Origin of the sequence: Nocardiopsis quinghaiensis (assembly GCF_008638365.1) — a bacterium.
Classification (GTDB): Bacteria; Actinomycetota; Actinomycetes; order Streptosporangiales; family Streptosporangiaceae; genus Nocardiopsis; species Nocardiopsis quinghaiensis.
The window spans coordinates 1-57,671 of sequence record NZ_VWVU01000024.1 but is presented as its reverse complement, the minus strand read 5'-3'; the positions used below and the strand labels follow the sequence as shown (position 1 = coordinate 57,671).

Annotated in this window: 48 protein-coding genes, 1 pseudogene and 3 CRISPR repeat arrays (1 of these 52 running past the window's edge); of the genes and pseudogenes, 31 read left to right on the top strand and 18 right to left on the bottom strand. The window is 71.1% G+C overall.

Annotated elements, in window-relative coordinates; translation table 11 throughout:
- On the bottom strand, positions 1-600 hold the 5' portion of the coding sequence (locus FYX01_RS21620) for an NAD(P)-dependent alcohol dehydrogenase (RefSeq protein WP_150244255.1). It extends 450 nt beyond the left edge of the window; the window shows 600 of its 1,050 coding nt (coding positions 1-600); it begins with the start codon at positions 598-600; its stop codon lies off the left edge, out of view.
- Between the two features lie 229 nt (positions 601-829).
- Between FYX01_RS21620 and FYX01_RS21615 the strand changes: the two genes are divergently transcribed.
- Genes FYX01_RS21615 through FYX01_RS21600 form a run of 4 tightly spaced genes read left to right on the top strand, consistent with a single transcriptional unit; the run spans position 830 to position 4,316 of the window.
- A complete protein-coding gene (locus tag FYX01_RS21615) occupies positions 830-2,485 on the top strand; it encodes an MFS transporter (protein ID WP_150244253.1) in 1,656 nt (551 codons plus the stop codon).
- 46 nt (positions 2,486-2,531) lie between these two features.
- A complete protein-coding gene (locus FYX01_RS21610) occupies positions 2,532-2,921 on the top strand; it encodes a VOC family protein (protein ID WP_150244251.1) in 390 nt (129 codons plus the stop codon).
- Between the two features lie 11 nt (positions 2,922-2,932).
- Positions 2,933-3,316: a VOC family protein gene (locus FYX01_RS21605; RefSeq protein ID WP_150244249.1), complete on the top strand. Its 384-nt coding sequence runs from the start codon at positions 2,933-2,935 to the stop codon at positions 3,314-3,316.
- Between the two features lies 1 nt (position 3,317).
- Positions 3,318-4,316 (top strand): sigma-70 family RNA polymerase sigma factor, encoded by a 999-nt coding sequence (locus FYX01_RS21600; protein WP_150244247.1) that lies wholly within the window; start codon positions 3,318-3,320, stop codon positions 4,314-4,316.
- Positions 4,317-4,358: 42 nt separating this feature from the next.
- Here the strand turns inward: FYX01_RS21600 and FYX01_RS21595 are convergent, their stop codons facing one another.
- Together FYX01_RS21595 and FYX01_RS21590 are read right to left on the bottom strand one after the other, a co-directional pair.
- Positions 4,359-4,865, bottom strand: coding sequence for an ATP-binding protein (locus FYX01_RS21595; RefSeq protein WP_150244245.1), 507 nt, complete (start codon positions 4,863-4,865; stop codon positions 4,359-4,361).
- A gap of 89 nt (positions 4,866-4,954) precedes the next feature.
- Complete coding sequence (locus FYX01_RS21590) at positions 4,955-6,097, bottom strand: methyltransferase domain-containing protein (RefSeq protein WP_150244243.1); 1,143 nt, start codon at positions 6,095-6,097, stop codon at positions 4,955-4,957.
- Between the two features lie 273 nt (positions 6,098-6,370).
- Between FYX01_RS21590 and FYX01_RS21585 the strand changes: the two genes are divergently transcribed.
- Together FYX01_RS21585 and FYX01_RS21580 are read left to right on the top strand one after the other, a co-directional pair.
- Positions 6,371-7,879, top strand: a complete 1,509-nt coding sequence (locus FYX01_RS21585; protein ID WP_150244234.1) for an NsdA family TPR-like regulatory protein — start codon at positions 6,371-6,373, stop codon at positions 7,877-7,879.
- Positions 7,876-8,358, top strand: coding sequence for a hypothetical protein (locus tag FYX01_RS21580; protein WP_150244232.1), 483 nt, complete (start codon positions 7,876-7,878; stop codon positions 8,356-8,358). Before FYX01_RS21585 ends, FYX01_RS21580 begins: the two co-directional genes overlap by 4 nt.
- A gap of 48 nt (positions 8,359-8,406) precedes the next feature.
- Here FYX01_RS21580 and FYX01_RS21575 read toward each other — a convergent pair whose 3' ends face one another.
- The gene (locus tag FYX01_RS21575; protein ID WP_150244230.1) at positions 8,407-9,255 is read right to left on the bottom strand and encodes an alpha/beta fold hydrolase; all 849 of its coding nucleotides are present in this window, start codon (positions 9,253-9,255) and stop codon (positions 8,407-8,409) included.
- Between the two features lie 579 nt (positions 9,256-9,834).
- A CRISPR array of direct repeats spans positions 9,835-10,839; the repeat unit is 29 nt; unit sequence GTGCTCCCCGCGCACGCGGGGATGGTCCC.
- 474 nt (positions 10,840-11,313) lie between these two features.
- Here FYX01_RS21575 and guaD point away from each other — a divergent pair.
- Complete coding sequence (gene guaD, locus FYX01_RS21570) at positions 11,314-13,644, top strand: guanine deaminase (RefSeq protein WP_150244228.1); 2,331 nt, start codon at positions 11,314-11,316, stop codon at positions 13,642-13,644.
- 261 nt (positions 13,645-13,905) lie between these two features.
- Positions 13,906-18,414 (top strand): molybdopterin cofactor-binding domain-containing protein, encoded by a 4,509-nt coding sequence (locus FYX01_RS21565; protein WP_150244226.1) that lies wholly within the window; start codon positions 13,906-13,908, stop codon positions 18,412-18,414.
- A 158-nt stretch (positions 18,415-18,572) separates the two neighbouring features.
- Here the strand turns inward: FYX01_RS21565 and FYX01_RS21560 are convergent, their stop codons facing one another.
- The gene (locus FYX01_RS21560) at positions 18,573-19,193 is read right to left on the bottom strand and encodes a TetR/AcrR family transcriptional regulator (protein ID WP_223830589.1); all 621 of its coding nucleotides are present in this window, start codon (positions 19,191-19,193) and stop codon (positions 18,573-18,575) included.
- Positions 19,194-19,316: 123 nt separating this feature from the next.
- Between FYX01_RS21560 and FYX01_RS21555 the strand changes: the two genes are divergently transcribed.
- Positions 19,317-20,153, top strand: coding sequence for an alpha/beta fold hydrolase (locus FYX01_RS21555; RefSeq protein WP_150244352.1), 837 nt, complete (start codon positions 19,317-19,319; stop codon positions 20,151-20,153).
- On the opposite strand, the gene FYX01_RS21550 is transcribed toward FYX01_RS21555, so the two are convergent.
- Together FYX01_RS21550 and FYX01_RS26305 are read right to left on the bottom strand one after the other, a co-directional pair.
- The gene (locus FYX01_RS21550) at positions 20,119-20,649 is read right to left on the bottom strand and encodes an ATP-binding protein (protein WP_150244224.1); all 531 of its coding nucleotides are present in this window, start codon (positions 20,647-20,649) and stop codon (positions 20,119-20,121) included. The two genes, FYX01_RS21555 and FYX01_RS21550, sit on opposite strands and share 35 nt — an antisense overlap.
- 116 nt (positions 20,650-20,765) lie before the next feature.
- The gene (locus tag FYX01_RS26305; protein ID WP_190394433.1) at positions 20,766-21,143 is read right to left on the bottom strand and encodes a Scr1 family TA system antitoxin-like transcriptional regulator; all 378 of its coding nucleotides are present in this window, start codon (positions 21,141-21,143) and stop codon (positions 20,766-20,768) included.
- Between the two features lie 60 nt (positions 21,144-21,203).
- On the opposite strand from FYX01_RS26305, the gene FYX01_RS21540 reads away from it, so the two are divergent.
- The 10 genes and pseudogenes from FYX01_RS21540 (at position 21,204) to cas2e (ending at position 32,479) form a co-directional block, all read left to right on the top strand.
- Entirely contained in the window at positions 21,204-21,503 is a 300-nt protein-coding gene (locus tag FYX01_RS21540; RefSeq protein ID WP_150244222.1) for a Scr1 family TA system antitoxin-like transcriptional regulator, read from the top strand.
- 2 nt (positions 21,504-21,505) lie between these two features.
- A pseudogene (locus tag FYX01_RS27305) lies at positions 21,506-21,583 on the top strand (DUF397 domain-containing protein); the annotation flags it as partial.
- Positions 21,584-21,804: 221 nt separating this feature from the next.
- Positions 21,805-23,114: direct repeats of the CRISPR family, unit length 29 nt; unit sequence GTGCTCCCCGCGCACGCGGGGATGGTCCC.
- Between the two features lie 116 nt (positions 23,115-23,230).
- Positions 23,231-26,146: a CRISPR-associated helicase Cas3' gene (cas3, locus tag FYX01_RS21530; RefSeq protein ID WP_394350495.1), complete on the top strand. Its 2,916-nt coding sequence runs from the start codon at positions 23,231-23,233 to the stop codon at positions 26,144-26,146.
- A complete protein-coding gene (gene casA, locus FYX01_RS21525; RefSeq protein WP_150244218.1) occupies positions 26,136-27,812 on the top strand; it encodes a type I-E CRISPR-associated protein Cse1/CasA in 1,677 nt (558 codons plus the stop codon). The genes cas3 and casA overlap by 11 nt, the downstream gene beginning before the upstream one ends.
- Positions 27,809-28,468, top strand: a complete 660-nt coding sequence (casB, locus tag FYX01_RS21520) for a type I-E CRISPR-associated protein Cse2/CasB (RefSeq protein ID WP_150244216.1) — start codon at positions 27,809-27,811, stop codon at positions 28,466-28,468. Before casA ends, casB begins: the two co-directional genes overlap by 4 nt.
- Before the next feature lie 84 nt (positions 28,469-28,552).
- Positions 28,553-29,746 carry a type I-E CRISPR-associated protein Cas7/Cse4/CasC gene (gene cas7e / locus FYX01_RS21515; protein ID WP_150244213.1) on the top strand — a complete coding sequence of 398 codons (1,194 nt, stop codon included), beginning with the start codon at positions 28,553-28,555 and terminating at the stop codon, positions 29,744-29,746.
- Positions 29,743-30,462 (top strand): type I-E CRISPR-associated protein Cas5/CasD, encoded by a 720-nt coding sequence (cas5e, locus tag FYX01_RS21510; RefSeq protein ID WP_150244211.1) that lies wholly within the window; start codon positions 29,743-29,745, stop codon positions 30,460-30,462. Before cas7e ends, cas5e begins: the two co-directional genes overlap by 4 nt.
- A complete protein-coding gene (cas6e, locus tag FYX01_RS21505; RefSeq protein ID WP_150244209.1) occupies positions 30,462-31,181 on the top strand; it encodes a type I-E CRISPR-associated protein Cas6/Cse3/CasE in 720 nt (239 codons plus the stop codon). Before cas5e ends, cas6e begins: the two co-directional genes overlap by 1 nt.
- A 3-nt stretch (positions 31,182-31,184) precedes the next feature.
- Positions 31,185-32,132, top strand: a complete 948-nt coding sequence (gene cas1e / locus FYX01_RS21500; RefSeq protein WP_150244207.1) for a type I-E CRISPR-associated endonuclease Cas1e — start codon at positions 31,185-31,187, stop codon at positions 32,130-32,132.
- Positions 32,129-32,479, top strand: coding sequence for a type I-E CRISPR-associated endoribonuclease Cas2e (cas2e, locus tag FYX01_RS21495; protein WP_150244204.1), 351 nt, complete (start codon positions 32,129-32,131; stop codon positions 32,477-32,479). The genes cas1e and cas2e overlap by 4 nt, the downstream gene beginning before the upstream one ends.
- 98 nt (positions 32,480-32,577) lie before the next feature.
- Positions 32,578-34,192: a CRISPR direct-repeat array (repeat unit 29 nt; unit sequence GTGCTCCCCGCGCACGCGGGGATGGTCCC).
- 58 nt (positions 34,193-34,250) lie between these two features.
- Here the strand turns inward: cas2e and FYX01_RS21490 are convergent.
- Positions 34,251-34,439 carry a DUF397 domain-containing protein gene (locus FYX01_RS21490; RefSeq protein ID WP_150244202.1) on the bottom strand — a complete coding sequence of 63 codons (189 nt, stop codon included), beginning with the start codon at positions 34,437-34,439 and terminating at the stop codon, positions 34,251-34,253.
- Between the two features lie 28 nt (positions 34,440-34,467).
- Entirely contained in the window at positions 34,468-35,286 is an 819-nt protein-coding gene (locus tag FYX01_RS21485) for a helix-turn-helix domain-containing protein (protein WP_150244200.1), read from the bottom strand.
- A 368-nt stretch (positions 35,287-35,654) separates the two neighbouring features.
- Between FYX01_RS21485 and FYX01_RS21480 the strand changes: the two genes are divergently transcribed.
- From FYX01_RS21480 to FYX01_RS21460, 5 genes are all read left to right on the top strand, one after another.
- Positions 35,655-36,083 (top strand): ATP-binding protein, encoded by a 429-nt coding sequence (locus FYX01_RS21480; protein ID WP_150244350.1) that lies wholly within the window; start codon positions 35,655-35,657, stop codon positions 36,081-36,083.
- 10 nt (positions 36,084-36,093) lie between these two features.
- Positions 36,094-36,318 (top strand): hypothetical protein, encoded by a 225-nt coding sequence (locus FYX01_RS21475; protein ID WP_150244198.1) that lies wholly within the window; start codon positions 36,094-36,096, stop codon positions 36,316-36,318.
- Between the two features lie 105 nt (positions 36,319-36,423).
- Positions 36,424-36,843, top strand: coding sequence for a hypothetical protein (locus FYX01_RS21470; RefSeq protein ID WP_150244196.1), 420 nt, complete (start codon positions 36,424-36,426; stop codon positions 36,841-36,843).
- A gap of 131 nt (positions 36,844-36,974) precedes the next feature.
- Complete coding sequence (locus FYX01_RS21465) at positions 36,975-37,157, top strand: hypothetical protein (protein WP_150244194.1); 183 nt, start codon at positions 36,975-36,977, stop codon at positions 37,155-37,157.
- A 112-nt stretch (positions 37,158-37,269) separates the two neighbouring features.
- Positions 37,270-37,731 (top strand): PPOX class F420-dependent oxidoreductase, encoded by a 462-nt coding sequence (locus tag FYX01_RS21460; RefSeq protein ID WP_150244192.1) that lies wholly within the window; start codon positions 37,270-37,272, stop codon positions 37,729-37,731.
- A gap of 111 nt (positions 37,732-37,842) precedes the next feature.
- Here FYX01_RS21460 and FYX01_RS21455 read toward each other — a convergent pair whose 3' ends face one another.
- The 8 genes from FYX01_RS21455 to FYX01_RS21420 form a co-directional block, all read right to left on the bottom strand.
- Positions 37,843-38,193, bottom strand: coding sequence for a hypothetical protein (locus FYX01_RS21455; protein WP_150244190.1), 351 nt, complete (start codon positions 38,191-38,193; stop codon positions 37,843-37,845).
- A gap of 35 nt (positions 38,194-38,228) precedes the next feature.
- Positions 38,229-38,633, bottom strand: a complete 405-nt coding sequence (locus FYX01_RS21450; RefSeq protein ID WP_150244188.1) for a four-helix bundle copper-binding protein — start codon at positions 38,631-38,633, stop codon at positions 38,229-38,231.
- A 52-nt stretch (positions 38,634-38,685) separates the two neighbouring features.
- On the bottom strand, positions 38,686-40,083 hold the full coding sequence (locus tag FYX01_RS21445) for a cytochrome P450 (RefSeq protein ID WP_150244186.1): 1,398 nt from the start codon (positions 40,081-40,083) through the stop codon (positions 38,686-38,688).
- A gap of 111 nt (positions 40,084-40,194) precedes the next feature.
- The gene (locus FYX01_RS21440) at positions 40,195-42,219 is read right to left on the bottom strand and encodes a CocE/NonD family hydrolase (RefSeq protein WP_150244184.1); all 2,025 of its coding nucleotides are present in this window, start codon (positions 42,217-42,219) and stop codon (positions 40,195-40,197) included.
- 16 nt (positions 42,220-42,235) lie between these two features.
- Entirely contained in the window at positions 42,236-43,555 is a 1,320-nt protein-coding gene (locus FYX01_RS21435) for an ATP-binding protein (protein WP_223830588.1), read from the bottom strand.
- 297 nt (positions 43,556-43,852) lie between these two features.
- Positions 43,853-44,848, bottom strand: coding sequence for an L-glyceraldehyde 3-phosphate reductase (gene mgrA / locus FYX01_RS21430; protein WP_150244182.1), 996 nt, complete (start codon positions 44,846-44,848; stop codon positions 43,853-43,855).
- A gap of 174 nt (positions 44,849-45,022) precedes the next feature.
- A complete protein-coding gene (locus FYX01_RS21425; RefSeq protein WP_150244180.1) occupies positions 45,023-46,450 on the bottom strand; it encodes a pyridoxal phosphate-dependent decarboxylase family protein in 1,428 nt (475 codons plus the stop codon).
- On the bottom strand, positions 46,440-47,813 hold the full coding sequence (locus FYX01_RS21420) for an MFS transporter (RefSeq protein WP_223830587.1): 1,374 nt from the start codon (positions 47,811-47,813) through the stop codon (positions 46,440-46,442). The genes FYX01_RS21425 and FYX01_RS21420 overlap by 11 nt, the downstream gene beginning before the upstream one ends.
- Positions 47,814-48,103: 290 nt before the next feature.
- Here FYX01_RS21420 and FYX01_RS21415 point away from each other — a divergent pair, with 290 nt between their 5' ends.
- The 6 genes from FYX01_RS21415 (at position 48,104) to FYX01_RS21395 (ending at position 53,261) form a co-directional block, all read left to right on the top strand.
- Positions 48,104-48,445 (top strand): DUF8129 domain-containing protein, encoded by a 342-nt coding sequence (locus FYX01_RS21415; RefSeq protein WP_150244176.1) that lies wholly within the window; start codon positions 48,104-48,106, stop codon positions 48,443-48,445.
- A 140-nt stretch (positions 48,446-48,585) separates the two neighbouring features.
- Positions 48,586-48,981, top strand: a complete 396-nt coding sequence (locus FYX01_RS21410; protein ID WP_150244174.1) for a DUF2267 domain-containing protein — start codon at positions 48,586-48,588, stop codon at positions 48,979-48,981.
- Between the two features lie 266 nt (positions 48,982-49,247).
- Entirely contained in the window at positions 49,248-50,417 is a 1,170-nt protein-coding gene (locus FYX01_RS21405) for an SDR family NAD(P)-dependent oxidoreductase (RefSeq protein ID WP_190394432.1), read from the top strand.
- Positions 50,418-50,471: 54 nt separating this feature from the next.
- On the top strand, positions 50,472-51,437 hold the full coding sequence (locus FYX01_RS21400; protein ID WP_150244170.1) for a TIGR03557 family F420-dependent LLM class oxidoreductase: 966 nt from the start codon (positions 50,472-50,474) through the stop codon (positions 51,435-51,437).
- Positions 51,438-51,487: 50 nt separating this feature from the next.
- Positions 51,488-51,649, top strand: coding sequence for a hypothetical protein (locus FYX01_RS26300; protein WP_190394431.1), 162 nt, complete (start codon positions 51,488-51,490; stop codon positions 51,647-51,649).
- A gap of 313 nt (positions 51,650-51,962) precedes the next feature.
- Positions 51,963-53,261 carry a cellulase family glycosylhydrolase gene (locus tag FYX01_RS21395; protein WP_190394430.1) on the top strand — a complete coding sequence of 433 codons (1,299 nt, stop codon included), beginning with the start codon at positions 51,963-51,965 and terminating at the stop codon, positions 53,259-53,261.
- Positions 53,262-53,325: 64 nt separating this feature from the next.
- Here FYX01_RS21395 and FYX01_RS21390 read toward each other — a convergent pair whose 3' ends face one another.
- On the bottom strand, positions 53,326-55,818 hold the full coding sequence (locus FYX01_RS21390; protein WP_150244168.1) for an ATP-dependent Clp protease ATP-binding subunit: 2,493 nt from the start codon (positions 55,816-55,818) through the stop codon (positions 53,326-53,328).
- A gap of 496 nt (positions 55,819-56,314) precedes the next feature.
- Here FYX01_RS21390 and FYX01_RS21385 point away from each other — a divergent pair, with 496 nt between their 5' ends.
- Entirely contained in the window at positions 56,315-57,631 is a 1,317-nt protein-coding gene (locus FYX01_RS21385) for a bifunctional o-acetylhomoserine/o-acetylserine sulfhydrylase (RefSeq protein ID WP_150244166.1), read from the top strand.
- The last annotated feature ends 40 nt before the right edge of the window (positions 57,632-57,671 follow it).

Here is a 57,671-nt window from a genome sequence, read left to right as displayed (position 1 = left end):
CGCACCGGTCAGCGCCCGCAGGATCTGCACGCCGATCTGCCCCAGGCCGCCCAGACCGATCACCAGGGCGTGGCGGCCGCCGCCCTCCAGGTGCGGCAGCGCCTCCTTGACCGCGTGGTACGGGGTCAGGCCCGCGTCCGACAGCGGAGCGGCGTCCACCGGGTCGGCGTCGCCCAGGGGGACCAGGTGGTGGGCGGGCGCGGTCATGTACTCGGCCATGCCGCCGTCGCGCCCCAGGCCGACCGCCATGTGGGGCACCGTGGCGGCGTTCTCGCAGTAGGTGTCCTGTCCCCGCGCGCACCTGCGGCAGTGGCCGCAGCCGGTCGGCCCGTACACCAGGTAGGCGCCGCCGACCTCGACACGCCCGCTCACACCCTCACCGAGCGCCTCCACCCATCCGGAGTTCTCGTGCCCCAGCACGAACGGGGGCTTCTGCGCCCCGGGCTGGCCCTCCCTGAAATGGCGGTAGACGCTGATGTCGGAGTGGCACGCACCGGAGCCCGCCACCCGCAGCAGTACCTCGCCGGGGCCGGGCTCGGGCTTGGGAACGTCCTTCAGGGACGGGAACTGCTCGTAGTCCTCGAAGACCACGGCTCGCATGGGTGCCTCCCCTACTCTTCCGCGGGCCGGGCGGCGCGGCGCGCCACTGGCACTCTCGGTACACGCATGGCCGCTCGACGCTATCAAGCCAGGTCAGTGCTGTCTGCCAACGCGGGTTCCGAAAACCGTCCGGTCTTTTTTGCCCGACCCGATGAATCCCCGCGGCCGATCCTGTCCGTACGTGTGAACGAACCGCCCCGGGCGGAACCGACGGACGAGGAAGGCCGCGATGAACGGCGAGAAACCGACCCCCGCACGTGCGGGAAGGCGCGAGTGGCTCGGGCTGGGAGTACTGGCACTGCCCACCCTGCTGCTGTCCCTGGACATGAGCGTGCTCTACCTGGCGCTGCCCCACCTGGCCGCCGACCTGCGGCCCTCCGGCAGCCAGCTGCTCTGGATCATGGACGTGTACGGCTTCATGGTCGCCGGATTCCTCATCACCATGGGCTCCCTGGGCGACCGCGTCGGACGCAGACGTCTGCTGATGGTCGGCGCCGCCGTCTTCGGCCTGGCCTCCGTGGCCGCGGCGTTCGCGCCCAGCGCCGGGGCGCTCATCCTCACACGCGTCCTCATGGGCGTGGCCGGAGCCACCCTCATGCCCTCCACCCTGGCCCTGATCAGCAACATGTTCGCCGACCCACGCCAACGCGCCGTGGCCATCTCCGTGTGGATGAGCTGCTTCATGGGGGGTACCGCCGTCGGCCCGGTCGTGGGCGGGCTGCTCCTGCAGTGGTTCTGGTGGGGGTCGGTGTTCCTGCTCGGCGTCCCCGTCATGGTGCTGCTGCTGGTGTGCGCGCCCCTGCTCCTGCCCGAGTACCGCTCTCCCGGGGCCGGGCGCCTGGACCTGGCCAGCGTCGCCCTGTCCCTGGCCGCCATCCTGCCGGTCGTCTACGGGTTCAAGTCCTTCGCCGAGGACGGACCCGGCCCCGCCCCGCTCGTGGCGGTGGCCCTCGGACTGGCCATGGGGACGGTATTCGTACGCCGACAGCTGCGCCTGCCCGACCCGCTGCTGGACCTCGGACTGTTCCGCGAGCGCTCGTTCGGGGCCGCCCTGACCGCGATGGCGGTGGGAGCGGTCGCGATGGGCGGCACGTTCCTGCTGCTCAGCCAGTACCTGCAGATGGTCGCCGGACACTCCCCGCTGGCCGCGGGGATGTGGCAGGTGCCCGGGGCCCTGGCGATGATCGCCGCCACCATGGCCGCGGCGCCGCTGGCCGCGCGGATCGGACGGGCCAACGTCATCGGCGGCGGCATGTTCGTGACCGCCGCCGGGTTCGTCCTGCTGTTCCTGGCCCCCGTCGAGAACGGCACCCTCATCGTCGTCGCCGGACTGGTGCTGGCCTCCGCCGGCCTGGGCCCCGGGGGCGCGCTGGGCACCGACATCGTCGTGGGGTCGGCGCCCAAGGAGAGGGCCGGGGCCGCGGCGTCGATGTCCGAGACCGGCGGGGAGTTCGGCGTCGCCATGGGTGTGGCCGTCCTGGGCAGCCTGGCCTCCGCCGTCTACCGCGCCAACGTGGTCCTTCCCGAGGGCGTGCCCGAGGAGGCGGGGCAGACCCTGCCCGCGGCCGTCTCCGTCGCCGGGGAACTGCCCGCCGACCTGGCCGGGAGACTGCTCGGACCGGCGCGTGAGGCCTTCACCGACGGCCTCAACCTGGCCGGGGCGATCGGTTTCGCGGCCATGGTCGTGTTCGGGGCGCTCGCCCTCGTCCTGCTGCGCTCGGCGCCGGCGCCGGGGGGACCGACGGGGGAGCCGGTGGACGCACCGGCGGGGAATCCGGTGGAGGAAGAGGCGGAGGAGAAGGCGGAGGGAAAACGCCCGGAGGCCGATGAGTCCGCGGCCGGCGGGAGGTCGGTACGGGTGAGCGGCACCGATGGCCGGACCTGAACCGGATCCGGACCGCACGATCAGCACACCGCCGACGGAGGACACCATGGACCGTCCCAGCCTCGACAGCATCCTGCTCGCCACCACCGACCCCGACCGCCTGCACGACTGGTACGCCGCCGTCCTGGCGCCCCAGGGCGACAACGACGTGGACCGCTACCGCGTTCTGCGCTTCGGCGCCCTCCACATGCTCATCGACCGCCGCGACGACGTCGGAACCAAGGCGGGCGAGCCCGTCCGCATGATCCTCAACTTCGACGTGGACGACGCCCGCGCCGTCGCCGCCCGCATGGACGAGCGGGGCACCGAGTGGCTGGCGCCCCTGGAGGACCGCGGCGGCAGCCTGTTCGGCACCGCCGTGGACCCCGACGGCAACTACGTCCAGATCATCCAGCTCAGCGACGAGCACCGCGCCGCCATGGAGAGCGGCGAGTAGGGGAGGACACCATGTTCGACGGCAACCGGGCCTTCGGCTCCTTCGCCGTTCCCGACACCGACAGGGCCAGGGGGTTCTACGGGGACACCCTCGGACTCGCGGTCGGCCCCGTCGAGGGGATGGAGGAGCACGGTCTGCTCCGCATCGACCTGGGGGAGGGGCGGGGCATCCTCGTCTACCCCAAACCCGACCACGAGCCCGCCGGCTTCACCGTGCTGAACCTGCGCGTGGACGACATCGACTCCACCGTGGACGAACTCGTCCGGCGCGGTGTCCGGATGCTGCGCTACGAGGGCCTCGGACAGGACGCGCAGGGGATCTCGCGCGGCGAGCCGGTCGTCGCGTGGTTCGCCGATCCGTTCGGGAACGTGTGTTCTGTCGTACAGGAGGAATAACGTGGCGGTCGTGGTGGAACACGCGTCTGACCAGGACTTCGCGAGACTCGCCGACCCGTACCGGCGGGAGCTGTTCGCGCACTGCTACCGCATGCTCGGCTCGGTGCACGACGCCGAGGACCTGGTGCAGGAGACCTACCTGCGCGCCTGGAAGGCCTACGACCGCTTCGAGGGCCGGTCCAGCCTGCGCACCTGGCTCCACCGGATCGCCACCACGGTCTGTCTCACCGCCCTGGACAAGCGCCGGCGGCGGCCCCTGCCCACCGGGCTCGGCGGACCCACCGCCGAGCCCGAGGGCGAGCTGGCCGACCGGCCCGAGGTGCCCTGGCTGGAGCCGGTGCCCGACGCCCTGGTCGGCGTCCACGACCCGGGCACGGTGGTGGAGGTGCGCGAGAGCGTGCGCCTGGCGCTGGTCGCGGCCCTGCAGTACCTACAGCCCAGGCAGAGGGCGGTGCTGATCCTGCGCGACGTCCTGCGGTTCAGCGCCGCCGAGGTGGCCGAGACCCTGGACACCTCCGTCCCCGCGGTCAACAGCCTGCTCCAGCGGGCCCACGCCCAGCTGGCCCGGGTGACCCCCAGCGAGGAGAAGGAGAAGGTGTCCGAGCTCCTGCCCGCGCAGCGCGAGACCCTCGTACGCTACGTCGACGCGTTCGAGTCCTACGACATCCCGGCCATCACATCGCTGTTCACCGCCGACGCGGTGTTCGAGATGCCGCCCTTCGCCGCCTGGGTGCGCGGCGGCGAGCACATCGGCCGTCTCATCGCCGCCCGGTGCCCGGCCAGCGGCGCGGGCGACATGGCGCTGGTGCCGACCGCCGCCAACGGGCAGCCCGCCTTCGCGGTGTACCTGCGCGGCGGCGACGGTCTCCACCGGGCGTTCAGCATCCAGGTCCTGGACCTGTCCCCCCGCGGAGGGGCGGTCACCCACACGGCGATGTTCTTCGACACCACCCTCTTCGCGCACTTCGGACTTCCCGCCACCCTGCCCCCGCGGGGCTGAGGGCGCGCGCCCCGTGCCCGCGGACCGGCCGTCACCGCACCCCTACGCCCACGCCGGAGGCAGGTCGAACTCGGCCCAGACGACACCGCCCTCCCCGCCGGAGGACGCGGCGCGCCGGGTCCCCCAGCGGGCGGCGAAGTGGTCGATCAGAAGCAGCCCCTGGCCCCGGACGCTCTCGCGCCAGTCCCCGGGCCGACCGCCGTCCGGCGCCGGGCACGGCACACGCGCGGCGACGCCCGAGGCCCCCTGACCGGCCATCGACAGCCGCAGTACGCGTCCGCCCTCCGGAGAATGGTGCAGGGAGAGCACGCACACCACCTCCTGCGGGCCCTCGCCGTTCAGCGCGCGGGCCACGATGTTGGCGAACATCTCGCTGGCGCACAGCACCACGGCCGCGGTCGGTTCCCTCCGGACCCCGGACACCGAGGCCAGGTCGGCGCGCAGATCGGCCCTGAGCCAGCCGACGGCGTACGGATTCGCGGGATAGACGCGGGGCGTCCAGTGCCTGTCGGGGTCGATCGGTCGCCGGGGCCGGGGCAGGACGGTCATCTCGGTTCCTCCTGGGGTGGGGGTCTGGGGGTGCGGGGACCTCTCCGGGCGTGCGCGCCCCTCGGACACGGGCGCTCTCCGGTCCCGCCTCATCCCGATGAGGCGAGGACCGAGCTCTCGTCGTCGAGCCACACCAGTTGGTGCTCGGAGGAGACGGTCAGCCCGAACCGTGTGTGCGCGGGCCGCCCGGCCTCCACCCACCGCAGGTGGGCGTCCTCCAGTTCGGTGAACAACCGCCGCGGGCCGTACTGGCGCACCTCGTGGCCGGACTCCCCGTGTCCGGGATCGACGTGCCAGGAGGCCCGGGACCACGTGGCCGGATCCACCAGGTGGACCGTGAAGCGGGGATCCCCCCTCTCCTCCGCCCGCCGCACGCGCCGGTACACGCCGGGCATCTGCAGACCCACGGCGAAGGAGGCGTCGCGGTCGCCGACCAGGTCCCCGGGGCTCAGCCGGGTACGCGTGGCGGCGTGGCCGGCGTCCGGGCGGAGGCAGGCCTCCCACAGGTGGGGCGGGGCCCTGTCCGCGCGCGCCCACACGCAGCCGGTGTGCCCGACGAACCTCCCGTGGGCCGTTCCGTGCGGCCCGACCACCAGGTCGGCCAGGATCCCGTGGTGGAAGGCGTTGCCCCACGGAGTCAGGATCCGTCCGCCGGGCTGGGTCTGCGCCACCCAGGCGTAGGGGACCCGGCGTACCGCCACGGCGCTGACCACGCGGTTGTAGGGGGCGCGCCCCGCCCAGCCCTGCATGCCGTCCCCGCTGACCACCAGCGGTGTGAACCCCGCGCTCATCAACCTGACCCGGGCGCGCTCGGCGAGTTCGAAGTCGACCTCCACCGACACGACGGCGTCGTCGCCCAGCAGGTGCGAGAGCAGGGCGGTGCCGTACCCGCTGCCGGTGCCCACCTCCAGCACCCGCATCCCCGGCACGGCCCGCAGGTGTCGCATGGCCTCGGCCGCCGCGGACGGAGCCGGGGACGAGGACGTCGGCTCACCGGGCCCGCGGCGGTCCCCGTCGTCGACCTGGGTGACGACGGGGGCGTCGGCGTAGGCGGCCTCCAACCACCCCTGCTCGTCCACCTCCCGGTCCACGTGCCCGCCCGTGTCGGCGTCGGCGATCACGTCCGGAAGGAACAGGTGCCGGGGGACGGCGGCGAAGGCGGCGTACCAGTCGGGGGGCAGGACGCCCCGTCCGGCGAGGTCCTCGACCAGTCTCCGGTGCGGGGGGATCACCGCGGACACCTTCCGCGCCGCTCGCGGTGCCGACGACGTCCGCGGCCGGCGGGGACGTCGGTCCGGGGTCCGCGGCTTCCGGAGCCGGCGCCGTGCCCGCCGGTTGAGGTGGAGGTCACCGCTCTTCCTCCTCGGGTGATCACGAAACAGAGCAAATCAGGGTCTTGTGTCCATTACGGGAACGGATGTTTCCGGGTAAGGATTACTACGCAAGACACAACACCATTCGCCAGCGAAGACGGAATCCCGTGCCGATATACACCGGCGGTATGCATGGCAAAGTCCCTGGTCGCGCCCCACCCCTCTCCGCCGCGGTCCTTCTGGTCCCGCGCCGACGTCCACACCTCGCTCGCCGCACGGGACGCCGGCGCCCTGTTCGGACTCCTGCGCCAGTACACGGGCGCGAGCCAGCAGGCGATCGGGTCCGCCGTCGACATGGCCCAGCCGCACGTGAGCGCGATCATGTCGGGAAAACGCGTGGTCACCGCGTTGGAGACGTGGCAGCGCATCGCCGACGGGCTGATGATGCCCTCCCAGGCCCGCCGAACATTGGGCCTCGCAGATGTGGACGAAGAGTATTCGACAGGCGTTTCCTGGACAGATACCTCGGTGGAAGAAGGCGATTCGTGGTCCGCGTCCAGAACGGCGCAGGACATCGTCGAGATCACGCTGAAGGACCTGATGAAACGCAGAGACGCATTCGCGGTCGGGGGAGTGCTCCTCGTGGGCGCCACGCTGACGGAGACGCTGGAACACTGGCTGATGCCCCGGGCCGCCGAGCCCGGCCGGGGCCGCGGCACCATCGGGGAGTCGGAGCTGCGCCGTATCGAGGCCGCCACCGTGGTGCTGCGGCACTGGGACGACCGGTGGCGCCTGGGCATCCGGCGCAAGGCCGTCATCGGCCAGCTCTCGGAGGTCTCCGAACTCGTCGAGCACCCCCAGTCCGCGTCCGTCCAGGCACGGCTGTTCGCGGTGATGGCCGAGCTGTCCAAGACCGTGGCCTCGATGTCCTTCGACACCGGGGACCACCCGACGGCGCAGAGGTACTACACCCTGTCCCTGCGCGCGCTCCACCAGGCGGGACCCGAGTACCGCGTCTACGGCATCGGGGTCCTGGCCGCCATGGCCCGGCAGATGCTGGACCTGCACCGCCCCGACGACGCCCTCGACATCTGCCGCCTCGCGCTCGACAGCGCGGACGCCGCCGGGGCGCCCGCGCGGGTGCGGGCCATGCTGCGCACGCGCGAGGGCTGGTCCTACGCGCGGATGGGGCGGCCGGAGGCCTACCGCCGCACGGTCGTCCAGGCCGAGGACCTCCTCGCGGCGGGGGACTCGGAGAAGGAGGACCCGGAGGAGGCGCCCGGCCGGACGGGCGGCTTCGACCACGCCGAACTGTCGGGGGTGGTCGGTGCCCGCTACCGCGACCTGGCCGCCAGCCGCGACGACCGGGGAGCCCGGCACAGGTACGCCGAGTCCTCCGCCGCCTACATCACCCAGGCGCTGCACTCCAGGAACCCGGACAGGAAACGCGTCCGGGCGTTCGACCTCGTGGGGCTCGGACGCACCTACCTGCTGCTCGACGAACCCGCCGAGTCCGCCCGGGTGGTGCGGCAGGCCGCGGCACTGGAGTCCTCCCTCGACTCCGGCAGGGTGCGCAGGCGCCTGGGCGACTGGTACGCCGAGTCCTCCGCGCACCACCGTAACCCGCAGGTGGCCGAAGTCCGCGACGAGTTGTCACGTACGCTGCTGCACCATCAGCGAAATGTGAAGGGGATGACGTGACTCGGATCGGAATCACTGGTCACTCGAATCTTTCCGCCGACAGCGTGGCACTGGTGCGCAAGGCCCTGGTCGAGGCCCTCGCCCCCTACACCGACGACGGCCTCGTCGGAGTCTCCTGCCTGGCGCGCGGCGCCGACCAGATCTTCGCCGAGGCCGTCCTCGACGCCGGCGGCAGGGTGGAGGTCGTGCTGCCCTCGGCCGACTACCGCGAGACCAGGGTCAAGCCCGCCGACCTGGACCGGTTCGACGACCTGCTCGTGCGCTCGGCGCTGGTGCGCTACATGCCGCACCGCAGAGCGGGCCGATCCGCCTACGAGGACGCCAACAACGCCGTTCTGGACGGAGTGGACCGGCTGTTCGCGGTGTGGGACGGCCGGCCCTCGGGTGGTCGGGGCGGGACCGGCGACGCCGTCGTGGCGGCTCGGGACAGGGGGGTGCCGGTGGACGTCGTCTGGCCCGAGGGCGCCCGGAGGGACTGAGTCCCGGCCCGAGCCGCGCTCCCGGGGTCGGGGCTGTTCGCGCGCCGCTCAGCCTCCGTCCAGCACGCGGTGCAGGGTGCCCGCGAAGGCCTCGGGGTGGGGACCGAAGCCGAGGTGGTCGCCCGGGAAGGCGACCGGGTCCGTGTCGAGCCGCAGCGCGAGGGCGAGTCCCATGTCGTAGATGGCCTTGCCGGCGTCCGCCTCGCCCAGGCCCACCGTCACCGGGACCCCGCTCGTGCGCAGGGCGTCCACGTCGGGCTCGTACAGGGACAGGGGCATCAGCCCGTGGGAGAAGAAGTAGTCGAAGTTCCCGCTGACGCGCTCGTACGTCTCGGCGTCCTGGTGCCACGGGTTGTCCGCCGGCGCGCCCCCATCACCTGGCTTCGGTTCGCTCTCCAGGCCGTTCAGCTCCAGGAACTTGCCCATCGCCGCCTCCACGCCCCCGCGCTGGTAGGTGTCGTAGACGTCCTTGCCCCCGGCCATCATCTCGGAGGGGTCGTCGAGCAGCGTCAGGCACGGCGGCTCGTGCGCGACCAGCTCCCGTACCAGCGTGGGGTGGCGCGCCACCAGGTCGAGCCCGACGTGCGCGCCCGCGCTGTTGCCGAACACGTAGGCGGGGATGCCCACCTCGGAGACCAGGAGCGCGGCGTCGTCGCCGTGCACGTTCACCCGCTGCTCCTCCGGCTCGCCGTCCAGAGGGCTCCGCGAGTTGCCGCGCGGGTCGTAGGACACGGTCGTGTAGTGGTCGGCCAGGTGCTCGGCGATCCCGTCGTAGACCCCCGCGTCCTGCGGGCCTCCGGGGATCAGCAGCAGGACCGGTCCCGATCCGCGGACCTCGTAGTGGAGCCTGGCCCCGGGAACCTTCAGCGTGTGTGTCTCGGGTGAGTGGTGCGACATGGTCTCTTCAGTCCCTCCCGGCGCGGTACCGCGCGCGGTTCGCTGTGGAAATGGCCCGTCTGGTACTCCACGTGCCCCAAAACCAGGGCGGACAGTGCCAATGGAGTAGAAAAGGAAAGACCGGGACCGGTGGCCACGCGAGAACTGAGTCGATCGCCCCTGGGACACTCCTGGGGCAAGGAGGGGCTGTTCGTCGAGTTCGTCACCAGCATGATCCTCTGGAAGGGCGACGTCGGTATGCGTCACGGACGAAGTCCTGGCCACGTCTGGGCAGTGCGCCACAGGGGGCGGTCAGCGCCCAAAGGAGAATGTGCGGGCACGGTCGTGGCCGTGCAACTCCCAGGCCGGGCGTTCACGAGTGGATTCGTGCCCCCAGTGGCCGTCAAGCACCAGAAGTCGGCGTCCTGGCCTTTCACGACGGCATGTGGTGTGCTTTCCTCGGGGGTACCAAACAGAGCGAATGCTATTAGGTCATAACGGGGTGTTTGGGTGTCAGTGGGGCTTATGGTATTTGTGTCTGATTTTCGAGAAGTTGGAAAATCGGCCGCTTGCCACTGGTAAGTTCGCAGGTCGTTGACTGTGCTCCCCGCGCACGCGGGGATGGTCCCGGCTTCGCAACGCACCCCAGACCCAGCGCCGAGTGCTCCCCGCGCACGCGGGGATGGTCCCCACCCGGACTCGCGGAAATGCCACGCGACGGTGTGCTCCCCGCGCACGCGGGGATGGTCCCGGCCAGGACGACGAAGGCGCCGCCGACCAGAAGTGCTCCCCGCGCACGCGGGGATGGTCCCCGACGCACCCCGCGCCCTGTACGACGCGTGGGGTGCTCCCCGCGCACGCGGGGATGGTCCCAACCAGCGTGGCCGAAGCAACTCCAGCCCCCCGTGCTCCCCGCGCACGCGGGGATGGTCCCCAGATGATCTAGACATCATTCTTAGCTACTACGTGCTCCCCGCGCACGCGGGGATGGTCCCTCGGGGTTGTCGGCCAGCCACTGGTCGCGCTTGTGCTCCCCGCGCACGCGGGGATGGTCCCCAGTGGTCGCTGTTCAACAGGCACGGTCGTACGTGCTCCCCGCGCACGCGGGGATGGTCCCGGGTCGTTGGTCAGGGATCGGCACGGGCCCGGGTGCTCCCCGCGCACGCGGGGATGGTCCCGGGCCACCCATGCCCGGATGCAGTCCGACACGGTGCTCCCCGCGCACGCGGGGATGGTCCCGGAGCGGTTGCGGCGCCAGCGCGGCTACCCGGGTGCTCCCCGCGCACGCGGGGATGGTCCCAAGCCAGAGACCCCCGCAGCCTCAGAGCCCGTGTGCTCCCCGCGCACGCGGGGATGGTCCCGGCACGACGGTACGGACGATCGACGCAAGCATGTGCTCCCCGCGCACGCGGGGATGGTCCCGGCCCACGTCGCCGAGAGGTTGCGGGACCGGGGTGCTCCCCGCGCACGCGGGGATGGTCCCGACATCAGCCCGCTGGTCGCGGTCACGCTCGCGTGCTCCCCGCGCACGCGGGGATGGTCCCGTGAGCCGCCCTTTGGCGGGGTCGACCCAGTCGTGCTCCCCGCGCACGCGGGGATGGTCCCCGGGCGGTTGAGGTGGCCGCGCGACTGATGCTGTGCGGTTTCGGCAGGGTCCACAGGAGCGGGGGCGGGCACACCGGGGCACGCGGAGTCCGTCGGTCCCGCCCTGGCTCCGCTGGTGCCCCGCCCTTGGTTCGGTGCGTGTCCGCTCACCGCGCATCATCTCCCCAGGTGCGCCGGGTGGTGTGCTGATCCCGAGTGGTCATGACCGCTCGGGTGGAACCTCCTTCGTGTCGAGGCGAACGCCGCACTTCGGTCTGTCCGTTTCTCTCCGTAGCAGCACCTCAGAAGGAAAATAATGCCGCATAGCGCTCCTACCTGCGGTGATGATGAACGTGGACGTTTTCTGCCCTCCGAGTTCCGGGTACGCGTGGTTACTGACCGCGAACATCGACGAGGGGACGCGGACATGGCGCACGGCATCGCGAGAAGGTGCGAGCTCGACCGGCTGAGGGGATTCCACGAGGAAGGCCGGACGTGAACGACCGCACCACCCCGGCCCTCGCCCCCTCGGCGACCAGCGGCTGCTCCACCACCACGGCGGTGCGCGGCTCCCTGGTCTGGTTCGGCACCGACCCCTTCCTCACCTCCAGCGAACAGGCGCTCGAGTACGTGGAGGACGGCCTCCTGGTCTCCCAGAACGGCAGGATCACCGCGGCGGGGCCGTACACCGAGCTGGCGGACGGCCTTCCCACCGGCACCACCGTCGTTCACTACCGGGACAAGCTGATCCTGCCCGGGTTCGTCGACCCCCACGTGCACTATGTGCAGACCCGGATCATCGGAGCCTACGGCGACCAACTCCTGGACTGGCTGCACAACCACGTCTACCCGGAGGAGGTCCGCTTCGCCGATCCGGCCTACGCCCGCCGGTTCGCAAAACTGTTCTGCGACCAGATCCTGCGCAACGGCACCACGACCGCGCTGGTCAACTGCGCGACCTATCCGGTCTCGGTCGACGCCCTGTTCGAGGAGACCACCCGCAGGGGCATGCGAGTGGCGGCGGGCAAGGTCCTCATGGACCGCAACGCCCGCCCCGACCTGCTGGACGCATCCCCTCTCCAGGGCTACGAGGAGTCCGAGGCGCTCATCCGCAAGTGGCACGGCGTCGGCCGGAGCCTCTACGCCATCACGCCCCGGTTCGCCGTGGCCTGCACCGACGAGATGCTCCGGTCGGCCGGAGAACTGTGGAGTGAACACCCCGGCACCCTCGTACAGGCACACCTGGCGGAGAACACGAGGGAGGTCAGGGAGGTCCGCGCGCTCTTTCCGGACCGCAAGGACTACGTCGACGTCTACGAGCACCACGGCCTCCTCGGGCGCGGGGCGGTCTTCGCCCACGCCGTGCACATGGACAAGCGCGAGTGGCGGCGCCTGTCCGCCACCGGCAGCGGGATCGCGCACTGTCCCACCTCCAACCTGTTCCTGGGCAGCGGATTGTTCGCCATGCGCGAGGCCAGGAAGCCGAAGCGCCCCGTGTACACCGGTCTCGGCACGGACGTGGGCGGGGGCACGAGCCTGTCGCTCATGCAGACCATGAACGAGGCCTACAAGGTGGGCCAGCTCGGCCTGCTGCCCATGGACGGAACCAAGCTCTTCTACCTGGCGACCCTCGGCGGGGCGAGTGCCATGGGCCTGGACGGGGTCGTGGGCTCGCTCGCCCCGGGCAACGAGGCCGACTTCGTGGTCCTGGACCCTTCGGCCACGCAGTTGCTCGCCGTGCGCACGGCCGAGAGCGAGACCGTCGACGACCTGCTCTTCGCCCTCGCGAACCTGGGCGACGACCGGGCCGTAGCCGCCACCTACGTCAACGGGCGCATCGCGCACGAGCGCGACCCGTGCCTGGACGCCAAACCGGATCGTGCGGGGCGCCGCCGCTGGACGAGGTCGCTCAACAAGGAGCTGCGGTGGTTCAGGTTCGAGGAGGACGCGGGCTGGTCCAAGGACCTGGAGGTGCCGAACGCGTGGTCTCCCTACGCGCCCGGTGTCGAGGCGTACAAGAGCCGCCTGTACTGCCTGCACCAGAACACGTTCCAGGACGAGTCCCTGTGGTGGGACGTCTACGACAAGGACACCGGCTCATGGCGGGGTGACAGGGCGCTTCATGACGCACTCGGTGCCCCCGTGCCCAGTTACGGGCCGCTGTCGGTCTCCCACGCCAACGACCACCTGTACTACGTGCACCACCGCGCCTACTCCGACTCCCGGCTCTGGTGGGCGCGCTACAACACCGAGGAGGGTGAGGCCGGCTGGTCGTCGGACCAGGTCGTCAAGGAGGCCGACGGCCGGGAGGTGCGAGCCTCGGGCGCGTCCCTCACCGTCTACGACGGACGCCTCTACTGCGTCCTGAGGCGTGAGGACGGCCGGTTGCGTTGGCTCACCCACGACACCCGCTCCGGGGAGTGGAGCGCAGAGCGGGACGTGCCGGGAGGACTCACCTCGTCACGCACCCCGGTGGTCGAACGCTTCAAGGACCGCCTCTACTGCGTCCATGACCGCGGGGACGGCCAGCTCTACTGGCTCACCTACGACAGCGCGTCCGGGCGCTGGAGCGGAAGCCGGCGGATCGAGGGCCCCGATGGCGCACCCGTTCACACCTCGTACACCCCGGCGATCACCCGCTACAACGACTACTTGTACTGCGTTTTCCACCAGGAGGACGCCAGCGGGTGGGGACGGCTGTGGTGGACCCGCTACGACGAGGAGAAGGGGTGGAGCCGACCCGAGCGGGCCGGGAACGCCATCTCCTCTCCGGGGTTCGACATATCCGCCTTTCACGGCCCTCTGTTCTGCGTCCATCGGGGCTGAGCCGCCCCCTGTGCCCGGCAGCGGTCGGGACGGTGCCGAACCGGCACCGTAGACCCCGCTTCCCCGCTGTCGCGGGCCAGGCGGGGTGACACGTCCGCGCCGTTGCCCGGGCTCATCCGCTCGGCGGTCTGCGCGGCCTTCCTCCCGGGTTTCCCCGACCTCGGGACCGGGCCGAAGCCGGCGCTGCCCCAGTGCCATTGCCATGCGTGCGCGTACTCATACGGCGGGTGACCAACACCCGGAAAGACGAAGGAGAGACTCATGACCCAGCCTGTGGTGTTCTATCTCAACGGCGACAGGATCGAACTCGACGCCCCCTCTCCCGAGCTCCTGCTCGTGGACTACCTGCGCGCGTCCGACGTCGGGCTGACCGGAACGAAGAAGAGCTGCGGCCAGGGGGGATGCGGCGCGTGCACCGTCGTCCTCTCGCACTGGGACGCCGAGCACGAGGCGGCCGAGCACCGGGCCGCCAACGCCTGCCTGCGCCCGGTCTGCTCCCTGGACGGCCTGGCGGTCACCACCATCGAGGGCACCGGCGCCGCGCGCCGACCGGTCCCCGAGAGCCTCAGCCACCAGGTGTTCCACTCCCGAGGGGCCGCCCCACCCGATTTCACGCTGCCCGTCGTCGCCGACGCGGCCCAGACAGCGGCCGAGATCGCCCAGAGCACCGACGCACCCGCCGACGGCACCACCGCCCCGAAGCACGCCGCCGACTCCGACACGGACTCGACGCCCCTGTGCCACATGAACCCCGTCGCCTACCGCCTGGCCGCCAACAACGGCACCCAGTGCGGCTTCTGCACCCCCGGCTTCGTTATGAACATGACCGAGTTCCTGGTCAACCACCCCAGAGCCACCAAGGCCGATATCGAGCACGCCCTCGACGGGAACCTGTGCCGCTGCACCGGCTACCGGCCCATCCTCACCGGCATGAAGACCTTCGCCGAGGACTGGAGCGAGCAGGACGAGAAGAACCGCATGAAGTGCCTGCCCGAACCCGTGTGCTGCCCGCCCGACCCCCACGCACGCCCCACCCTCGACCTCCCCGAGGGCGCCAGGACACCCCCGCGCGCGTTCACCGTCAAGGCCCGTGACACCACCTGGCACACCGTGACCACCCTCAGCGGCCTCAAACAGGTCATGGCCGCCACCCCGGCCGGCACCCGCCGCCTGGTCTGCGCCAACACCTCCTACGGCGTCTATCCGGAGGAGTTCCGTGCCGCGCGCGACCTCGTCGACATCCGCCACATCCCCGAACTCCACGGAACCCGGGAGAACGACGACCACGTCCAGGTGGGCGCCGCCACCACCTACACCGACCTCATCACCACGCTGGACACGGTGATCACCTCCCACCAGGACCAGGGGGACACCGCCGCGCTGGAGGCCCTGCGCCTCATGGCCCGCCGCACCGCCGGGACCGTCCTGCGCAACACCGCGACCCTGGGCGGCAACACCATGATGGTGCTGCGCCACATCACCACGGGCGAGTTCTTCCCCTCCGACCTGTTCACGGCCCTGGTCGCGGTGGAAGCCGAGATCACCTACTGGCTCGCCTCCACCGAACAGCGGTACACGGTGAGCGCCGGGGAGCTGGTAGCCCGGGTCACCAAGGCCCCCGAGCTCCTCGACGACCTTGTGCTGATCCACTACGCGCTGCCCCTGCTGACCGACGGGTTCCACGTCATGGCCCACAAGACAGCGCTGCGCGAGGTCAACTCCCACTCCCTGGTCAACGCCACCACCTGCCTGGCCAGGGAGTGGGACGGGGAGGATGACGAGGACGGGGACGGCCTGTCGTTCAGCGCCGCCCACCTGGTGTTCGGCGGCGTCGCGGCCTCCCCGTGGAAGGCCGCCGACACCGCGAGGGCACTCCTCGACGAGCCCCTCACCTTCGCACGTGTGCCCGACCTGCTCGCCCGGCTGCGCACGGAGGTCGGACAGGCCCTGCGCGACTCCGCCCCGCGCCGGGCCGCCGCGCCCTCCGAGGGCATCACCGACGCCTACCTCGCCGACCTGGTCTGTGCGTTCCTGCACAAGACACTGATCATGGCGCTCCTGAAGTGGGACCCGGACCAGGTGCCCGCCGAGGAGCGCTCCGCCGTGGAAGCGCCCTGGGGCAGCAGGCCCGTCAGCGACGGTACCCAGAGCTGGTCCAGCCAGGACTGGCGCCAACCCGTCGCCGAGCCCCACACCAAACGCCTGGCGATGTACCAGGCCTCCGGCCAGCTCCGCTACACCCACGACGTCCATGCCGTCCCGGCCACCGCCCACTGCGTCCTGGTGACCAGCCGCAGGGCGCTGGCCAAGTTCACCCTCACCACTCCTGGCGACAGCCGTGCCTCCGGTCCCGAGGCGTTGAGCGCGCACCTGGCCGACCGCTACCCCTCCGCCTTCCTCGGGCTCGTCACCCACCAGGACGTGCCCGCGGTCGGTATCAACAAGCAGGGCATGGGCGCGGACCAGCCCCTGTTCGCCGAGAAGCAGGTGAGCTACCTCGGCCAGGCCCTCGCCCTCGTGGCGGCCCGCAGCGAACAGGAGGCCGCAGAGATCGCCGAGTACGTCACCGCCCACTGCGTCACCTACGCCCCCGTGGACTGGTCCGAGCCCTGGAAGGAGCCGATCCTGACCCTGGACGAGGCCATCCGCCACGGCAGCGTCTTCCCCGACTGCCCCGAGGAGGCGGCCTTCGTCTCCCACATCTGGAAGATCACCCGCCCCGGCAGCCGCTTCGACTGGACCACCTCCGGCAAACCGCCGCTCGAACGCACCCCCCTCCACCGCCAGGCCAGTGTCGACGGCCTCACCTGCGAGGTCGTGGAGAGCGCCCAGAGCACGGGAGGCCAGGTCCACTTCTACATGGAGACCCAGGCCTGCCTGGTCGACCCCCTGGACGGCGACCGGTGGCTGGTGCGCCCCTCCACGCAGAGTCCGATGGAGATGCACCAGACCGCCGCCATGGCCCTGGGCGTGGAGCACCACCGCATCCAGGTCCACGTGGACCAGGTCGGCGGCGGCTACGGCGGCAAGACGGAGGCCGCCCGGTTCGTCACCGGCCCCGCCGTCGTGGCCGCCCACGCCCTGCGCAGGCCGGTCCGCCTGGTCCTGCCCCGCGACCAGGACACCGCACTCATCGGCAAGCGCCACCCCTACTACGGCCAGTACCAGATCGCCGTCGACGACGGGAGGGCCGACCCCGCCGACCGGGGCCTGATCCGCGGGATGCAGACCCGCATGTGGGGCGACGGGGGAGCGTTCTACGACTGCTCCTTCATCGTGGCCAACTGCATCCAGCTGCGCGCGGACAACGCCTACCGTGTTCCCAACTTCGAGAACCAGATCGACGTGTGCCGTACCAACACCGCGCCCAACACCGCCTTCCGGGCGTTCGGTGACATCCAGGGCAAGATCATCACCGAGAACGCCATCGACGACGCCGCCCACGTCCTCGGCATGACCGCCGAACAGGTACGGGAGAAGAACCTCTACGAGCGGGGCGACGTCACCCCCTTCGGCCAGCCCCTGACCTACTGCTACATGAAGGAGGTCTGGGCCTACCTGGAGGAGGTCGGCGACTACGAGAACACACTGGCCCGGGTCAGGAGGTTCAACTCCGAGAACCGCTGGCGCAAACGCGGAGTGGCCATGGTGCCGGTCAAGTACGGATCCGGCTACAACCTCACCATGCTCGAACAGGCCGCCGCGCACGTGGCCGTCCACGCCGGTGACGGCAGCGTCGTCATCCACCAGGGCGGCGTGGAGATGGGGCAGGGCCTGGTGACCAAGGTCGAGCAGATCGCCTCCCACATCCTCAACGTCCCGCTGAGCCTGCTCCGGGTGGAGGGCCCGCGCACCAGCGTCATCCCCAACCCCACCAGCACTGGGGCCTCCACCGGTACCGCCTACAACGGCGAGGCCGTCAAACAGGTCTGCGAAAGTCTGCGCCGGCGCCTCGCCGACTTCGGCACCCGCATGCTCCGGGAACAGGGGCCGGACTGGTGCAAGGCGCAGGGCATCGACTACTGGAACCACGGCGAGCAGGGGTGGGCGGCCAGGACCGAATCCGGAAAACTCGTCTGGCAGAACCTGGTCCAGCTCGCCTACGCCCACCGGGTGGACCTGGTCACGGCCTTCACCGCGCCCATCACCGGCGGTGAGGCACCCCTGCCCGCACTGACCTACAAGCCCAGGGAACAGCAGCCCAGCATCCCGGGCGTCAAGGTCCACCCCGACGCCGTCCCCGGCGGCGGCGTGGACTCCTTCAGCGGGTTCACCTACTCCGCCGCCTGTTCGGAGGTGGAGGTGGACGTCCTCACCGGCGAGGTCACCGTCCTCAGGTCCGACATCGTCTACGACATCGGCTGGAGCATCAACCCCGCACTCGACGTCGGCCAGATCGAGGGGGGCTTCGTCCAGGGCCTGGGCTACCTGCTCACCGAACACCTGCCCCGCGAGACGGCGGGGAAGGAGCGGGGCCGCCTCAACAGCACCAACACCTGGAGGTACAAGCCCCCGGCGACCTCGACCATCCCCCTCCGGATGAACACCCACCTCTTCCCCCGGGAGAAGGCCGCCTCTGTGCCCGACAACCCCAACGACCTGATGTCGTCCAAGGAGATCGGCGAACCGCCGCTGGTACTGGCCTCCAGCGTGTTCTTCGCCGTGAAGTCGGCCGTGCGCGCCGCGCGGCTGGAGAACGGGCTGGACGGACTGTTCCGTTTCGACGCCCCCGCCACGGTGCAGGAGGTCCGCCGGGCCTGCCGGGAGTAACCGCCCCACCCGGCCCCGGTTCCGTGATGAGTGCCGTTCCGTTGGACCGGGGCCGCCCCGGACAGCCCGGGACGGCTTCCCGGAGCCGGGGAGGCCGGGGCCGCGGTGGAACAGAGGGCCGCCGGGGTGCTCCCCGCGCACGCGGTGACGGCCCCGGCCTACGCGTCGCTCGTGGCGCGGGCCGGGGAGACGCTCTCCCGCGAGTCGGAGCCTGCCCTCTCCAGGGCCGCGTCGATGAGCACCTCGGCGGCCTCGCGCGCCCGGTCGGCCGTCTCCGCCTGACCCGTGATCGCGGCGGTGGTCTGCGCCCCCTCCGCCAGGAGCGCGAGCTGCGCGGCGAGGGAGGAGTCCGCGCCGATCCGTTCCACCAGCTCGCCCAGGTAGCGCTGGAAGGACACCTTGTGCTCGCGCGCGATGTCGGCGACGTCGGAGTTGACCGCACCCAGCTCCGCGAAGGCGTTGACGAACCCGCACCCCCGGAAGTCCTCCTCGCAGAACCAGTCGGACAGGAAACCGTAGACCGCCAGCAGCTTCTCCCGGGGAGTGCCGGCCGCGTTCACGTGCTGGTCCAGCCCCTCGACCCACATCCGCCGCCGGCCCCGCAGGACGGCCATGACGACGTCGCCCTTGGAGGGGAACAGCTGGTAGAGGCGGCGCAGCGAGACCCCGGCGGCGTCCCGCAGCTGGTCCATGCCCACGGAAGAGAAGCCCCGCGTGTAGTAGAGCCGGTCGGCCGCGGCGATGATCCGTTGGCGGTACTCCTCTTTGTTCATGTCCATGTCCGCCAGTGTACTTGCGTTGAGAACGATCGTTCTCTAGACTTCAGAACAAGCGAGAACGATCGTTCTCGCCCATTGGCTCAGATGAGAACAACCGTTCTCATCCAGGGGGAGAGGTCCATCATGGGGCGCATCACCGTCGGAACCGAGAACAGCACTCCGATCGAGCTGTACTACGAGGACCGGGGCACCGGCCAGCCGGTCGTCCTCATCCACGGCTACCCGCTCGACGGCCACTCCTGGGAGAAGCAGGCCGCCGCCCTGCTCGACACCGGGTACCGGGTCATCACCTACGACCGCCGCGGTTTCGGGCAGTCCTCCCAGCCCTCCACCGGCTACGACTACGACACCTTCGCCGCCGACCTCAACACGGTCCTGGAGACGCTCGACCTCACCGACGTCGTCCTGGTCGGCTTCTCCATGGGCACCGGCGAGGTCGGCCGCTACCTGGGCACCTACGGTTCCGCCCGCGTCGCCAAGGCCGCCTTCCTGGCCTCCCTGGAGCCGTTCCTGCTCAAGACCGAGGACAACCCGGACGGTGCCGCGCCCCGGGAGTTCTTCGACGGCGTCGTCGCCGACGTCAAGGCCGACCGGTACGCCTACTTCACCGACTTCTACAAGAACTTCTACAACCTGGACGAGAACCTGGGCACCCGCATCAGCGAGGAGGCCGTCCGCAACAGCTGGAACGTCGCGGCGGGCTCGGGCGCGGTCGCCGCGGCGGCGGCTCCGCTGACCTGGTTCACCGACTTCCGCGCCGACATCCCCAAGATCGACGTCCCCGCGCTGATCCTGCACGGCACCGCGGACAACATCCTGCCGATCGACGCCACCGGCCGCGCGTTCTCGGCCCTGCTGCCGTCGGCGGACTACGTCGAGATCGAGGGCGCCCCGCACGGCCTGCTGTGGACCCACGCCGAGGAGGTCACCGAGGCACTGCTGGCCTTCCTCGCCAAGTAGGGCGGGGGAGCGGGGAAACGGTCACGGAGTGACCGGTGGTCCCGGGGGCGCGTTCGACGGGGGCGCTCCCGGGACCTTCCGCGTGATCGGCGTGATCGGCGTGATCGGAACCGTCAACGGCCGGGTTCGGCCTTCGCCACTCCTCGGCCGTGCGCTGGCGGGGGACCAGGGGACTGGTGTCCTTGGCGCCGTCGTCTATGACCGACAGACGCAGCACGGCCCCGGCGTCCGGCGCGGTGTGCACGGCCAGGGTGCGGATGACCCTGCCGTCGGCCTCTCCCGACCGCGAGTGCTCGACGGCGTTGGCGAACATCTCGCTGGCGCACAGCACCACGGTCTCGACCAGGTCGTCACCGAGCCCGGTGAGCCGGGCCAGGTCGGTGCGCAGGTCCGAGCGCACGCGGCTGGTGGTGGCCAGGGTTTCGGGGTAGAGGCGCGGCTCCCAGCGCCGCTCCGGGTGAGCGGTGGCGACAGAGGTCTGCGGCACAATGACCATGCCGGTATCTCCTTTTTCTGTTGGGTTTTGTGTGCTGGCCGTGCCCTGGAGGCGGACTAACGCCTGCCAGGGCCTTGACGTGTCCGGCCGGTGACACGTGGGGGAGGAACCCGTGATCAGCCCTTGGCGGCGGCGGTGTCATACGCGTCGCTGACCCCGTGGGGGAGGCCCGTGGTGAGGGCGCGCCGCCTGGGCTCGTCGGGGAAGCGTTCGATGACCCGGTCCAGCAGCCGCAGGGAGTCGGCGGCCGACAGGGCCACGCCCTGGAGGGTGGCGAACAGGTCGGTGTAGCCCTTGATGTGCGTGGCGTCGGTGACCAGGTGGCCCGGACCGCGCGGATGCGGGGTGTAGGCGAGGCTGTGGCGCGGGGAGAAGGCCAGCGTCCAGAACACGCCGCGCAGGCCGGGGTGGGGCGCCGTGCCCTGGGGAAGCAGGTGGACCGTGACGCGGTCGCCGGTGGCCAGGTCGCGAAGGCGGGTGAGCTGGGTGCGCATGACGCCGGGTGAATCGTCAGCGAGGCCGCGATCCGCACCACTGTGGGTGGCTCTAGTCTGATGGCAGAACAAGTCCGGCATCTCATTCAGACTGCGGAGCAGCCGAACGTAACCCTTCAGGTGCTGCCTTTCGAGGCAGGAGCCCACGCGGCCTTGGAGATCGGAAACTTCATCCTGCTCACGCTGGATGAGTTGACGGTACTCGTGACCGTCACCGATACCACGAGTCTTTTTTGGGATGATCAGGAATCGCTGGAGCGCTACTCCGGTGTGTTCGAACGCCTGCTTGCGGACGCCTGGCGGCCCGCGCAGACGCTCACCTTCCTGGATGGTGTTGCCAGAGCCTTGGAGAAGGAGTAGCAATGAAGCCGCGCCCCGCTAAGTGGTTCAAGTCAAGCTACAGCGGAACCTCGTCCAACTGTGTCGAGGTTGCTGACTTGAACGAAGGAGCGGCGATGCGGGACACCAAGCATCGGGAAGCGGGGCCCTTGCTTTCCCCAGTATTGAGTGGCATGTCTTCCTTGAGAGCGTCAAGACGGACAGGTAGCGCTAGCTCCGGATTGGCAATTGAGTTATTTTTGGGTTTTTGGGGCTTATGTCTGAATTTCGAGAAGTTGGAAAATTGGCTGCTTGCCGCTGGTAAGTTCGCAGGTCGTGGACTGTGCTCCCCGCGCATGCGGGGATGGTCCCAGGAGCACACCCCCGGCTTCCAGGCCGGAAGGGTGCTCCCCGCGCATGCGGGGATGGTCCCTGCCTGTCGGCGGCGGCAAGAGCTTGGGTGTAGTGCTCCCCGCGCATGCGGGGATGGTCCCAAACCCCTGAGAACATGAAGCCCGGAGAGCCAGTGCTCCCCGCGCATGCGGGGATGGTCCCGGCGCCCGCGAAAGCTACGGCGAGGACACACTGTGCTCCCCGCGCATGCGGGGATGGTCCCGGGTCCGGGGCCGGGGGCGGCGTGGGTGTGGTGTGCTCCCCGCGCATGCGGGGATGGTCCCGAGGTCGTGGAGTTCTACATCGGCCCCGTCGAGTGCTCCCCGCGCATGCGGGGATGGTCCCTGACGTCGCGGTCGTTGGCCAGGTCCAGGCCTGTGCTCCCCGCGCATGCGGGGATGGTCCCAGGTCTTCGAGGAACGCCACGTTCGGCGCGGCGTGCTCCCCGCGCATGCGGGGATGGTCCCGACAGCAGCGAGCCGATCGACGTGAACCCCATGTGCTCCCCGCGCATGCGGGGATGGTCCCGAGTGGCGCGCGCTGCTGGGAGGGCTGGGCGGGTGCTCCCCGCGCATGCGGGGATGGTCCCCACCTAGGGCCGCCTCGTCCGCGAACACGAGGGTGCTCCCCGCGCATGCGGGGATGGTCCCAAGATGCGCGAGGAGTAGCCCGCCGTCCCCGCGTGCTCCCCGCGCATGCGGGGATGGTCCCGCGGTGCGCGAGTTGCGGCTGTACCTCATGGAGTGCTCCCCGCGCATGCGGGGATGGTCCCGGCATCATCGACCCCGCCGACCTGGAGGTGCAGTGCTCCCCGCGCATGCGGGGATGGTCCCAGCTGGCGGCCGTCGTCGTCCAGACCCGCGACGTGCTCCCCGCGCACGCGGGGATGGTCCCCACGCCAGCGACGCCAGCAGTCTCGCGACGGGGTGCTCCCCGCGCACGCGGGGATGGTCCCCCCTCGGCCGCTTCACCGAGCACGGGCAACAGGTGCTCCCCGCGCACGCGGGGATGGTCCCTGACGCGGTCTTCACTACCAAGCGACTCCGAGGTGCTCCCCGCGCACGCGGGGATGGTCCCATCGTGGGCCAGGCGACGGTGCGCTCCGGGGTGTGCTCCCCGCGCACGCGGGGATGGTCCCTGAGTGACGAACCTTATAGTGAACCTTGGAATGTGCTCCCCGCGCACGCGGGGATGGTCCCTTCTTCAAGGTCTTGTAGGAGGGCACGAGCGAGTGTTCCCCGCGCATGCGGGGATGTGTCCGGCGCACAGAGCACGTGGTTTGCACGTGCGGGCGGGTTCCTCATGGCCGGATGCGGTCAGAGCGGATATGGGCGTTTGGCTGCGGAAGGTCGCTGAGCTCCTGTTCAATGTCGGCCATGACAGACGAGGGTCGCCCCCAGCCCTGGAAAGACCGCCTCTCCACGGCTGCTCGCCAAATATGGGCCAAGCACGACTTCGACTCCGACGGCTGGTTGCCCCTGTGGCGTCACATGGCCGACAGCGCCGCCGTCGCGAGCAAGCTGTGGGACGAGTGGCTCCCCTCCCAGGTACGTGACCAGATCAGCCACGTACTCCCCGAGGGCGAAGACGAAGCCCGAACCCTCGCCATCTGGCTGGCCGCCACTCACGACATCGGCAAAGCCACCCCTGCCTTCGCCTGTCAGGTCGAACAACTCGCCGAGCGCATGCGCCACGAAGGCCTGGAGATGCCCCTCCAGAAACAGATGGCCGACCGCCAACGCGCGCCCCACGGCCTGGCCGGACAGCTGATCCTCCGCGACTGGCTGGTGCAGCGCCACGGCTGGAAGGAACGTTCCACCCACCAGCTCACCGTCATCGTCGGAGGCCACCACGGCACCCCTCCGAGCATTGGTGCCATCGCCGACCTGGCCCGACGTCCGGAACTACTCCGCACCCCCGGGCACGAACAGGTCTGGGCTACGGCACAGCGGGAGCTCCTGGACGCGGCGGCGCAGGAAACAGGGGCGTCCGACCGGCTCGGGGACTGGACAGCCCTCAAACTCCCGCAGACCGCGCAAGTACTCCTCACCGCCCTGGTCATCACCGCCGACTGGATCGCCAGCAACCCCGAGCTGTTCCCCTACTTCCCCGGCGAACGCGGCACTGACCCCGAGCGCACCGAACACGCCTGGCACCTCCTGGACCTGCCACAACAGTGGAAGGCCGAAAAACCGGAAGGCACCACCACCGGGCTCTTCAAGGCCCGTTTCGACCTCCCGGCCGGAGCGACACCCCGTCCCGTCCAGGAACAGGCCGTCGAGGCAGCGCGGGAGATGACGGGTCCGGGTCTGATGATCATCGAGGCCCCGATGGGCGAGGGCAAGACCGAAGCCGCCCTGACCGCGGCGGAGATCTTCGCCGCCTGCTCCGGAGCGGGCGGCTGCTTCGTCGCCCTCCCCACCATGGCCACAAGCAACGCCATGTTCCAGCGCTACCTGAACTGGCTCGAACGCCTCCCCGGGATGCCCGAGGAAGCCACCTCAGTCTTCCTCGCCCATTCCAAGGCCCACCTCAACAGGGACTTCACCAAGCTCATGGGCGGCGGCCACCGCCTGGCCACCGACACCGACCGGGACAGCGACGACGCCCCCGCCAACAGGCAGGCTCCCAGCGAACTGGTCGCCCACCACTGGCTCCGGGGCCGCAAGAAGGGCATGCTGTCCTCCTTCTCGGTCGGCACCGTCGACCAACTCCTGTTCATGGGTCTCAAGAGCCGCCACCTGGCCCTCCGCCACCTCGCCATGGCGGGCAAGGTCGTCGTCATCGACGAGGCCCACGCCTACGACACCTATATGAACGCCTACCTCGACCGCGCCCTCTCCTGGCTCGGCCAGTACGGAGTGCCGGTCATCGTTCTCTCCGCGACCCTGCCCGCCCGTCGCAGGCGTGAGCTGGTCGACGCCTACACCGACACAACCGGAGACACGGACAACCACGCGGTGGAGAGCGCCCGCGAGTACCCGCTGGTCACCACCGCCGAGCGCGGCCGTGCATCCCGCGTCCACGCCCCCGCCGCATCCGGCCGATCGACCGACGTCACCGTGGAACCCCTGGACGACGACCTCGACGTACTCGCCGATCGCCTCGGAGGGGAACTGGCCGAAGGCGGCTGCGCCCTGGTCGTGCGCAACACGGTCGCCCGTGTCCACGAGGCCGCTGCTCACCTGCGTGACCGCTTCGGAGACGGCGCGGTGACCGTCGCGCACTCACGCTTCCTCGACCTGGACCGGGCCTCCAGGGACGAGCAGCTCCTGCGGGAGTACGGCTCGCCCGCCAGGGTCGCCGAGCTCGGTGGAGATCGTCCCACCAGGCACATCGTGGTCGCCAGCCAGGTCGTGGAGCAGTCCCTGGACGTCGACTTCGACCTGCTGGTCACCGACCTCGCCCCGGTCGACCTGGTACTCCAGCGCATGGGCCGCATGCACCGCCATCCGCGCGGGGAGGAGCAGAGCGATCGGCCCCCACGCCTTCGCCGCGCCCGCTGCCTGATCACCGGAGTCGACTGGGCCGAGACACCGCCCCGGCCAGTACGGGGTTCGCGGACGGTCTACGGCGAGTACGCCCTCCTGCGTTCCCTTGCCGTACTGCGCTCCCGCCTGGAAGCCGACACCGACACCGACGCCGGTCCCGACGCCAGCCCTACCATGCGTCTGCCCGACGACATCAGCCCTCTGGTCCAGGACGCCTACGGCGGCGCCGAAGCAGCCCCGTCCACCTGGCAGGAGCGGATGGCCGAGGCCCTGAAGGCGCACGAGCAGCAGCACGCGCGCAAGGGTGAGAAGGCACAGACCTTCCTCCTCAACCCGGCGGGCCGGGACGGCAGGGGCCTCATCGGCTGGGTCGACGCCGGGGTCGGCGACGCCGACGACACCCAGGGCGGAAAGGCCCAGGTCCGCGACACCGGCGAGAGCCTGGAGGTTCTGGTGGCGCGGCGTCACGCCGACGGCACGGCCACCACCGTCCCCTGGCTGACCGAGGGCCGCGGCGGTCTGCCCCTGCCCATCGACGCGGTGCCTTCTCCCCGTGCCATCCGCGCCCTGGCCGCCTCCGGCCTACGCCTGCCCTACCAGCTGACCGTCTCCGGCGCGGTGATCGAGCAGGCCATCACCGAGCTCGAAGCCGAGATCGTGCTCGCCTGGCAGACCAAGGACGCCCACTGGATCGCCGGGGAGCTCGTCCTGTTCCTGGATGAGGGCAACCGCGCCGAGCTGGCCGGGCACACGCTCCACTACACAGAATCCGACGGACTAGAGGTCCACCGTGCCGACTGACGCCACCGTGCCCCCGCCCACCTCCTTCGACCTGATCTCACGCTCCTGGATCCCGGTCCAGCGCCTCGACGGGGGAGAGGCCGCGCTCTCCCTGGCCGAGGTCTTCGAACAGGCCCCGGACATCCGACGCCTCGTCGGTGACGTGCCCACCCAGGACTTCGCGCTCCTGCGCCTCCTCCTGGCGATCCTGCACGACGCGGTCGAAGGCCCTGGAGACGTCGACGAGTGGGAGGAACTGTGGGAGGACGGCATCCCGGCGGACCGGGTGCGCGCCTATCTCAGCGAACACCGTGACCGCTTCGACCTGCTGCACCCCGCCACGCCGTTCCTCCAGGTCGCGGACCTGCGCACCGGCAAGGGCGAGCACTCCCCGCCTGACCCGATCGTGGCGGACGTGCCCAACAACGCGCGCTTCTTCACCATGCGAGCGCACGGTGCCGAGCGGCTGACCTTCGCCGAGGCCGCACGCTGGCTTCTGCACGCCCACGCCTACGACACCTCGGGCATCAAGTCGGGCGCGGTCGGCGACCCCAGACTCAAGGGCGGCAAGGTCTACCCGCAGGGGGTGGGCTGGGTCGGAAACCTCGGCGGGGTGTACGTGGAGGGCGACGACCTCCAGCAGACCCTCCTGCTCAACCTCGTCGCCTCCGGGGAGCAGAGCCTCAACCTGCGCACGGATGCGGCAAAGGACGCACCAGCCTGGCGCCGTCCCCAGAACACCGCCGAACCCCTGGCGGGCGCGGAGGCCGAGACCCGACCGCACGGGCTGCGCGACCTCTACACCTGGCAGAGTCGCCGGATCCGCCTGCACCACGACGGCGAAGGCGTCCACGGTGTCCTGCTCGCCTACGGCGACCCGCTCACCGCACGCAACAAGCACCAGCGCGAGCCCATGACCGCGTGGCGCCGCAGCCCCGCCCAGGAGAAGAAGCTTCGGGAGGCCCCGGTCTACCTTCCGCGCGAGCACGACCCCGCCCGCAGCGCCTGGCGCGGACTCGGCGCGTTGGTCACGGGGTACGCCCGCGGCGCGGAACAGCGCCAGGAGGCGGCGAAGATCGTGCGTCCGCGCATCCTGGACTGGATCGCGCTCCTCGCCTTCGAGAACCTTCTGTCCAAGGACTTCCTGGTCCGCGCCCGTATCGTCGGCGCCGTCTACGGCACCCAGCAGTCCGTCATCGACGAGATCGTGGACGACGCCGTGGCCATGCCCGTCGTCCTGCTCCACGACCGGGACGGCGCCCTCGCTCGGACAGCGGTCGACGCGGTCACCGACGCGGAGGAGGCGGTCACCGTCCTGGGCGACCTGGCCACCGCCCTCGCCGAAGCGTCGGGCGCCGACGGGGAGGGCCCGCGCGCGAACGCCCGCGACCGGGGGTTCGCGGAACTGGATGAGCCCTTCCGCAAGTGGCTGCGCGGCCTCAACACCGCCGAACCCCCTCTGGAACAGCGCCGCCACTGGCAACTTCAGGCACACCAGACTGTTTTCCAGCTTGGCGCCGAACTCATGGACACAGTTGGAGAAGCGGCCTGGACCGGTCGGGTCATCGCCACCAAGAAGGGCTCGGTCTGGCTCACCGCTTCCCGGGCCGATCTGCGTTTCCGCGCCGGCCTGCGCAAGGTGCTTCCCCTGACCATCCCCGACGACTCCCCGGAGGAAGAACAGTGACCACCACGAGCCCTGCCGAGTTCGTGCCCAAACTCAGGGACATCGGGGAGTTGGTCGACGAACGCGTCCGCCAGCTCCAGGGCGGCTACCTGAAGGACCTCTCCGAGGCCGTCGCCACCCTGGCCAGACTGCGCCGGGGCGCGGGCAAACCGATCGATGCGGTCCCGGAGCTGGTGGGACTGACACTGGACCACCGCTTCTACGAGAGGTTCGGCATCGACGACGACCCCCGGACCGGGGCAGCGGAGGCGGCGGTGCACGGGGCCCTCACCCTCTACGCCCTGCATCAGCAGTCCAAACGGGACCGGGGCATGCACAAACGCGGACGCGATCTCGGCGGAGCCGTCCGCCGACTCATGCCCTCCGGGGATATCGACGAACCGCTGCGCAGGAGGTTCGTGCAGGTCGGAAGCGCCACCGACCCCGCCACCCGTCTGGACCGGCTCCGGGGGATCGTCAAGCTTCTGCGCGCCCAGGACATTCCGCTCGACTACGGGCTTCTCGCCGACCAGCTCTACGAGGCCCGCACGCCTGCCGGGGCGGCCCGGGTCCGCCGGCTGTGGGGCCGCGGATTCCAGGCTCACCGCCCCCAGGGGGCAGCCGAGGCCAACGATGCCGCCGACGGGCCGGAGACCGAGACCGGCGTCGAGGACTGACTGCGCCGCCTTTCCAACACCCCCCCCACCAGCTTTCTGCCCCCATGTGCCCGTTGGCGGGCACCGACAGGACGAGGACACACCATGAGCCGCACCATTCTCGACGTGCACGTGCTGCAGACCGTGCCGCCCAGCAACCTCAACCGCGACGACACCGGCGCCCCCAAGACGGCCGTCTACGGCGGGGTCCGCCGCTCCCGGGTCTCCAGCCAGGCGTGGAAGCGAGCCACCCGGCTCGCCTTCGACGCCCTGGTCGACTCGCAGGAGCTGGGCACCCGGACCAAGCGTGTGGCGGAGCTGGTCGCCTCCCGCATCAGCGAGATCGCCCCGGACGTCGATGAGGCCGAGGCGCTGACCCTGGCCGCCGAGGTCTTCCATTCGATTCTCGGAAAGAAGCTGGAGGTTCCGAAGCGGAAGGCTGATGCTGCAAAACAGAAGGGCGAGAAGGAGCCCGCCCCCGAGTCGGCCTACCTGATGTTCCTCAGCGCCCGCCAACGTGACGGACTCGCCGAGCTCGCCGTGGAGGGCCGTGAGGACATCAAGGCCTTCCTCAAGGACAAGGACAACAAGGCGAAGGCCAAGTCGATCGCCGACACCCGCCACTCGGTGGACATCGCCCTGTTCGGCCGAATGGTCGCCGACGGCGCCGACATCAACGTGGACGCCGCCGCGCAGGTCGCACACGCCATCAGTGTCCACGCGGTGGAGAACGAGTCGGACTACTACACGGCCGTGGACGACCAGAACCCCGAGGAGGACACTGGCGCGGGCATGATCGGCACGGTGGAGTTCAACTCCGCGACGCTGTACCGGTACGCGGCCGTGGACGTGGACCTGCTCGGGAAGAACCTGGGGGAGGGGCTGCGCGAGGACGAGCCCGTCAGTGAGCCGTTGCGCCGCGCGGTGGAGGCGTTCGTGCGCGGGTTCGTGGCGTCACTGCCCACCGGCAAGATCAACACCTTCGGCAACCACACCCTGCCCGACGCGGTCATCGTCAAGCTGCGCGACGCGCGCCCGATCAGTTTCGTGGGGGCCTTCGAGGCTCCGGTCGAGACCGGGGAGGAGCGCGGGTTCGTCGCAGGGGCGTGCAGGCAGCTCGCCGAGCACGCCGAGGAAATCGAGCGGGCCTACGGCGCCGAGGGCACCCGTGGGTGGGTACTGCGGATCGGTGAGCGGACCAAGCCGCTGGCGGAGCTCGGTACCCAGGCGCGGAGTCTGGACGAACTGGTCGGAGGAGTCGGCGAGGCAGTGGCGCAGCGCGTGGAGAGCGACGCATGAGCGTGCTGGCCCTCGTCCTGGCGGGTCCCCTCCAGTCGTGGGGGTCGGCCTCCCGGTTCGCCCGGCGCGGCACCGAGCACGCCCCCACCAAGAGCGGGGTGCTCGGGCTGCTGGCCGCCGCCCAGGGACGCGACCGGACCGCCGACCTGTCCGACCTGGCGGCGCTGCGCTTCGGCGTGCGCGTGGACCAGCCGGGAACCCGCGTGCGTGACTACCAGACCGCCAAACACCTGGTCACCGGCACGTCCATGCCGGTGTCGGAGCGCTTCTACCTGTCCGACGCCGTGTTCGTGGCGGCGGTGGAGGGGGAGGAATGCCTGGTCGCCGAGCTGTACCGGGCGGTCCGTAGCCCCGTCTACCTGCCCTATCTCGGCAGGCGGTCCTGCCCTCCAGCCCGGCCGGTCGACCTGGGCGAGCCGGTGGACGGCCGGGTCGAGGACGTCCTGCGGGAGCAGCCCTGGCAGGCCGCCCGGTGGTACCAGCGGCAGTGGCGGTGGCGCGCCCGGGAGGAGGTCGAGTTGAGCACCCTGGTCGACGCCGCGCCGGGGGAGACCCGGGCCGACTCACTGCGCGATCTGCCGCTCAGCTTCGACCCGCTGCACCGCCGGTACGCCCTGCGTACGGTACTGCCCGACTCGGTTCGCGTCCCCAACCCGACGGCTCGCAGGAACGCGCTGCCCGACCACGACCCCACGGCCGTGCTGGGAGGAAACTGATGCACCTGACCCGATTCCGGTTCAACACCCATCGTCCTGGCGCGAGGAGACTGCTGTCCTCGCCGCAGGCCATGCACGCCGCCGTCATGGGGTCCTTCCCCGATCTGCTGCCGGGCGACCCCGGTGCGCCCCGGGTGCTGTGGCGGGTGGACCGCAACGCCGCGGCGGAGGTGTTCCTCTACGTGGTGAGCCCCGCCCGGCCCGACCTGACCCACGTGGTGGAGCAGGCCGGGTGGCCGACCAACCCCGAGGGCACATGGCGGACCCACGACTACACCGGGTTCCTGGACGGGTTGGAGGCCGGGCAGTCGTGGGCGTTCCGGCTCACCGCCAATCCCGTGCACAGCATCCGGCGCAAGGACGGGGAACCCACCAAGGTCACCGCGCACGTGACCCCCCGCCACCAGGCGGGATGGCTGCTGAAGCGGCAGGAGGCGTGCGGTTTCGAGATCGTGCGCAGGTCAGCCGACCAGCAGTTGCTCCCGGGTGAGGACGAACACGAACTACTCGTGCACGACCGCGGCGCGCGCGGCTTCGACAAGCCCGACCCGCGCCCGGACAGGCGCGGGAAGCGGATGCGGGTTCCCGTGGTCACCGCGACCTTCGACGGGCGGCTTACCGTGACCGATCCCGACGCGTTGCGCCGCACGCTGTGCGCGGGCCTGGGACGGGCCAAGGCGTACGGGTGCGGGTTGATGACCCTGGCGCCGGTGGGCTGAGGCATGGGAACCGTGGGCAGGCGTAGGACATCGGGTCCGCGCGAGCTGACGAGGGTGGGCGACCGCTTGTCGTTCTTGTACCTGGAGCGGTGCATCGTGCACCGCGACTCCAACGCCATCACCGCCGAGGACGGTGACGGGACGCGCTACCTGCCGTCCGCGACCATCGGCACGCTGCTGCTGGGGCCCGGGACGAACGTCACCCACTCGGCCATGAGCCTGCTCGGCGAGTGCGGGGCGACGGTCGTGTGGGTGGGGGAGCACGGGGTGCGTTACTACGCGGCGGGGAGGGCGTTGACGCGGTCCTCCCACATCGTGGAGGCGCAGGCGAAGGCGTGGGCCAACCGGCAGCGGCGGCTGGACGTGGCGCGGGCGATGTACAGGATGCGTTTCCCGGACCTGGAGGTGGAGGCGTTCGGTCGCCAGGGGCTTCTGGGAAAGGAGGGGGACCGGGTCAAGGCGTGCTACCGGGAGCAGTCCGAGCGGACCGGTGTGCCGTGGCACGGGCGTAGGTACACGCCCGGTGACCACGACGTCTCGGACCCTCCGAACAAGGCGGTCACGTCGGCCGCCCAATGTTTCTACGGGGTCGCGCACGCCGTGACCGCCGCCCTCGGGTGCAGCCCGGGGCTGGGGTTCGTCCACTCGGGGCACGAGCGCGGTTTCGTGATGGACGTGGCGGACCTGTACAAGGTGGAGATCGGCATCCCCGTGGCCTTCGACGCGGCGGCGCAGGGGGACGACGACGTGGACGGGGTGACGCGCAGGCTGCTGAGGGACCGGATCAACCAGGACGGTCTGCTGGACCGGTGCGTGCGCGACGTCAAGGCCCTGCTGCTCGGTGAGGACCAGGAGGGGAACGAGGACCTCGCCGACACGGTCGGTCTGGTGGGCGACCGTGGCGAGCTGCTGGAATCGGGTTACAGCTACACCGACGAGGTGGTCTGGTGACGGTCGTCGTGCTCACGAACTGCCCGGCCGGGCTGCGCGGGTTCCTGACCCGGTGGCTCATGGAGATCTCGGCCGGGGTGTTCATAGGCAACCCGTCGCGTCGGATCCGGGAAGTGCTGTGGGCGGAGGTGAAGGAGTACGCGGGGAACGGGAGGGCGTTGCTGGCGTACAGCACCGATTCCGAGCAGGGGTTCACCTTCGAGACCTTCGAACACCACTGGGAGCCGGTGGACCACGAGGGGCTTACCCTGATGCACCGCCCCAAGAAGGTGGTGGAGGAGGACAGGCGCCCGCCGAAGAAAGGGTGGAGCAAGGCCTCGAAGAGACGGCGCTTTGGTGGGCGATGAGTTGTTTGGGATTTATGTGGCCTGTGGTGCGCGTGTCCGTCTTTGAAGAAGTTGGAAAAACGGCCGCTTGCCATTGGTAAGTTCGCAGGTCGTTGACTGTGCTCCCCGCGCACGCGGGGATGGTCCCCAGAAATCGACGTTTTCGGGATTCCCGGCCATGTGCTCCCCGCGCACGCGGGGATGGTCCCTCACCAGGACGCCGACGGCGCAGAGGTCATCAGTGCTCCCCGCGCACGCGGGGATGGTCCCACGTCGTTCGTCTTCATCTTCCAGCAGAAGACGTGCTCCCCGCGCACGCGGGGATGGTCCCTGGTGCTGGTCGATCTCCAACAGCGTGTGCAGGTGCTCCCCGCGCACGCGGGGATGGTCCCGTGGGTGGGTTCCACGAACTCACCATCGGAGAGTGCTCCCCGCGCACGCGGGGATGGTCCCCGTAGGACGGTTTGGGCGGCGGGGTCCTTGTTGTGCTCCCCGCGCACGCGGGGATGGTCCCTCCCACGGCACCGGCCGCAGGGTCGAACTCGTGTGCTCCCCGCGCACGCGGGGATGGTCCCCGCCCTGATGCACTCCTCCCAGTACTGGGCCTGTGCTCCCCGCGCACGCGGGGATGGTCCCACGGCACCGAGGTCTCCGATACGACCCTGGCCGTGCTCCCCGCGCACGCGGGGATGGTCCCTTGCGGTAGACCCCGCCCGAGGAGGGGCCCCAGTGCTCCCCGCGCACGCGGGGATGGTCCCGTGGGACCTGGCCGTCGACACCCTGCCCCAGGGTGCTCCCCGCGCACGCGGGGATGGTCCCCGCAACGTGTACCCGTGCGCGCCGCCCGCACCGTGCTCCTCGCGCACGCGGGGATGGTCCCGTCACCAGTGATGAGTTCCTGCTGGAACTTCGGTGCTCCCCGCGCACGCGGGGATGGTCCCGCCACGGGCACCATCGCGGCGGCCCCGAGCTGGTGCTCCCCGCGCACGCGGGGATGGTCCCGGCTATTGGCATCCCACCGAAATTTCTTCCGGGTGCTCCCCGCGCACGCGGGGATGGTCCCGTGACCGTCTCCTCGGCGGGCAGCTCGGCGGCGTGCTCCCCGCGCACGCGGGGATGGTCCCACAAGGAGGGGTTTCCGCTGGTCACGGCGGGAGTGCTCCCCGCGCACGCGGGGATGGTCCCGCTGGGGAGGGCTCTCGGGACCCTGTCAGGTTGTGCTCCCCGCGCACGCGGGGATGGTCCCATCTTCGCCCGCAACCTCGCCTCCAAGGTGATGTGCTCCCCGCGCACGCGGGGATGGTCCCGGGTGGCGGGTGAGTTCCCCCGCCGCCTCGGCGTGCTCCCCGCGCACGCGGGGATGGTCCCGCGTTCACGACCTGGAAGGGCATCGAAGCCACGTGCTCCCCGCGCACGCGGGGATGGTCCCGCTGGGGAGGGCTCTCGGGACCCTGTCAGGTTGTGCTCCCCGCGCACGCGGGGATGGTCCCCGCCCTGCACAAGCAGGTCCGCGAGATCATCAGTGCTCCCCGCGCACGCGGGGATGGTCCCCCGTGCTCGGACGCGACCTCCAGGTCCCTCAGGTGCTCCCCGCGCACGCGGGGATGGTCCCAACTTCACCGACGTTGATGGGGCGATGGCCAGGTGCTCCCCGCGCACGCGGGGATGGTCCCTTCTCCAGAAAGGCGACGCTCTCCCGTGGGGAGTGCTCCCCGCGCACGCGGGGATGATTGCTGGAGCGGTTGAGGCCCGAACTGACAAGCTTCGTCGTGGGTCTGGGCGCTCGGTACTGCTACGGCTGACGCGCCTTGAGGGTGTTGAGGAGGCCGGTCCACTCAGGGGTACCGAAGGCGAGGCGCCCGAGTTCCCGGTTCTGGGTGTCGCGAACCAACACGCTCTGCCCCTCAGCGACCTCAACGCACTCGCCACCGTTGGTGCTGTAGCTGCTCTTGTGCCAGGTGCGGGGGTGCGGCGCGGTCATTTCCGTGTCTCCTCTTCTTTGCAGGGGCCTACTGATCCTCGTCCAGGAGCCCACGTACGAAGAGGACCGACTCATCGGGTTTGAGCGCTTTGCCCAGCAGGCTCCCGAACATCAGCGTATAGCGGCGGACTTCTTCAGGGTTCTCCGGAACGAGTCCACTACCGGCCTGTTCGAGGTAGACCACGTCGGGGTCGGCCTGTTCCGGGAACTCCAGGAGATAGAACGGGCCGTCCATCCCGGCATGGGCCCCGTGTGAGAACGGTAGAACTCGGATGGTCACGTGTGCTCGCTCGGTGAGTTCTACGAGGTGCCGGAGTTGTGCCCGCATGGTCTCGGGACCGCCGACCTGGCGACGCAGCACTGCTTCATCCAGCACAGCGACCACTTGCAGAGGGGCATCCGGACGGGTGAGTAGTTCTTGGCGAGACATGCGCACCAGGATCTTCTCGTCCACCAGGTCGGGGGTGGACGTGATGGCGGTCTGTTCGGTCACCGCGCGGGCGTAGGACTCGGTCTGGAGGATGCCTGGCACCACGATGGTCTGGAACGTGCGGACCACGGAGGCCGCTGCCTCCAGGCCGATGTAGCTGTCGAACCCGGGTTTGAGGGCCTGCCGATGGCGGTGCCACCACCCGCGCTTGCGGGCGTGCTTGGCCATCTCGATGAGTTCCTCGCGTTCTGCCCCATGCACGCCGTACACATCGAGCAGAATGGCCACGTCCCCAGGCTTCGGCCTGGTCATCCCCGTCTCGTATCTCCACAAGGTGCTGTCGGTGATGCCGACGTGATCGGCGACTTCGGCACGGGAGAGCCCTGAGCTGCTGCGGAGCCGGGTCAGTTCCGCCATCAGGCGTCGCTGACGAGCGGTCGGGCTCGGGCGTGCGGTCATACTGCACCTCCTGGTTCTACGTGAACCGTAACACATTGCATGATTCCTTATTTCGATTACGCATAGTGGACTACTTCTTTCTGAACTATTGCAGATTTAGTTATGGCACTTCATCCTGGTGGGGAGTCAACAGCTGCGGGTGCTCTTCGGCGTCCGGACGGCGTGTGTCACGGCTGTCGCTTGCACAACGCAGCCCACTTCTGTCACTTGGAGGAATCACGATGGACGGCTTTGGTGTGCCTCGACCGAGGCGGGCGGTGGAGGAGGAGTGGCGGGCGCCCGGGAGCGGACTGCCGCACCGGGTTCCCGGCAGGACGGGCACGGGAGTGCGCACGGCGTTCTTCGGCTCCCAGCCCTCGCAGGCGGCGCAGATCCGCAGCTGGTGCCAGCGAGGCGCCCGGGTTCCCGCGCACCGGGCCTTTCCCCTGTTGCTGGTGGTGAGCGAACTGGTGACCAACGCCTGGCTGCACACCGCATCCGGCACCGAGTGCGGGCGGGTGCGGGTCCAGATGCGGCACTTGCCCGGCCGACTCGTGCGCATCGCGGTCACCGACGACGGGCCACGCCCCGGACAGGGCGTCTGCCTGCCACGGCTGTCTCCCGAGGCCGACGCCCTGGCCACGTGCGGGCGGGGCCTGCGCCTGGTCGACAGGCTGGCCGTGGAGTGGGGCTGGGAGGGCGAACCCGGCCGACCCCTGACCGTGTGGGCGCACACCGACCCCTACGCGCCCGTGCCCGACACCGTCGGGGCCTGAGGGCCGGGGCATGGGGTGGGACCGCAGTCAGGACACCGCCCAGTACGAGGCCGCCCGCCTGTTGGATCAGCTGCACAGCCGCTGGTGGGTGCTGTGGGGGCCGGGCTCTCGCCGCTTTTTCGCCTTCCACCTCGGCCCGCACCGCGTCTCACCGCTGAGCGCGGCCACACCACAGTCGCTTGACGAGCAGATCCGCGCCTTCGAGCGGGAAGCGCAGCCCCGCCGGGGCCAATGACACCCGCCCGAGTACATCAATCCGAGAACACAAGCGCCCCGAACCGGTGTTAGGAGCACCGGATCGGGGCTCGATCAACCACCTGCACCAACCAGGAGGAGGACCGTGAACGACCACCCTAGTGGGCGACACCGCAGGCCCCGCCAGAGCCTGGCCGGACGCGTGTGGGCGCTGACCGCCGCGCTGCTGGCCCTCGCCCTGGCCGCCGTGTTCGTCCCCCAGCACTCTCGGCACCCCCGGCGGGAGAGGGCCGCGATCACGCCGCCGCCCAGCCGCCGGGAACTGCCGACCATCACCCCCGCACGCGGGGCCGAGGGGCCTGGCACCGGCCCCGAGGAGGCCGAGAGCGCCCTGGTCCGCCCCTACATGCCCCCGTTCCCCCGGGTCCCGGTCGGCGACCTGCTGGCGGAGCCCCTGACCGCACCCGTCCGGCCCACCCCGCCCACCGAACCCGCCCGGGACGTCCCCGACGACCTCGGCGACCTGGCCGACGCCGTCCGCCGCTACCTCGACCGGGTCGGGTGAGCCGATCGACGAAGCGGATGCGACTGCGACCTCGGTCACCCGCGGGGCTCCTGGGGTGCAGGAAGCGTGTGATCGCTGATGACGCCGGGTAGGGGCCTGCCAAGCCATACGACAGGGAGGAGGCCCGGACAATGAGCGTTCCGGAGGAGTCCAGGCCGAAGACCAGGGACACCGACCAGGTCGTCAACGCCGACCACAGCGACGACCAGCAGGATCCGGACACCCGGGGGGAGTTGGAGGCCGAGCTCCAGGACAAGATGGAGCAGGAGAACCTCCGCCGGGAGGACTTCGGAGAAGGCGGCGGGGAAGAGTAGCCGCCAGGAGCGCCGGGGCCGCATCGGCCCCGGCGCTCCTCGCGTGCGTGGGGACTACGCCGGCCCGGTCCACGCGACGGGCGCGGGCACCGCGAACAGTGAAAGCGAGACGATGAGCCCTTCGATCGCCACCAACACCCGTGTCGACCTCGACGGCCTGTTGGAGTTCGTGCGCCCCCGGCACCGGGCGCTCCTCATCACCCGCCGGTCCGACGGTGAACCCCAGGCCTCGCCGGTCACCTGCGGTGTGGACACCGAGGGCAGGATCGTGGTGTCCACCTACCCCGAGCGCGCCAAGGCCCGCAACGCCCGGCGCGACCCCCGGGTCGGCGTCGTGGTCCTGTCCGAGGACTTCGACGGCCCCTGGGTCCAGGTCGACGGCGAGGCCGAGGTCATCGACGGCGAGGAGGCCGTCGAGCCGCTGGTCGAGTACTTCCGCGTGATCTCCGGCGAGCACCCCGACTGGGACGAGTACCGCGAGGCCATGCGCCGCCAGGGCAAGTCGCTGGTCCGCGTCACTCCGAAGAGGTGGGGGCCTGTCGCCACGGGCGGTTTCCCCGCCGACCGCGTCTGAACCCGGCCGAGGCCGTACCCCGCCCGTCGCCCCCATGCATCGCCCGCCGCGTCCGTGCCCCGCCGGCCGTGTCCGAGCGGAGCGGGGCACACCTGCCCCGCTCCCGGGAGGTCACCGCCCCGCGGGCGGCGGTCTCCAGTCGTCGTCGGGCGGTGCCGGCCCGCGGTCGGGCGGATCACCGCCCTCGGGCGGCGGTTTCCAGTCCCCGCCGGACGGGGGCTCCCCGGCGGTTCCCTCTCCGGGCCGGGCGGTCCCCAGGCCGGGCATGCTGCCTCTGTTGTCCCATCCGGTCGGATACCGCCTGCCCTCCGGCCTCTCCTTCCAGTAGTCCGGCGAGCGCACGGCCTCCTGCTTGCGGATCGTCTCCCGGCGGATGATCCACAGCACGAGGAAGATCACCGCGATCGGGACGGCGATGGCCACCAGGATCCCGAACAGCCAGCCGAGTGTCGGCCACTCCATCGCTGCCCTCCTTCAGACGTCGGCGGCGCGGCCCCTCACAGGGCCGCGAGAAGCTCACGGCACGCGCTCTCGCAGCGGCGGCACGCCTCGGCGCACACCCAGCAGTGCTCGTGCTGTGCGGCGTGCCGCTCGCACTCCTCGCCGCACATGCGGCAGGCCTCCGCGCACGCCTTCACCAGCACCCGGACCAGGGTGTCGTCGCCCTCGGTCCTGCGGGAGAGCACCCTCTGGGTGACCTCGCACACGTCCGCGCAGTCCAGGTCGGCGCGCACGCACGTGACCAGGTCGGCCACCGCCCTCTCACCCAGGCACGCGTCCGCGCACAGGGTGCAGACCTGGGCGCACTCCCCGCAGGCCTCGATGCAGGCCCGGAGCTTCTCCTCGACCCCGAAGCCCCGGTCGCCGGGACGGGTGTCCAGCATCTGTTCGACGACGCTCATGTCTCCTCCTCAACGAACCCGGGCCGGATCCGTCGCGGATCCGGCCCGGAGCTCAGGTCGAAAGCGAGAACCGCAGTGCGAAGTGGTTCAGCGACGCGGGCAGCCCCGTCGCGGGCAGCGGTCCGGCCGCGTCCGCGCGGGCCGGGTTCCGGCCCCGGAGCAGCGCGCGCAGGAACAGGGACACCGCCAGCGGCACCATGTCGACCCCCGCGCACCCGGCCGGGCCGTAGCTGAAGGGCAGGATGCCCGGCTCGTCCTCGGCACGTCCGTCGAGCCAGATCCCGGGGTCGAACGCGTCGGCGTACGGAAGCCGTGAGGAGTCCCGGTGGAAGTAGGAGCTCACGATCAGGAAGGCGGTCCCGGCCTCGAACACCTCCTCCCGCCAGGTCGTCTCGCGCGTGCTCTCCCGGATCACCATGAGCGTGGTCGGCCACAGCCGCGCCGACTCGCGCACGGTCGCCCGGAGCAGCGGGAGGTCGAGCCCCTCCCGGGTGTCGATCTCCTCGCGCGCCGCGTACGCTCCCGGGCTGAGCGAGGTCAGAAGTGCCAGGGACCGGAACGCGACGATGGCGGCCGCGTCGAAGGCGAACAGCCAGTGCGCCGCCTGGTCCTCAGGCCGCAGGTCCGTGTCGTGGCCGTCTCCGGCGGAGCCTCCCGCGGTCAGCCTCCAGGCGAGGCTGCCCGGTTCGGCGCGTTCGACGTTGGCGCGCGTCCGGTCGAGGAACTCGGCCCTGGTCCCGTGGCGAACGGGAGCCGTGTACGTCCAGTTCGCACGTGCCCGCAAGGCGTACAGCAGCTCGGTCGTCCGGTGGTCGTCCGCGGCGAAGGCGCCGAAGACCATCCTTCGCGCCATCGCGTTGAAGGACTGGGTGAACCTCCACCAGTCCAGGTCACCGCCCTCGCGCAGGGCCAGCGCGAGGGTGAGCGCCTCCTCGTCGGCCTGCGCCGCGAGGGTGTCCCCGTCGGGGTGGATCGCCTGCCCGGGTGCCAGGGCGGCCTCGTTGGCCGCACGCCGCCGGGGGCGGTTCGCGTGGTCGGAGATGAGCACCCCGTGCGGCTGGAAGTGCGACAGGGCGCCGCGCTTCTCCCGTCCGTCGGGGGAGAAGGGCTCCGGAGTCTCCCGTAGCAGTCGGCGCACGTCCTCCGCGGACAGCACCAGTGCCGCCTGGCGCCCCGCCAGGCGCAGCGGCAGCGGGTCGTCGCCGTGGCGTTCGCGCATCTCGCGCAGGGCGGCGACCGCCCTGCGGTCGGCGTCCAGTCCGGTGACCAGTCTCGTCATCAGCGGGCGGCGCAGGATCACGCCCCGGGCCACGTTGGGCAGCAGGACCGAGGTCAGCAGACGGGCGGTCTCCGACGTGCTCGTACGCCGCGCCCGTCCCGGTCGGCCCGTCTCGTCCCGGCGGCCCGCCTCCGTCCGCGGCCGTGTCTCCCGTCGGTCTTCTGTGGGCATCGGAACCGTTCCTCCCCTTGGTCGGTTCGTCCCCGGAGTCCTGCCCCGGCTCTCCCGGCTCCCGGCCCCGGGCGCGGCGCCGTGTCGTCGTGCGCCGCGCCCGGGCGCCGGTCACAGGTGGTCGCGGGGCAGTGTCTCCCGCCACTGCCGGGAGAAGACCCGTTCGTCGTTCTCGAAGGCGTCCAGGGTCGCGTACACCCGGAAGTCGGTTTCGGTGCACTCCAGGATCGTGTGGGTCTCGGTCCGGGTGCGCCACCCGTCGCGGGCGAAGCGGACCGTCCACGTCGACTGTCCGCGCGCCGAGGTGAAGTCACCGGCCACGGACTCGTAGCACTCGTAGGCGCGCCGTCCGACGTCCATGTCGATGTCGTCGAAGTGCAGGACGCCCCCGTCCTTGACGATCTCCAGGGAGGAGTGGGTGTCCACCAGGTCACGGTGGACGGTCCAGCGGTGTTCCGGTTTCTCCTTGCGCGTGGTGGAGATCTCCGGCGCCGCCTCCGGCTCCCCGAAGGGCTGCGGGTTCGGCTCGTCGGCGTCGTTGTGCGGGCGCACCGGCAGGACCAGCCTGCTGTTCTGCGGGTGCACGGTCAGCATGACCGGACGCGGCGGCGGCCAGGCCAGCGGCCAGTAGGAGGTGGACAGCGACAGCCGGATCCGGTGGCCGACGGGGAAGGCCTGCGCGACACCGTTCAGCGTCAGCCTCACCTGGTAGATCTCGCCCGGCTCCAGCACCTCGGGGGTCTCGTGCCCGTTGCGGTGGGTGAGGTTGAGCAGCCCGTAGGTCACGCGTGTGGCGCTGCCCTCGGGGTCGACGTCGACCAGCCTGGCCGCGACCATGGCCACGGGCTCGGTGACCGAGACCTCCAGCTCCACCGCGCCGGTGCCCAGGATCTCCACGTCCTCGGACAGCACGTCGCTGTCGAAGACCAGGGAACCGCCGTCCTCCTCTCGCTGGTCGTAGGGCAGGTCGGGCGGGGCGTTGTAGGAGGCCCACTTGCCCGCGAACTGGCCCACGGTCAGCGGAGACCTCAAGGTCAGGGACTCGCTCTGGATCTCCTCTCCGGGGCGGCCGATCGTGTACTTGGCCAGGGGGTAGGAGATGTACTCCACGTTCGGTGAGGGCCACTCGTCCTCGCGCACCCATCGTCCCGGGCGCTCGTGGTAGGCGGTGGAGGGCGGAACGCTGTCCTGCATCCAGGCCCACAGGGCCGGGCCGTCGTCGATGCCGTTGTCCTCGCCCTTGAGCCAGTGGTCCAGCCAGCGCACGACCTCCTGGAGGTAGCCGATCGCCGGGCCGGGCTCGCCCATGTGCGGGTAGCGGTGCGACCAGGGGCCGACCAGTCCCCTGGCGGGGGCCTTCAGGTTCCACAGGAGCCGCAGGACGGCGTTGGAGTAGCCGTCGGCCCATCCGCTGGAGGCCAGGACGGGGCAGCGCACCTGGGAGTAGTTCTCCGCCACCGAGGCGTGCCGCCAGTAGCCGTCGTGCCGCTGGTGGTGCAGCCACTCCAGGACCCACGGCTCGCTGTCCTCCAGCCGCTCGAACCACATCCGCCGCCACTCCTCGCCGACGATGACCGGGTCGGGGGGCAGGGTGGCCGCGGCGAACATCGTCCCCGCCTCGGCGAGGTTGTCCGAGAGCAGGCAGCCCCCCATGTAGTGGAAGTCGTCGCCGTAGCGGTCGTCGGTGAAGGAGCTGATGATGATCGTGCCGAGGCTGGGCGGCTGCCGCTCCGCCACCTGTAGGGCGGCGAACCCGCCCCAGGACAGCCCCATCATGCTGGTGTTGCCGTCGCACCAGGGCTGTTCGGCCAGCCAGGCCAGGATCTCCTCGGCGTCGTCCTGCTCGCGTTCCAGGTACTCGTCGGTGAGCACGCCCTCGGAGTCACCGGTTCCGCGCAGGTCCACGCGGACGCAGGCATAGCCGTGCCCGGCGATGTAGGGGTGGTGCATGGAGTCCCGCACGGCCGTCAGGTCACGTCTGCGGTAGGGGATGTACTCCAGTACCGCCGGTACCGGGGTCGCGTCCGAGGAGGTCGGCCGCCACACCTTGGCGGCCAGCCGCACGCCGTCCGACATGGGGATCCAGAGGTGCTCGTCGGTGTGCAGGGCGTGCGGCAGGTTCTTGACCACGTGCATGGACGGGGGCCTCCCTTCAGCGCTGGACCGTGCTGTCGGAGGAGTCGTCCACCTCTTGGAACTCGAAGTGCAGTTCCTCCACACAGCGCTCGTACTTGGCGCGCATCTCGGTCTCGTCCTCGGCACCGATGGTGATCTTGACGAGCTCGTAGCTGTAGCTGTCCTGGTAGGCCATCTCCGAGAGGCGCTCGCCCTGCTCGGGCACGATCTCGTCGATGCTCACGCCGGGCAGGGACTCCTCGACCTCGGCGACCTCCTCCGGAGTGGGTACGCGCACGACGACGGCGTCGTCGAACCGGCGGTGGTACCACTCCGCGGCCACGTTGAACTCGCCCCGCATGTCGTCGGGCAGGCGCGGGCTCTGTCCGAGGGCCAGCCGGAGCATGCGCTCGTGGTTGGGGACTCCGTCCACCAGTTCGAAGAGCCTCGCGTGGGACTGGGAGTGGCGGGTGTTGACCTCCAGGACGTTGAGGCCCTCCTCGACCGGGTCGTAGAAGAACTCGATGCTGAAGGTGGCGTTGTCCATCCCGGACTTCCCGATGACCTTGACGGCGACGTCGCGCATCCGCCCGATCACCTCGTCGGGCAGGTCGGAGGGGTACTGGTGCCGCAGGAACACCGGGCTCGCCGGGTAGTCGATCGAGTCCAGGGAGCCGTAGACCACGACCTCGCCCTTGTACACGTAGCCCTCGACGGCGGCCTGTACGCCGTGCATCGCGGCCTCGGCCAGGCAGGTGCGTCCGCCCACGGAGGAGATCTCCGGGGGCAGGTCCACCCGCTCCAGGATCTGCTCGAAGGGCCGGCCGATCATGTCGATGCCCTCGCGCATCTCGGCCACGGCCTCGTGGAAGCCCTCGTCGTCGTCGACGCGGAAGGCCAGCAGCGAGGAGGCCGACTTCACCGGCTTGAGCCACATCGGGTAACCCGGGCTCTCCGGGGGCTTGACGTTCTCGTCGTTGAGGTCGACCAGGGCGAAGGGCGGGTACTCGTCGATGACCTCGCTCTGCAGCAGCCTGCTCCAGTACTTGTGCTCGCACTTGACGAAGGATTCCAGGGACGCCGAGGGCAGGCCGCGGCTGGAGCACAGGATGGGAACGAGCAGGGTCACCGGGAAGTCCCAGTAGCCGACGATCGCGTCGACGGATCCGTCGAAGTCGTCCAGGATCCGCTCCGCCTTGGCGATGAGCGGGTTGATGTCCACCTCGCCGGCCTGGAGCTCGTCCAGGTCCAGTAGTTGGTGGAACCGGCAGTTGCGGCCGGTCGGGGTCCTGCGCAGAATCTCCAGGTTCCGCTCGTCCAGACCGACCACGAACACGTTCTTCACAGCTGCCTGCACCGCCTTTCCGTAATAGGACTGTGATCTTCTGGTGCGTACAGGTGCGACTACCCGTGATCGTCGCGCCAAACCAGAAGCGTTCCGTCCCACACGGCGAAGGTGCTGGCCAGAGCGGTGGAGCCGGTCGCGGAGCCCGTCTGACCTGGTCGAACGCCGCTGGACCGTCCCCGGCGGACCCTGTCGGGAGGGGCCGCGCCGGATCCCGGCGGGGCCGCCCCCGACACCGCGCGTGTCGGCGGTCCGGACGGTCGACACCGTCCGGACCGCCGGCCCGGACGAGGGACCGCCGGGGTGCGGTCAGTCCACGCGGGCGTACTCGTCGATCTCGGCCAGCTCGTCCGCGTCGAACTCCAGGTCGCCGACCGCAGCCACGTTGTCCTCCAGCTGGGAGACGCTGCTCGCGCCGATCACCGCCGAGGTCACCCGCTCACCGCGCAGCACCCAGGCCAGCGCCATCTGGGCGAGCGACTGCCCGCGGCGCTCGGCGACGGCGTTGAGCGCGCGCACCCGCCCCAGCACCTCCTCGGTGATGCCCTCGGTGGTCAGGAACGGGCTGCTTCCGGCCGCCCTCGACCCCTCCGGCACGCCGCCGAGGTACCGGTCGGTCAGCAGCCCCTGCGCCAGCGGCGAGTAGGCGATGGAGCCCGCGCCCACCTCGTCGAGTACGTCGAGCAGACCGTCCTCCACCCACCGGTTGAACATCGAGTAGGAGGGCTGGTGGATGAGCATCGGCGTGCCCAGGCCGCGCAGGACGGCCGCGGCCTCGCGGGTCTGCTCGGGGGAGTAGTTGGACACGCCCGCGTACAGGGCCTTGCCCTGGCGTACCGCCGTGTCCAGCGCGCCCATGGACTCCTCCAGCGGGGTGCCGGGATCGGGCCGGTGGTGGTAGAAGACGTCCACGTACTCCAGGCCCATGCGCTCCAGGCTCTGGTCCAGGCTGGACAGCAGGGACTTGCGCGAGCCCCACTCGCCGTAGGGTCCGGGCCACATCAGGAACCCGGCCTTGGTCGAGACCACGATCTCGTCGCGGTGGGGGCGCAGGTCGCGGGCCATGACCCGGCCGAAGTTCTCCTCGGCCGACCCGGGCGGGGGACCGTAGTTGTTGGCCAGGTCGAAGTGGGTCACACCCAGGTCGAACGCGCGCAGGATGATGTCGCTCTGGACCTCGATGCCGCGGTCGTGGCCGAAGTTGTGCCACAGGCCCAGGGACAGGGCGGGCAGGCGCAGTCCGCTGCGGCCGCACCTGCGGTAGGGCATCGTCTCGTACCGGGTCGGGGCGGCGACGTAGGTCATGTTTCCCTCTCTCCTGGGGCTGTGCTGGGGCTGTGCGCTCATCGGAGCGCGGCCGGAGTCCTTCTCCGCCGGTCCGCGCGCCGGCCGGAACCGTGCGGTCGCAGTATCCCGCGCGAGCGGCACCCGCGGTGAACGGCGTGCGGGGAATCCGTACGTGTCCCGGCCAGTCACCGGTCAACCGGCGTGCGGAGAGTACAGAGCGGAGAGGAAGCGCACCAGGAGGGCCTCGCGCACCGACGGTTCGAGGCCGTCCAGCACGGTGTTGACCGCCGCCATCCCCGCGCCGCCGGGGCCCGTCAGGTCCACCCCCACCGAGGCCAGCAGCTCCACGAACCCCCGGTCGTCCAGGGTGGACAGGTCCAGTGCGGAGACCGCCTCGGCCAGGCCCTCGGGGACCGGCGGGCGCACCCCCCTCACCGCCGTGACCGCCCCGGCGAGCACCTCCAGCAGCGCGTCCACCCCGGCCAGTGACACCCCGGTCAGGGTCAGGTGCAGGTTGGCGGGGATCCCCGCGTAGGACAGCTGCGGCTGCAGGAACCAGCCCGACTCCGCCACCCTGTCGGCGAGCACGAACACGTCCACCTCGTCCGAGGCCAGTGCCACCAGCGGCGCGTCCGGGTCGCCCAGTACCCGCAGCCCGGGGATGTCCGCCACGCCCTCGCGCAGGCGGCGCGCGGCGGCCATCGCCTCCCGGGCCAGCTCCCGGTACCCCGAGGAGCCCAGCGCGTTCAGGGTGGCCCAGGCCCCGGCCAGCGGTCCGGCGCCCTTGCTGCTCTGCACGGTGGAGTTGACGACCGTGTAGCCGGGCCAGTCGGCGCCGGCGTAGTAGGCGCCCCTGCGCAGCCGCTCGTCGGTGAACAGCACCACAGAGGCGCCCTTGGGCGTGTACCCGTACTTGTGCAGGTCGCAGGAGAGCGAGGTGACCCCGGGGACCGACAGGTCGAACTGTGGTGCCGTGCCCTCCTCCAGCCACGGCAGCACCCAGCCGCCCACACAGGCGTCCACGTGGCAGAGCACGCCCCGCCCGGCCGCCAGCGCGGCGATCCCCGCGACCGGGTCGACCACGCCGTGCGGATAGGACGGCGCCGACGCCACCACCATCACGGTGCGCGGGGTGAGGGCCCCGGACACGGCCTCGGGAACCGCCCGCAGGCTCTCGGGATCCACCGGGACGGTCACCGGGTCCAGCCCCAGGTAGTGGCAGGCCTTGCGGAACGCCGGGTGCGCGGTCACCGGCAGGACGACCTCGCCGCGTCCCCGGACGGGGCGGGTGTCGCGGGCGGCCTTGACCGCCAGCATGATCGACTCGGTGCCGCCGCTGGTGAAGATCCCGGGTGTGGACGCGTCGCCGCCCAGGACCGAGGCGACCGCGCCCACCACCCGCCGCTCCAGGGCCACGGTGCTGGGGAAGGCCGTGGGGTCCAGGCCGTTGACCTCGATCATCTCCATGTACGCGCGGTGCCCGGCCTCGCGCGCCTCCGGTCGGCCCGGGTCGTACACGTAGGCGGCCACCCGCCCCTCACGCACGGGCAGGTCGCCCTCCCGGAGGCGGGAGAGCTCGGCGAGAAGGTCGTCGGTGGAGCGTCCGGACTCAGGTAGCACTGCGGTCTCCGGGGTCGGTGTCGGGTTCGGTGCCGGCGGGTTCGAGGGGGCGGTCGCCCCGGTCCCCGCGGCGGAAGGCGAGCAGCGGGGGCAGGCTCGCCAGGAGCAGTGCGGCGGGCAGCAGGGTGAACCCCGCGCCGATGCCGGTCAGGGCGCTGTCGGGCTGGGTCACCGCCACCGACACCTCGGCGGACCGGAACGCCGTCAGGCTCAGCACCGCCGCGAACAGTCCCGGGCCCAGCGCCATCGCGCCGGTCTCCAGGCCCGTCCACATCCCGGTGAACGTGCCCGCCTGGGCCTGTCCGCTGCGACCGGCGTCCTCGCGCACGGTCTCGGGGAGCAGCGACAGCGGCAGCAGTTGCAGGCCGGTGTAGCACAGGCCCACCAGGCCGGTCACCGCCAGCACGGGCACGGCCCGCTCGCTCAGCACCGCCGGGAGGAGCAGCAGGGCCGCGGCGGTCATGGCGGCCACCGCCGCCAGGTAGCAGCGCACCGTGCCGAACCGGCGGGCGGCGGCGGACCAGGCGGGGACCGCCACCAGGCTGGGACCGACCACGCACACGAACATGGCCGAGGTCAGCCCGTACGCGCCCAGGCGGTAGGTGGCCACGTACGGGGCGGCGGCGAGCATCACCGACACCGCCAGGGCCTGGAGGGCGAAGGCGAGGGCCAGGCGGAAGAACGCCCGGTTGCCCCGTGCGGCGCGCAGGGCGGCCACGGGTCCGAGCGTGCGCGGGCCGGGACGGCTGACGATCCACCGGGTACCGGCGGTGGAGGCCACCAGCGCCGCGCCCAGTACCAGGCCGATGGCCGCGCCCATCACCAGGTGTCCGGCGCGTCCGCCCCCGGCCCACTCCACCACGGCCGGCGCCAGGCCGCCCGCCGCCAGGATGCCCAGGGTCAGGCACACCACCCGCCACGACATGGCGCGGGCGCGCTGGTCACGGCGCGGGGAGATCTCCGCGGGCAGGGCGACGTAGGGGACCTGGAACAGGTTGAACGCCGTGGTGGCCAGGACGAACGCGCACCCCACCCACACCGCCGACCACCCGGGGGCCAGCACGGGTGCGGCGAACATGGCGGCGAACAGCACCGGCAGGGCGAGCGCGCCGGTGAGCATGAGCCGGGTCCGGTGGCCGGTGCGCACGGCCTCGCGGTCGCTGGCCACCCCGATCGCGGGATCGACCAGCATGTCCCAGACCTTGGGCAGGACCAGTACCAGTCCGGCCAGTCCGGCGGCGACGCCCAACACGTCGGTGAGGTAGTAGAGCAGCAGCAGGCCGGGCAGGGCGGAGAAGACGCCGGTGCCCACCGAACCCACTCCGTACCCCAGGAGCCGGGTACGCGGCAGCGGCGGAGTCACGGCAGGGCCCGTGTGAGGTGGGGTCCGGCTGTGACGGGAGAGGGAGCGGTGGGGGAAGAGATGGTGGGGGAGAGGCCGCGGCGCCCTGCGGAGGCGCGCCCGGCGTACGGGGGGAGGGCCACGCGCCGACGTTACTCCCGAAGGGGCGGGCGCATCAACGGCGCGCCCGCCGCCGGCCGGTCCCGTATGTCCTCGGAAGCCCGTCCCACCTGCTGTTTCGTGTCCAGGCTCCCGGGTAGCTGTGCCCCTACACCCCATCGTCGTACGGAGCAGAAGGGGAGGGAACGTCGATGCACGAGACCACACCCCCGATCGAGGGCTATGAGGGACTTCCGGTCGGGACGCTCCAGCACCGCGTCCGCTCACTCGACACAGAGCAGATGCGTCAGCTGGTCGACTACGAGGAGAGCCACGCCAACCGTGCCGGGGTCCTGGAGATCCTGCGCCACCGGCTCCACGACCTCGAAGAGGGCGCCGAGCCCTCCGGGGGTACACAGGACTTCCAGCCCGAGCGGCCCGGTCCGCCGACCGGCGGCTCGCCGGTGAGCACGGACACCGCGGCTCCCGCGTCGAGCCCGCCGCCGCAGGGCGTTCCCAACCAGCCCGCCAAGCCCAAGGGCGACCGACAGTGAGGCGGCTGGCCCCGCCCCACGGGGCGGGAGGCCGTATCCGCCGTTGCGCCCCGTGCGCGTGACGTGGAGGAAGGCCGTTCCCGACGGGCTCCTCCCCGCACCGCCACGGTGCCGCGGCGACGCCAGAAGGGGGAGACACCATGCAGCACGACACTTTCATCGGACAGGTCCAGGCACGGGCCCACCTGGACAGCCGCGGCGCCGCGGAGGAGGCCACGAGGGCGACGCTGGAGACCCTCGCCGAGCGGGTCGACCCCGGTCTGGGCGAGGACCTCGCCGCGCAGCTGCCGCGTGAGATCGGGGAGAACATGCGCCGGGTGACCCGCCAGACGGAGCAGGGGCCGGGCGCGGAGGGCTTCGACCAGCAGGAGTTCCTCAGCAGGGTGGCGCAGCGGGCGCACAGCGCCCCGCCGGAGGCCGCCCACAGCGCCCACGCCGTGTTCGACGTGCTCGACGAGGCCACCACCGGGGGAGTCATGGACAAGATCCGTCAGGCCCTGCCGGAGGACCTGCGGCGGCTCACCCTCCAGGGCTGAGAGGTCCCCAGGCCGGGCCCCGGCGCGGAACCGGGGCCCGCGAGGCGTCCCCCGGGTGCACGCGTGCACCCGGGGGACGCCCCGACCGCAACGCCGGGGCAGGGATTCGCCCATGTGCGGCCATCCGCGGTTTTCCGTTCCCCCACCTCGGGTAGCCGTACATCCGCACATCCCCCTGGACCGTTCCTTCGACGCACAGGGAGTGACATGGTGGTGGCACCTACCGCGCACCGGGTCTTCGACCACGACGGACGGAGCGGCCGGTGATGCGAGGCAATGCACCCTTGGTCCTGACCGCCGCGGGCTGGGCGGTGTCCAAGCTCCGGAGCAGGAACGAGCCCGAACCCGTGCGCCGCCGTCGCGGCGGCACGGCCTCCTGTGCCGTGGCCGGTGCCGCCCTGGGCGTCGGCGCGGCGGCGCTGTGCGGGAAACGGCGCGTCACCCGGCTGCCCGGCAAGGTCGCGCTGATCACCGGCGGCTCCCGCGGGCTCGGACTCCAGATGGCCCGCGAGTTCGGCTCACGCGGCGCTTCCGTCGTGATCTGCGCGCGCACCCGGGACGAGCTCGACCGGGCGCTGACCGACCTGGAGGGCCGGGGCGTGCGTGCGCACGGCGTCCAGTGCGACATCCGCGACCCCGACCAGGCCGAGAGCCTGGTGGAGGAGGCCACCGGAACCTTCGGGCGCCTGGACTTCGTCGTCAACAACGCGGGCATCATCCAGGTCGGGCCGCACGAGACGCTCTCCGAGAGCCGTTTCCGCGACGCCATGGAGACGATGTTCTGGGCGCCTCTGCGCATCTCGCGGGCCGCGCTCGGCCCGCTGGGCGAGACGGGCGGCTCGCTGGTCAACATCACCTCCATCGGCGGCCACCTGAGCGTGCCGCACCTGTTGCCCTACTCCTGCGCCAAGTTCGCCGAGGTCGGGCTGTCGGAGGGGTTGGGCGCCGAGGTCGCGGGCCGGGGCGTGCGGGTCACGACCGTGGTCCCGGGCCTGATGCGCACCGGCTCCCACAAGGCCGCCGTGTTCTCGGGCAGGCCCGAACGCGAGTACACCTGGTTCTCCCTGGGCGCCGGGCTGCCCCTGGTCTCGGTGAACGCCGAGCGCGCGGCCCACAAGATCGTGGAGGCGGCGGCCCGCGGGCGCGGCTACCTGGTGCTCACACCGCTGGCCAGGATGGTCATCATCACCCGGGGACTGTGCCCCTCCTTCGTCCAGGGCGTGACGCGCGTCATGGACAGTGTGCTGCCGGATCCGCCCGAGCAGGCGAGGGAGCGGACCGGAGGCGAGGTGGACGACGACGCCGTCAACCGCGCGCTGAAACTGCCCACGGCACTCAACGAGCGCGCCGGCGAACGCCTCAACCAGGGGCCGCGCGGTGAGGGACCGCCCAAGCAGGAGCCCCGTGGCGAGGGGCCGGACGCACCGGGCCGGTGAACGGCCCGGAACAGCGCGGAGCGCATGGAGACAGCGGCGATCGGGGGTTGCGACGTGACGCGTTTCGGATACTTTCTCGCCTGTGAGGAGCACGGACCCAGGGAGTTGGTCCGACAGGCCCAGGGCGCGGAGGCGGCGGGGTTCGACTCCCTGTGGATCTCCGACCACTACCATCCGTGGCTGGACTCGCAGGGGCAGAGCCCGTTCGTGTGGTCGGTGATCGGCGCGATCGGGCAGGTGACGTCCCTGCCGATCACCACCGCGGTGACCTGCCCGACCACACGCGTGCACCCGGCGGTGGTCGCGCAGGCGGCAGCGACCTCGGCGGAGATGGTCAGGGGCGGGTTCACCCTGGGCGTGGGCACCGGCGAGGCTCTCAACGAGCACATCCTCGGCCAGCCCTGGCCGCCCGCCTCCCGGCGTCTGTCGATGCTGGAGGAGGCCATCGGGGTCATACGCAAGCTGTGGACCGGCAAGCTCGTCAACCACCGGGGCGAGTACTACGAGGTCGACACAGCGCGCCTGTACACACTGCCGGAGGATCCGCCGAGGATCTACATGTCCGCGTTCGGCCCCAAGGCGACCAGGCTGGCCGCCAGTGAGACCGACGGCCTGATCCAGGTGGCGCCCAGCAGCGAGACCATCGAGCGCTTCCGCGCCGAGGGCGGTGCCGGCAAGCCCGTCCAGGGCGGGCTCAAGGTCTGCTGGGCCGAGACCGAGGAGGAGGCCCGGCGCGTGGCGTACGAGAGGTGGCCCACCGAGGCGCTGGCGGGCGAGGCCCCCCAGCTGCTTCCGATGCCGCGCCACTTCGAGCAGCTCACCGAGGGCCTGGTCACCCCGGAGATGGTGGCCGACGAGGTCGCCTGCGGGCCCGATCCCGAGGTGCACGTGGAGGCGATCAGGCCGTACCTGGAGACCGGTGTGGACGAGGTCTACGTCTGCCAGGTCGGTGACGACCAGGAGGGCTTCTTCGAGTTCTACGCGAACGAGGTCCTGCCTCGGCTCAGGGCCGAGGCCTGAACCGGGAACGGTGCGCGGGAGTCCCGCGCACCGTTCGGCGAGGAGGAGACATGAGCACCCGTACCCGTGACGGGACCCTGCGCGAGCCCGACCCGATGCCGCCGGACCCCTTCCCCCCGACCCCGATGCCGGAGCCCCCGCCGGAGCCGGAACCGGAGCCCGAGCCGCTCCCCGAACCGCCCGGCCCGGAGCCCGAGCCAGAGCCCGTCTGAGGACACCGCAGGGAAGGATCCCTGCGCGGAAGAGCCCGCGGGACGTACACGGCCTGTGCGTCCCGCTGGGTTCGTGCCTCCGATGAGGCCACGGATCCGGTCGCATACCCTCCCCGGTCCTCCGCAGCCGCCCGGCTCTCCCACCCGTCGCCGGCGGATCCGGTCCCGCCACGAGCGACTCGGATCCACTCCGTAAGGGGTATTGCCCCCTGTGTGACGGCTGGCCTACGTTGCCAGTGACAGGAAAGGCTCCTTCCGGTTCGGTCCGGCCGTTGTGCGCGGCGCCGAGCCGTCACCCGCTGGAGGAAGAACCGTGGCGCCACCCCCGTCCCCCGCCCGAGGCCGTACCGTCCTGGCCGTAGCCGCTCTCGTGGGCGCACTCCTCGCCACCCTGTCCCCGGCCGCTCCCGCGGCCGCGCGGGGCCCGGCCGACACCCCTCCCGCCGCCGGAACCGGCTCGGCCGCCCGGTCCGCAGCCGACGCGGTGGAGGCCCACGGCCAGTTGCGGGTCTGCGGCCTCAAGCTCTGCGACGAGAGCGGCGACCCCGTCCAGCTCACCGGGATGAGCTCCCACGGCCTGCAGTGGTACGGCGACTGCCTCACCGACGGTTCCCTGGACGCGCTCGCCCACGACTGGGGCGCCGACGTGCTGCGCGTGTCCATGTACATCCAGGAGGGCGGCTACGAGACCGATCCGCGCGGCTTCACCGACCGGGTCCACGAACTGATCGAGGAGGGCACCGAGCGCGGCATGTACGTCATCGTCGACTGGCACATGCTCACGCCCGGCGATCCGAACCACAACACCGACCTGGCGCGCACCTTCTTCACCGAGATCGCGGCCGCCCACGCCGACAAGGACAACGTCCTGTACGAGATCGCCAACGAGCCCAACCACGTCTCCTGGAGCGCGATCAAGGGCTACGCCGAGGAGATCATCCCGGTCGTGCGCGCCGAGGACCCCGAGGCCGTCGTCCTCGTCGGCACCCGGGGCTGGTCCTCCCTGGGCCTGTCCGACGGCTCCGACCACACCGAGATCACCGCGGACCCGGTCGACGCCGACAACATCATGTACGTCTTCCACTTCTACGCGGCCACGCACGGCGACTTCCACCGGGAGGGCCTGCGGGCCGCGGCGCGGGAACTGCCGCTGTTCGTCACCGAGTTCGGCACCCAGGAGGCCACCGGGGACGGGCCCGACGACTTCGCCTCCGCCCAGGCCTACCTCGACCTCATGGCCGAGGAGCAGATCAGCTGGGTGAACTGGAACTTCTCCGACGACTTCCGCTCCGGCGCCGTCTTCGAGCCCGGCACCTGCGCCGCGGGCGGCCCCTGGGCCGGCACGGACGCGCTCAAGCCCGCGGGGGAGTGGATCCGCGACCGTATCCGCGAGAGCGGGGACGTCCCGCCCACGGATCCCACCGATCCTTCGGACCCGCCCACCGACCCGGACGAGTGCGAGGTCCCGGCCTGGTCCCCGGAGACGGTGTACACCGGCGAGGACCGGGTCGGCCACGGCGGACGCCTGTACGAGGCCCAGTGGTGGACCCGGGGCGAGGAGCCGGGAACCACGGGTGAGTGGGGCGTCTGGAGGGACCTCGGGGCCTGCTGACCGCCCGGGGGCGGGCCGGGCGGCCCGCCCCCGCACGGCGACCGCGGGCCGCCGGATCCCCGCCTCAGAACGAGGGCACGGTGGAGATCCGCAGCTCCCCGGTGTCGTCCACGTCCACCAGCACGTGGTCGCCCGCCACGACCTGCTGGTCCAGCACCATGCGCGAGAGCCGGTTGCCGACCTCGCGCTGGATCGTGCGCGCCATCGGGCGGGCGCCGTAGGTGGGCTGGTAGCCGCGCTCGGCCAGCCACCCCACCGCCTCGTCGGTGAACCGCACGGCGATGTCCTGCGCGCGCAGCCGCTTCTCGGTGCGCTCCAGCATCAGGCGGGTGATCCGGCCCAGCTCCTCCTCGTCCAGCTGCTTGAAGACGATGACCTCGTCGATGCGGTTGATGAACTCGGGGCGGAACTCGTCCCGCAGCCGCCGCATCACCCGCTGCTCGGTGTCGGGGTCCACCTGGCCGCCGCTGGTGAAGCCCATCGGGCCGCCGCCGGTGATCACCTCCGACCCCAGGTTGCTGGTCATGATGACCACCGTGTTGCGAAAGTCCACCGTGCGGCCCTGGCCGTCGGTCAGCCGCCCGTCGTCCAGCAGCTGCAGCAGCAGGTTGAACACGTCCTGGTGGGCCTTCTCGACCTCGTCCAGCAGCAGTACCGAGTACGGGTGGCGGCGCACGGCCTCGGTGAGCTGGCCCGCCTCCTCGTAACCCACGAACCCCGGGGGAGCGCCCGTCAGGCGGCTGGCGGTGTGCCGCTCCTGGAACTCGCTCATGTCGACGCGGACCATGGAGTCCTCGGACCCGAACAGGGCCTGGGCCAGCGCCCGCGCCAGCTCCGTCTTGCCCACACCGGTCGGACCCAGGAACAGGAAGCTGCCCACCGGACGGTCGGGATCGCCCAGTCCGGCCCGTGAGCGGCGGATCGCCTCCGCGACGGCCGTGACCGCCTCGTCCTGGCCGATCACCCGCCCGTGCAGCACCTCCTCCAGGTTGACCAGGCGGTCCCGCTCCTCCTGGGTGAGCCGGGCGACCGGGATGCCGGTGCTGCGGGAGACCACCTCGGCGATGTCGGCGCCGGTCACCTCCGGCACCGCCGAACCGGTGCCGCGTGCCTGGTGGATCGCCCCCTTGGCCTCGGCGATCTCGTCGCGCAGCGCCGAGGCGCGCTCGTAGTCCTCCTCCCGGACCGCCTTCTCCTTCTCCTTCTCCAGGCCCTTGAGCCTGCCCTCCAGCTCGCGCAGCGAGGAACTGGAGCTCTTCAGCCGCAGGCGCACCCGCGCGCCCGCCTGGTCGACGAGGTCGATGGCCTTGTCCGGCAGGAACCGGTCGGTGACGTAGCGGTCCGACAGCTCGGCCGCCGCGACCATGCTCTCGTCGCTGAACCTCACCTGGTGGTGGGCCTCGTAGCGGTCGCGCAGCCCGCGCAGGATCTCGACGGTGTCCTCCACCGACGGCTCGGGCACCAGGATCGGCTGGAAGCGGCGCTCCAGGGCCGCGTCCTTCTCGACGTTCTTGCGGTACTCGTCCACGGTGGTCGCGCCGATGATGTGCAGCTCCCCGCGGGACAGCGCGGGCTTGAGCATGTTCCCGGCGCTCGTGGAGCCCTCGGCGGCACCGGCGCCGACGATGGTGTGGATCTCGTCGATGAAGATGAGCAGCTGGTCGGACTGGCTGCGGATCTCGTCCACGATCTTGTTCAGGCGCTCCTCGAAGTCGCCCCGGTAGCGCGTGCCCGCCACGACTCCGGACAGGTCGAGCTGGACCAGGCGGCGTCCGCGCAGGATCTCCGGGACGTCGTCGTCGAAGATGCGCTGGGCGATGCCCTCCACGATCGCGGTCTTGCCCACGCCCGGGTCACCGATGAGGACCGGGTTGTTCTTGCGGCGCCGTGCCAGCACCTCGATGCACTGCTCGACCTCGTCGTCGCGGCCGACCACCGGGTCCAGGCGGCCCTCGCGGGCCAGCGTGGTCATGTCGGTGCCGAACTCGTCCAGGGTCGGGGTGGGCGAGGGCTCCCCCTCGGACCGTCCGGCGGGGGACGGGGCCCCGGACGCCTTCTGCAGGGACTCGGGGTTGATCCCCGAGCTGTGCAGGAGCTGGCCGACGGCGTTGTCGGTGTTGACCGCCAGGGCGAAGAGCAGGTGCTCGGGCGTGATGCTGGAGCTGCCCGTGGCCCGCGCGATCTGCAGGGCGTCGAGCAGGGTGCGCTTGGCGGCGGGCGTGAGCCGGACCGATCCGCGTACCGACCTCGGGGCCTGGGCCACCGCCTGGTCGATGATGTCGATGATCTGCCGGGTGTCGGACCCGGTGTGCTCCAGCAGTTCACGGGTGGGCGGGTGCCGCAGCAGCGACCACAGCAGGTGGATCGTGTCGACGTCGGCGCCGCCGGTCTCCAGGGCGCTGCGCACCGCGGCGTCGGCCACCTGCTGGGCCTCGGGGCTCATGAGCTTGGACAGGTCCACGCGGCGGATCGGTCCCCGTGCCCCCAGGAAGCGCGCCAGGAACTCGTCGAACGACCCCGGGTCGCTGCCGCGGTCTTCGGGAAAGTCGTGTGTCATCTCGTCTCGTCCCCCGTGCGTTCAGTAGTGGCTTTTTCACCCTAAGTGAATGACCGTCGATCGGCCGGTAGCGGATCCCGGTGTGGGGGACGGAACGCGCGCGAGGGCCGCCGCCCGCCCGCACCGGGGTTCGCGCCAGGGAGCCCGCGCCGGGCCGGGTGCCCCGTTCCGGCCCGCTACCCGGGTCCGGTGCGGGATAACACGCCGCGACGGTGGGGGCGGTGGGGGCGGTCCGCGCCGTGTCCGACCGTGCGGCGGGGAGGACGGCCCACTCGGCCCGGTGTGCGGCGAATGTCCAGAATATGAGAAGCGTTGGTCACCTGTTGATACGGGATGTTAATCTCGTCCCATGATCGCGCTCATCCGACGACTCCACGTCGACCATGCGCGGGTGGCCGGCATGCTCTGTGGGCCCTGACTCCTCGGTGGTCGGCGGGGCCGTCCACCGTCCCAGAGCCCTGTTTCCCTGACCTGAACACCGAACAGAGGTTGCGCCATGACCGCCGACGCCACTCCCGAACAGGCCTGGTCCTTCGAGACCCGGCAGATCCACTCCGGGGCCCAGCCCGACCCCACCACCAACGCCCGGGCCACGCCCATCTACCAGACGACCTCCTACGTCTTCCGCGACACCCAGCACGGCGCCGACCTCTTCAGCCTCGCCGAACCGGGCAACATCTACACGCGGATCATGAACCCCACGCAGGACGTGCTGGAGCAGCGCATGACCGCGCTGGAGGGCGGTGTCGCGTCCGTCGCCTTCGCCTCGGGAGCGGCCGCCGTCACCGCCGCCGTGCTCAACCTGGTCGGCTCGGGCGGCCACGCCGTCGCGAGCCCCCTGCTCTACGGCGGCACCTACAACCTGTTCCGCTACACGCTGCCCAGGCTCGGCATCAAGGTCAGCTTCGTCGAGGACCAGAACGACCCCGAGGCCTGGCGCGCGGCCACCCGCCCCGAGACGGGGTTCTACTTCGCCGAGACCCTCGCCAACCCCGGCGGCAACGTCCTGGACGTACGTGCCGTCGCCGACACCGCGCACGCCGAGGGCGTGCCGCTCATCGTCGACAACACCGTGCCCACGCCCTATCTGCTGCGGCCCATCGAGCACGGTGCCGACATCGTCGTGCACTCGGCCACCAAGTACCTCGGCGGGCACGGCACCACCGTCGCCGGGGCGGTCGTGGACGCGGGCACCTTCGACTTCGGCGCTCACGGCGACCGGTTCCCCGACTTCGTCGAGCCCGATCCCAGCTACCACGGCCTCAAGTACTGGGAGGCCCTCGGCCCGGGCGCCTACGCGGCGAAGCTGCGCGTCCAGCTGCTGCGCGACACCGGCGCGGCCATCGCCCCGCTCAACAGCTTCCTCATCCTCCAGGGCATCGAGACCCTGTCACTGCGCATGGAGCGCCACGTCGCCAACGCCCAGGCCCTCGCCGAGTGGTTGGAGTCGCGTGACGAGGTCGAGAAGGTCTACTACGCGGGCCTGCCCTCCAGCCCCTCCAACGAGCTGGCGCGCCGGTACCTGCCCCGGGGCGCGGGCGCCGTCGTCTCCTTCGACCTGCACGGCGGCGTCGACTCCGGACGGGCCTTCGTGGACGGCACCGAGCTGTTCAGCCAGCTGGTCAACATCGGCGACGTGCGCAGCCTCATCGTCCATCCCGCCAGCACCACGCACGGCCAGCTCTCCCCCGAGGAGCAGGCCGTCTCCGGGGTCACCCCGGGGCTGATCCGCCTCGCGGTCGGCCTGGAGCACGTGGACGACCTCAAGGCCGACCTGGAACTGGGGTTCCAGGCCGCGAAGGCGCAGCAGTGACCGAGGCTCCCAGCCGTGGCGCCCCCCGGGGGGGGGGGGG

Bases quoted from the DNA above. Each gene is read 5' to 3' on its own strand.
- FYX01_RS21615 (WP_150244253.1), top strand. From the start codon at position 830: ATGAACGGCGAGAAACCGACCCCCGCACGTGCGGGAAGGCGCGAGTGG.
- FYX01_RS21610 (WP_150244251.1), top strand. From the start codon at position 2,532: ATGGACCGTCCCAGCCTCGACAGCATCCTGCTCGCCACCACCGACCCC.
- FYX01_RS21605 (WP_150244249.1), top strand. From the start codon at position 2,933: ATGTTCGACGGCAACCGGGCCTTCGGCTCCTTCGCCGTTCCCGACACC.
- FYX01_RS21595 (WP_150244245.1), bottom strand. From the start codon at position 4,865: ATGACCGTCCTGCCCCGGCCCCGGCGACCGATCGACCCCGACAGGCAC.
- FYX01_RS21585 (WP_150244234.1), top strand. From the start codon at position 6,371: ATGGCAAAGTCCCTGGTCGCGCCCCACCCCTCTCCGCCGCGGTCCTTC.
- FYX01_RS21575 (WP_150244230.1), bottom strand. From the start codon at position 9,255: ATGTCGCACCACTCACCCGAGACACACACGCTGAAGGTTCCCGGGGCC.
- FYX01_RS21565 (WP_150244226.1), top strand. From the start codon at position 13,906: ATGACCCAGCCTGTGGTGTTCTATCTCAACGGCGACAGGATCGAACTC.
- FYX01_RS21560 (WP_223830589.1), bottom strand. From the start codon at position 19,193: ATGGACATGAACAAAGAGGAGTACCGCCAACGGATCATCGCCGCGGCC.
- FYX01_RS21555 (WP_150244352.1), top strand. From the start codon at position 19,317: ATGGGGCGCATCACCGTCGGAACCGAGAACAGCACTCCGATCGAGCTG.
- FYX01_RS21550 (WP_150244224.1), bottom strand. From the start codon at position 20,649: ATGGTCATTGTGCCGCAGACCTCTGTCGCCACCGCTCACCCGGAGCGG.
- FYX01_RS26305 (WP_190394433.1), bottom strand. From the start codon at position 21,143: ATGCGCACCCAGCTCACCCGCCTTCGCGACCTGGCCACCGGCGACCGC.
- FYX01_RS21540 (WP_150244222.1), top strand. From the start codon at position 21,204: ATGGCAGAACAAGTCCGGCATCTCATTCAGACTGCGGAGCAGCCGAAC.
- cas3 (WP_394350495.1), top strand. From the start codon at position 23,231: ATGACAGACGAGGGTCGCCCCCAGCCCTGGAAAGACCGCCTCTCCACG.
- cas7e (WP_150244213.1), top strand. From the start codon at position 28,553: ATGAGCCGCACCATTCTCGACGTGCACGTGCTGCAGACCGTGCCGCCC.
- cas5e (WP_150244211.1), top strand. From the start codon at position 29,743: ATGAGCGTGCTGGCCCTCGTCCTGGCGGGTCCCCTCCAGTCGTGGGGG.
- cas6e (WP_150244209.1), top strand. From the start codon at position 30,462: ATGCACCTGACCCGATTCCGGTTCAACACCCATCGTCCTGGCGCGAGG.
- cas1e (WP_150244207.1), top strand. From the start codon at position 31,185: ATGGGAACCGTGGGCAGGCGTAGGACATCGGGTCCGCGCGAGCTGACG.
- FYX01_RS21490 (WP_150244202.1), bottom strand. From the start codon at position 34,439: ATGACCGCGCCGCACCCCCGCACCTGGCACAAGAGCAGCTACAGCACC.
- FYX01_RS21485 (WP_150244200.1), bottom strand. From the start codon at position 35,286: ATGGCGGAACTGACCCGGCTCCGCAGCAGCTCAGGGCTCTCCCGTGCC.
- FYX01_RS21475 (WP_150244198.1), top strand. From the start codon at position 36,094: ATGGGGTGGGACCGCAGTCAGGACACCGCCCAGTACGAGGCCGCCCGC.
- FYX01_RS21465 (WP_150244194.1), top strand. From the start codon at position 36,975: ATGAGCGTTCCGGAGGAGTCCAGGCCGAAGACCAGGGACACCGACCAG.
- FYX01_RS21460 (WP_150244192.1), top strand. From the start codon at position 37,270: ATGAGCCCTTCGATCGCCACCAACACCCGTGTCGACCTCGACGGCCTG.
- FYX01_RS21455 (WP_150244190.1), bottom strand. From the start codon at position 38,193: ATGGAGTGGCCGACACTCGGCTGGCTGTTCGGGATCCTGGTGGCCATC.
- FYX01_RS21450 (WP_150244188.1), bottom strand. From the start codon at position 38,633: ATGAGCGTCGTCGAACAGATGCTGGACACCCGTCCCGGCGACCGGGGC.
- FYX01_RS21445 (WP_150244186.1), bottom strand. From the start codon at position 40,083: ATGCCCACAGAAGACCGACGGGAGACACGGCCGCGGACGGAGGCGGGC.
- FYX01_RS21440 (WP_150244184.1), bottom strand. From the start codon at position 42,219: ATGCACGTGGTCAAGAACCTGCCGCACGCCCTGCACACCGACGAGCAC.
- mgrA (WP_150244182.1), bottom strand. From the start codon at position 44,848: ATGACCTACGTCGCCGCCCCGACCCGGTACGAGACGATGCCCTACCGC.
- FYX01_RS21415 (WP_150244176.1), top strand. From the start codon at position 48,104: ATGCACGAGACCACACCCCCGATCGAGGGCTATGAGGGACTTCCGGTC.
- FYX01_RS21410 (WP_150244174.1), top strand. From the start codon at position 48,586: ATGCAGCACGACACTTTCATCGGACAGGTCCAGGCACGGGCCCACCTG.
- FYX01_RS21405 (WP_190394432.1), top strand. From the start codon at position 49,248: ATGCGAGGCAATGCACCCTTGGTCCTGACCGCCGCGGGCTGGGCGGTG.
- FYX01_RS26300 (WP_190394431.1), top strand. From the start codon at position 51,488: ATGAGCACCCGTACCCGTGACGGGACCCTGCGCGAGCCCGACCCGATG.
- FYX01_RS21390 (WP_150244168.1), bottom strand. From the start codon at position 55,818: ATGACACACGACTTTCCCGAAGACCGCGGCAGCGACCCGGGGTCGTTC.
- FYX01_RS21385 (WP_150244166.1), top strand. From the start codon at position 56,315: ATGACCGCCGACGCCACTCCCGAACAGGCCTGGTCCTTCGAGACCCGG.